Here is a 55,493-nt window from a genome sequence, read left to right on the forward strand (position 1 = left end):
CGCGGTGTCGGAGATCTGGCCCAGCAGCGAGAGGTTCAGCAGGTGGTCCTCGCCCAGCCGTGCGCCCCAGTCCGGGAACGCGGCGCGGACCTCGTCGCGCACCCGCGTGCGGCAGTCCAGCTCGATGCGGTGCCGCTGGCCGTAGTCGAAGCCCAGCGTCTCGACCTGGCTGTAGCGCTCCAGCGCCCAGGCCAGGCAGGCGGTCGAGTCCTGCCCGCCGGAGAACAGCACCAGCGCCTTGCGCGGATCCATCGCCACGCGCCTCAGCCGCGGATCTCGCCCTGGCCCAGGACGACCCACTTCAGCGAGGTCAGCCCTTCCAGGCCCACGGGGCCGCGCGCATGGAACTTGTCGGTGCTGATGCCGATTTCCGCGCCCAGCCCGTACTCGAAGCCGTCGGCGAAGCGGGTGCTGGCGTTGACCATCACGCTCGACGAGTCCACCTCGCGCAGGAAGCGCATGGCGTTGGGGTGGTTCGTGGTCAGGATGGCGTCGGTGTGGTGCGAGCCGTAGCGGTTGACGTGCGCGATGGCCTCGTCCAGCGTTTCAACGACCTTCACGCTGATCACGGGCGCCAGGTACTCGGTGGACCAGTCCTCCTCGGTGGCGTCCACGACCTGCGCGCCGGGCACGTCGGAGAGGATGGCCTTCGACACCGGGCAGCAGCGCATCTCCACGCCCTTGGCGGCGAAGACGGCGCCGATGCGCGGCAGGAAGGCCTGCGCCTGCGCCGCGTGGACCAGCAGCGACTCGGTGGCGTTGCAGGGGCTGTACTTCTGGGTCTTGGCGTTGTCGGTGACCACCAGCGCCTGCTCGATGTCCACCTGCGCGTCGACGTAGGTGTGACAGTTGCCGTCCAGGTGCTTGATGACGGGCACGCGCGCCTCGCTGGCGATGCGCTCGATCAGCCCCTTGCCGCCGCGCGGAATGATCACGTCCACGTACTCGGGCATCGCGATCAGCTTGCCGACGGCGGCGCGGTCGGTGGTCTCGACCAGCTGCACGGCCTCGGCGGGCAGGCCGGCCTCGGTGAGCGCCTTCTGTACCAGCTTCCACAGCGCGATGTTGGAGTGGATGGCCTCGGAGCCGCCGCGCAGGATGCAGGCGTTGCCGCTCTTGATCGCCAGCGACGCGGCCTCGATGGTCACGTTGGGGCGGCTCTCGTAGATCATCCCGAACACGCCCAGAGGCACGCGCATGCGGCCCACGCTGATGCCGGTCGGGCGGCGCTTCACGTCCGTGATTTCGCCGATGGGGTCGGGCATGGCGGCGATCTGCTCGCAGCCTTCGGCGACCGTCTCCAGCACCTTGGGCGTGAGGCGCAAGCGGTCCACCATCGGTGCCGCCAGCCCGGCGGCCTGGGCCGCCTCGATGTCCTTGGCGTTGTCCACCTGCAGCGGCTCGATCTGCTCGCGCAGCAGCGCGGCCAGCAGGCGCAGCGCGCGGTCCTTGGCGGCCGTCGGCGCGGCGGCCATCGCGGTGGCGGCAGCGCGCGCGGCGCGGCCGAGGCGGGTCATCGTGACGTCAAGATCGGTGGGCGCAGTCATGCGCGGGATTGTCGCGCAAGGGTTCACTGGTTCTGTAGCACTGGGGATTGGTAGGCGGCTCCTGCCTCAGAGCCGCGCCATCGCCATCGCCCACAGCGGCGCCGTGAGCGCGAAGGCCAGGGTGCACAGCAGCGTGGCGGCAGCGGTTTCGGTTTCCAGGGTGCGGTAGCGCTGGGCGAAGATCAGCGCGTTGCTGCCCGGCGGCAGCGCGGCGGCCATCACCACCACCGCCAGCGGCAGCGGCTCCAGCCGGAACACGAAGTGGCCCGTGAGCCACACCAGCACCGGCAGCACGAAGAGCTTCAGCACCGCGATGGAGAACACGCCGCGCAGCGTGCCGTGCAGGCTCTGGCGCCCCAGGGAGAGCCCGATCAGCAGCAGGCACAGCGGCGCCACGGCGCTGCCCAGGAGCTGCAGCCACTCGTCCAGCGGCGTGGGCAGCGGCAGGCGCAGGAGGTTCCACGCCAGGCCGGCCAGCACCGGCAGCACCACAGGGTGAATGAGCGTGGCGCGCAGCGTCGCGCGCACAGTGGCGCCCAGCGCGCCGTGGCCGCCGCCGGCGCGGCGCAGCCGGGCGCGCGCCAAGTCGGCCTCGGCCAGCACGGTGCACAGCGTCAGCAGCGTGAGCGCGTGCAGGCTGACGATGGCCACGTGGATCGCCAGCCCCGCGTCGCCGTAGAGCGCCGCGATCAGCGGCACGCCCACCTGCACCGAGTTGCCGAAGCCGGCCGTGACGGCGCGCGTGGCCGGTACCACCGCCGTGGCGCTGGACACCGCCATGCCTCCGCCGCCCTGCAGCCGCCAGCGCTTGAAGCCGTAGACCACCAGCACCATCACCAGCAGCGGGCCGTAGAAGGCGGCGAGCGTGCGCCAGGGCATGTGGCTGAAATCCAGCCGCGCCATGGCGCGGAACAGCAGCGCCGGGATGAACAGGTATTGCGCCGCCGCGGACAGCACGCGGGCCGGGTCGGCCGCCGCACCGGCACCGGCGCTGCCACGCGCGCCGCCGCGCGCACCGTCCGTGAGCCAGCCCCATCGCGCCGCGGCCCAGCCGAGCAGGACGGTGGCGAAGAGCGCGGGCAGCTTGTCGAGGACGGTGTCGGGCATGGGGGCGGGAGTATGGCCGGCTGGTATTTACCCTTGTCCGGGTGGGCTGTGCGGGCCGTGCCCGGCACGGGAGGCCCCCCAAGCTGAAGCAGACTCGTGCTTCCCCTGATTTCACTTTCTTTGGAGTCGTCCCGCATGAGCATGAATCCCACGCAGTCCCTGGAAGCCTTGTCGTCCGCCGACCTGGACGCCATCGCCCGGCTCACGCGCGAGGCTGGCGCACTGATCATGGAGGTCTACGCCACCGACTTCGCCGTGCGCGGCAAGGACGACGCCTCGCCCGTGACCGAAGCCGACGAGAAGGCCGAGGCGCTGCTGCTCAAGGGACTGGCGGCGCTGTACCCGGACATCCCGGTGGTGGCGGAAGAGGCGGTGGCCGCCGGCGGCGTGCCGGAGTCGGTGGGCGATCAGTTCTGGCTGGTCGATCCGCTGGACGGCACCAAGGAGTTCATCAGCCGCAACGGCGAGTTCACGGTCAACGTGGCGCTGGTACGCGATGGGCAGCCGGTGCTGGGCGTGGTGTACACGCCGGCGCTGGACCGGCTCTTCGCCGGCGCGCAGGGCCTGGGCGCCTACGTCGAGCAGGACGGCGAGCGCCGGGCGATCCAGGTGCGCGCGGTGCCCGAGGCGGGGCTGACGGTGGTGGGCAGCCGCTCGCATGGCGACGCGCAGGCGATGGAGGCCTTCCTCAATGGGCGCAAGGTGGCGGAGTTCCGCAGCGCGGGGTCGTCGCTGAAGCTGTGCCTGGTGGCCGCGGGCGAGGCGGACCTCTACCCGCGCCTGGGCCGCACCATGGAATGGGACATCGCCGCCGGCCACGCCGTGCTGGCCGCCGCCGGCGGCACGGTGCGCCGCGTGGACAACGGCGCCCCGCTCACCTACGGCAAGCCGGGCTTCGACAACCCTCATTTCGTGGCGGCAGGCAAGCAGTAAGGCCGACGGGGCCCGCTGGCCCCAGGCAAAAAAGTGGCCGGCGGGCTTCACACCCGCCGGCCACCGTGTTTTCAGCCGCGCCGCCGACTCAACCGGCTGCCACCTTCTTCGCCGCCGTCTTCTTCGCCGCCGGCGTCTTGGCCGCGCGGGGCTCGAACTCGAAGCCGACCTTGCCTTCCTTCTTGTCGTAGGTCAGGAAGGCCTTGAACTTGCGCCGCGTCTTGTTGGAGACGAAGCCGTCCAGCAAGTCGGTCTTGCCCGTGGCCAGCAGTTTGCTCAGCTGCTCGCGCACGACAGGCTGCTGCAGGATCACCTTGCCGGTCTTGAAGTCGCAGGTCACGTGGGCGCCCACGGCGTGCTCGCACACGTAGTTGGTGCCGTGCTCGTACACGTGGCCCTTGCACTTGGGACAGCTGCCCAGGCTCTCCTGGTCGCTGAAATCCACCTCCTCGCCGCCCTCGGCTTCCTTCTTCGCGTCCTCGCCGAAGTCGAACTCCATCTTCCAGTTGTGCTGCTCCTCGTCGCGCACCAGCCGCAGCTCCGCCGTGAAAGGCCAGCCGGCCTTGGAGCGGAAGCCCTCCAGCGGCCCGATGCGGTGATCGCGCAACAGCTGCTCCACCTCGTTGAGCTCGAAGCTGCGCCCCGCCGGGATCTTGGTGATGCTGAAGCCGCAGCCTGCGCCCTCGCCGCCGGCATTGCCGCCCTGCGCGCCGCCGTTGCGGCCCACGCAGGTGAAGCGGCGGTAGTTCTCCTTGATCACGCCGCCGCAGTTCGGGCAGGGCACGGAGAGCGTCACGTAGTCGCCGGGGATGGTGTCGCGGTCGTACGCCTTGGCCTTGTGCACGATGCGCTCGGCCATGGCGGCGATGGCGGCCATGAACTCCTCGCGCTTGAGACGCCCGTGCTCCATCTGCGAGAGCTGGTACTCCCAGTTGCCGGTGAGCTCGGGCTTGGTGAGGTCTTCCACGGCCAGGCCGCGCAGCAGCGTCATGAGCTGGAAGGCCTTGGCGGTGGCGATGAGCTCGCGGCCCTCGCGCAGCAGGTACTTCTCGGTGATGAGGCCTTCGATGATGGCCGCGCGCGTGGCCGGCGTGCCCAGGCCCTTCTCGGCCATGGCCGAGCGCAGCTCGTCGTCGTCCACCAGCTTACCCGCGCCTTCCATGGCCGACAGCAGCGTGGCTTCGGTGTAGCGCGCCGGCGGCTTGGTCTTGAGCGAGAGCACGTCCACGGCCTCGGTGCGCACCAGCTCGCCCTTGTCCACCGGCACCAGCGAGGCGTCGCTCTGCTGCTCTTCGCGCCCGTACACCGCCAGCCAGCCCGGCTTGACCAGCACCTTGCCGTTGGTCTGGAACTGGTGCTCCCGGTCCTCGGCCTTCACGGTGCTGATGCGCGTCGTGACCATGAACTCGGCCGCCGGGTAGAACACGGCGATGAAGCGCTTGACCACCAGGTCGTACAGCTTCGCCTCGATCTCGGTCAGGCTCTTGGGCGCCTGCATCGTCGGGATGATGGCGAAGTGGTCGGACACTTTCGCGTTGTCGAACACGCGCTTGGTCGGCTTCACGTAGCCCTCGGCCAGGCCCTTGCGCGCATGCTGCGAGAGCTCGCGCAGCGGGCCGGGCAGGTCCTCGTTGGCGATCATCTCGAAGGTGTCGCGCGTGACGCTGACGTAGTCCTCGGGCAGGAAGCGCGAGTCCGTCCGGGGGTAGGTCAGCACCTTGTGCTTCTCGTACAGCGCCTGCGCGATCGAGAGCGTGGTCTTGGCCGAGAAGCCGAAGCGCGAGTTGGCCTCGCGCTGCAGCGTGGTGAGGTCGTACAGGCCCGGGCTGCTCTGCGAGCTGGGCTTGGCCTCCTCGGTGACGCTGGCCGGTTGACCGCGCACCGCCTCGGCGATGGCCCGGGCCGTGGCCTCGTCCCACAGCCGGTCGGCGCGGGCCTCGGCGTCGCTGGGGTCCTTCTTCCACTTCGGGTCGAACCACTTGCCCTCGTACTGCCCGGCCTGGGCATCGAAGGTGGCCTTCACTTCCCAATAGGGACGCGCGACGTGCTTGCGGATCTTCTCCTCGCGCTCGACCACGATCGAGAGCGTGGGCGTCTGCACGCGGCCCACGGTGGTGAGGAAGAAGCCGCCGTCGCGCGAGTTGAAGGCCGTCATGGCGCGCGTGCCGTTGATGCCCACCAGCCAGTCGGCCTCGCTGCGGCTGCGCGCGGCGTCCGAGAGGCCGCGCATCTGCTCGTCGCTGCGCAGCTTGTCGAAGCCGTCGCGGATGGCTTGCGGCGTCATGCTCTGCAGCCACAGCCGCTGCACCGGCTTGTCGATGGGCTTCTTGTCGCCCGCGGCGTACTGGACGATGAGGCGGAAGATCAGCTCGCCCTCGCGCCCGGCGTCGCAGGCGTTGATGAGCTCGGTGACGTCCTTGCGCTTGACGAGCTTCACCACCGCGTTGAGCCGGCTCTTGGCCTTGTCGATGGGGGCCAGCTCGAAGTGCGGCGGGATCACGGGCAGGTGGTTGAAGCTCCACTTGCCGCGCTTGACCTCGTAGGCCTCGGGGGCCTTGATCTCCACCAGGTGGCCGACTGCCGAGGTGACGACGTAGCGGTCGTTTTCGAAGTGATCGGCGTGTTTCTCGAACTTGCCGACCACAGGGGTGAGCGCGCGCACGATGTCCTGCGCGACGCTCGGCTTCTCCGCAATGATCAGGGACTTGCTCATGGTGCCTCTTGAAAAAGCCGCAGGCCGCCCAGGCGGCCTGCGTGCCTACAATCCGTGCTCTCTCGCGCGCGCATGTGCATGCGTGCGCCCATGAAATCAATGTACCGAATGAAGCCCACCGTGCAAGCCGAGTCCCAACCCGCCCGCGGCCGCCGCATCCAGGTGCGCCGCTCCGGTGTGCACGGCAAGGGCGTGTTCGCGCTGCAGTCCATTGCCGAGGGCGAGACAATCCTCGAATACAAGGGCGAGCTCATCACGTGGGAGGAGGCGCTGCGCCGCCACCCGCATGACCCGAGCAATCCGGACCACACCTTCTATTTCCACATCGATGACGAGCGCGTCATCGACGGTGGGCACGGCGGCAACGCCTCGCGCTGGATCAACCATGCCTGCGTGCCCAATTGCGAGGCAGAAGAAGACGACGGACGGGTGTTCATCAAGGCGCTGCGCGCCCTGGAGCCCGGCGAGGAGCTGTTCTTCGACTACGGCCTGATCATCGACGAGCGCTACACCAGCGCGCTCAAGAAGCGCTTCGCCTGCCACTGCGGGCACCGCGCGTGCCGCGGCACCATGCTGGCCCCCAAAAAGAAGCGCTGAGCCAGCGCCCCGTGCACGCCACGGCACCGCCATGCGTTAACCAGTCATGAACGAAACCCGCCTGCACTGGCAAGCCGAGGCCCTGTGGCGACAGCTGCAGCCGCTCCTGCCGGGGCTCTCGATCGAAGTGGTGGCGCATGCCGACTCCACCAACACCCGGCTGCTCGAACGCGCGCGGCTGTCCGGCGGCCGCGCCGGGCGCGCCTACCCGCACACGCCCGAGGCGACGCCCGCGCCCAACGAGCCGCCCACCCCGCTGGGCCGGCGCGCCGATGACACCCAGCCCTGCCTGCTGGTGGCCGAGCACCAGACCCGCGGCCGCGGGCGGCTGGGCCGCAACTGGCAGGCCACGCCCGGCGCCTCGCTGACCTTCTCGCTGTCGCTGCCCTTCGACCCGGTGGACTGGTCCGGCCTGTCGCTGAGCGTGGGCGTGGCGCTGGCCGACGCGCTGGACCCGCTGCAGCCGGGGCAGGCCCCGCGCATCGCGCTGAAGTGGCCCAACGACCTGTGGCTCGTCGACCCGGCCGTGGTCGGCCGCAAGCTCGGTGGCGTGCTCATCGAGACCGTGGCCGTGGGCCGGCACCGCATGGCTGTGATCGGCGTGGGCCTGAACCTGCATCCGCAGCCCGTGCGCGACCTCGCCACCGGCTTCGCCAGCCTCGACGAGCTCGAACCTGACATCACCCCGCCGGCCGTGCTGCACCGCGTGGCGCTGTCGCTGGCCGAGGTGCTGCGCCAGCACGAGCGCGAGGGCTTCAAGCCCTTCGCCGAGCGCTACGCGCGGCGTGACCTGCTGCTGAACCGTCCGGTGAGCACCACCGCCCCGGTGTTCGAAGGCGTGGCCCGCGGCGTGGCCGAGGACGGCGCGCTGCTGGTGGAGACGGCGCAAGGGCTGCAGCGGCTGTCCAGCGGCGAGGTGAGCGTGCGGCTGTCCGGCACGCCCGTCGCGGACGGCGAGTCCTGATGCGCCGCCTGGTCGCGGCGCTGCTGCTGCTCAACCTGGCGCTGCTGAGCTGGCTGCTGCTGGGCGGCAGCAGTGACCAGAAGGAGCGCGAGCCCACCCGCGTGCAGCAGCAGCTCAATCCCGAGCGCGTGCGCGTGCTGCCTCCGGAGGGCACGGCCGCCGGCGGCACCCCGTTGCGCGTCGCCCAGGCGCTGCAGGACGGCGCCTCGCCCGACGCCGAGGACGCTCCCCTGGCGCCGGCCCCGGCTTCCGCGGTGGCGGCGGGCGTGGGCGCCTCCACCGCCGCCGGCGGGCTGGGACCGGTGACGGGCGCGGTGACGGCGCTCAACGCGGTATGCCTGGAAGCCGGCCCCTTCGATGCGCAGAGCCTGCCCGCGGCCGAGGCGGCGCTGGCCGCCCTGCCCCGCGGCAGCTGGCAGCGCCAGACGCTGGAGCCGGCACCGGCCTACCTGGTGTACATGGGCCGCTTCTCCGATCAGAAGACGGCGCAGCGCCGGCTGCAGGACCTGCGCCAGCGCGGCGTGGAGGCGGAGCTGGCGCATGACCTGCCGGCGCTGGAGCCGGGACTGGTGTTCAGCCGCCACACGCAGGAGGCGCAGGCCGAGGCCGCGCTGGCGGCACTGCAGTCCTCGCGCGGCCCGCGGCAGGCGCGCGTGGTGCCCACCAGCGAGGCCGCGGCCGTGCTGCTGCGCGTGGAGCACCCTACCGACGAGGTGCGCTCCCAGATCGCCGGCATGGAGCCCACGCCGGCGCTGCGCGGCGGCTTCAGGGGCTGCCGCAAGACCAAGAGCTGATCGCGGCGCAGCGGCAGCGGGCAGCAGGCCCGCTCCGTGCGCCCGCTGGGTTCAGCCCCTCCGCTGCGCCTTCTTCGCGGCCCGCCGGCCGCCCCACAGCAGCGCGCCCGATGCGGCCAGCAGGCCCAGCAGCCACGCCGGCTGCGTGGCGCCGCCGCAGATGCCGTCGCGGCCGCAGGGCCCCGCGGGGGTGGTGGGGGTCGTGACGGGAGTATTGGCGTCGAGATCCTGTGGGTTGGCGGCGTGTGCGCTGGTCAGCTCCGCGCTGTCGATGTTGGCTGCCGCCACCGCCGTGACCGAAGACGGCGAGACGGCGTAGGCCAGGGCCCGCTGGATGTCCAGGATGCCCTTGCCGCAGGTGGTTTCCGTGCAGATGCAGCGCCCGGGGTTGGCATCGGAGCAGTTGGCCATCACCGTGGAGGTCACGTGCGGCCGTGCGCTGGCTTGCAGGCCCGCCACGATCTGGTCGGCCGTCAGCGAGGAGTTGCGGGCGAGCATCAGGCTGACGGCCGCGGACACCAGCGGCGCGGAGAAGCTGGTGCCGTAGGCCGATGCGTAGCTCTCGGTGCCCGGCGTGGTGGTGCCGCCGTTGCTGGTGGTCAGCAGCCCGCTGTCGCCCAGGGCACTGCCCCAGCGGCCTATGTCGGGGCTGTCGCCGCCCACCGTGGAGATCACCAGCGACGCGCCGAAGTTGGAGTACGAGGCCTTGAAGCCATCCCGGTTGAGCGCCCCCACGCCGATGACGTTGCTGCAGTTGGCCGGGCGCGTCGGCGCGGTGTGCTCGTTGCCGGCGGCGGCCACCACCACCGCGCCGACGCCGCGTGCGTCATTGATGGCCTGCTGGTAGAGCCGACCCTCGCTGGTGCTGGTGCAGTCGGCGGAGCCACCGAAGCTGATGTTGATGACGCGTGCAGCCCGGGCGTTGGCCGGCACGTTGGTGACGGAGAGTCCCGCGGCCCAGCGGATGCCGTCGGCAATGTCCGCCACCTCCGCGCCGCACTTGCCCGCCACACGCACGGGCAGCACCAGGGCGTTCCAGTTGGCACCGGCCACGCCGGCGTTGTTGCCGGTCACGGCCGCAATCAGCCCGGCGATCTTGGTGCCGTGCCAACTGCTGGTGGCAGAACAGTCGGAGCCGAAGAGGCCGGGATTGGCCGTGCGGTCGGCGTCGCTGACGAAGTCGCCCGGGTCGCTCGGGTCGGCGTCGCGGCCGTTGCCGTCACCCGCGTAGGCCAAGGTGCTGACGAAGTCGTAGCCGGTGCCCAGGTGAGCAGTGAGATCAGCGTGGGGCGTGATGCCGGTGTCCAGCACCGCCACCGGCACCGCCGCCGCGGTGGAGCCATTGAAGGTGGCCCAGGCGCTCTGGAAGCCCGGCACGCCGCGGCGGCGGTCGGCCAGCACGTTGCCGCTGGCACCCCCTACCGGGAACAGCCACCACTGGCCTTCCTGGTTGAAGGGGTTGGAGGCGCTGGCCGCGAAGTAGGGATCGCTGGGCGTGCTGCTCTGCAGCGGTCGCTCCAGCGTGTTGGGCTCGGCCCAGAGCACGTCGCCGCGGGCCGCCAGGCGCCGTGCCAGGCGCCGTGCCTGCTCCAGGGTCATCACACGCTCGAAGCGCAACACCTGCGAGGCGCTGCCCGTGGCCGCGATGCGCGGCGCCGAAGGCACGTCGATGGCCGCACGGTCCAGCGCGGCTTCGCGCAGGACGCGCTGCAGCCGCTCGCGGTGCGCCTCGCCGCGCGCGCTGCGCCTGTCGGCGGACTGCGCCTGCTCGCGCGCCACCTGGACGTGCGTGGGCGCGTCGCGCAGCTGCACGATCAGTCCGTTGGCCATCTGAGGCCCCAACACCTGTGCCAGGGGCGATGACAGCTCTGCCCAGGCCGTCCCGGAAACACCAGCACCCAGCAGCGCCGCAGCAGCGGCGCCTTTCGCCCACCACATCGAGTTCTTCATTCGCAATCGCCTGAGCGTGAGGAGGCGGCCAATATAAAGGCCTGTTCAAAGCCGCCACGTTGCCGCGGCTGGCACGTTCCCGCGCATGGCAGCGAGCGGCACGCCGGTGCCGCGCCCATGAAAAAGCCGCCCGAAGGCGGCTTTCCGTTGAAGCAGGGTACGAAACCGCGCGGCCGGTCAGGCGGCGATGACGCGCACCATGTCCAGCACCTTGTTGGAGTAGCCCCACTCGTTGTCGTACCAGGCCACGACCTTGACGAAGGTCTTGTCCAGGGCGATGCCGGCGTCGGCGTCGAAGACCGAGGTGCAGGACTCGCCGCGGAAGTCCGTGGCCACGACCTTGTCCTCGGTGTAGCCCAGCACGCCTTGCAGCGCGCCCTGGCTCTGGGCCTTCATCTCGGCGCAGATCTCGGCGTAGGAGGCCTCGGCGTTGAGCTCGACCGTCAGGTCCACCACCGACACGTCGGAGGTGGGCACGCGGAAGGACATGCCGGTGAGCTTCTTGTTCAGCTCGGGGATGACCACGCCCACGGCCTTCGCGGCGCCGGTGGAGGACGGGATGATGTTTTCCAGGATGCCGCGGCCACCGCGCCAGTCCTTGTTGGACGGGCCGTCCACGGTCTTCTGCGTGGCGGTGGCAGCGTGCACGGTGGTCATCAGGCCGCGCTTGATGCCCCACTTGTCGTTGAGCACCTTGGCCACGGGCGCCAGGCAGTTGGTGGTGCACGAGGCGTTGGAGATGATGGCCTGGCCGGCGTAGGTCTTGTCGTTGACGCCGAAGACGAACATCGGGGTGTCGTCCTTGGACGGCGCGGACATGATCACCTTCTTGGCGCCAGCCTTCAGGTGCTTCTCGGCGGTTTCCTTGGTCAGGAACAGGCCGGTGGACTCGACGACGATGTCGGCGCCGATCTCGCCCCAGTTCAGCTCTTCGGGGTTCTTCACCGCGGTCAGGCGGATCTTCTTGCCGTTGACGATCAGGTTGTTGCCCTCGACCGCCACGTCGCCCTTGAAGCGGCCGTGCACGCTGTCGTACTTGAGCATGTAGGCCAGGTAGTCCGGCTCAAGCAGGTCGTTGATGCCGACCACCTCGATGTCGTTGAAGTTCTGCACCGCAGCGCGGAACACCATGCGGCCGATGCGCCCGAAGCCGTTGATACCGATCTTGATGGTCATGTCGTCACTCTCCTGCAAAGAAAAACCGTCATCGCCCGCCGCCGCCCGCGGGCGGCGCAGGCACTACCGAATCAATTACTTGCCCAGCACGGCACGCACGGTGGCGACCACGTTCTCGGCCGTGAAGCCGAAGTGCTTGAACAGCACGCCCGCCGGGGCGCTCTCGCCGTAGGTGTCGATGCCCACCACGGCGGCACAGCCGTACTTCCACCAGAAGTCGGTCACGCCCGCCTCCACGGCGATGCGCGGCAGCCCCTCGGGCAGCACCGAGACCTTGTAGTCGCGGCTCTGGCGGTCGAACACGGTGGTGCTGGGCACCGAGACCACGCGCACGGCGATGCCGGCCACGGCCAGCTGCTGCTGCGCGTGCAGCGCCAGCTGCACCTCGGAGCCGGTGGCCACGATCACGGCCTGCGCCTTCTTCTTCAGGCCCACCTCGCTGGGCTCGGCCAGCACGTAGGCGCCCTTGGCGATCTCGTCCAGGCCGGACTTGGGCAGGTAGGCCAGGTTCTGGCGGCTGAGCAGCAGCGCCGACGGGCGCGCCTTGTTCAGCAGCGCGGTGCTCCAGGCCACGGCCGTCTCGGCGGTGTCGGCGGGGCGCCAGACGTCGAGGTTCGGGATCAGGCGCAGCGCCGCGGCGTGCTCCACGCTCTGGTGCGTGGGGCCGTCCTCGCCCAGGCCGATGGAGTCGTGCGTGAAGACGTGGATCACGCGCGCCTTCATCAGCGCGGCCATGCGGATGGCGTTGCGGCTGTAGTCGCTGAAGGTCAGGAAGGTGCCGCCGTAGGGGATGTAGCCGCCGTGCAGCGCCACGCCGTTCATGATCGCGGCCATGCCGAACTCGCGCACGCCGTAGTTGATGTGGCGTCCGCCGTTGGGCTTGCCCTCGGCGTCGAAGCGCAGCGCGGCCGTGCTGCTGGTGTTCGTGAGGTTGGAGCCCGTCAGGTCGGCCGAGCCGCCCAGCAGCTCGGGCAGCGACTTGGTGAAGAACTCCAGCGCGATCTGGCTGGCCTTGCGGGAGGCGACCGTCTCGGCCTTCTCGTGCGCGGCGATGGCGGCGTCCACGGCCACCTGCGCGAAGTTGGCGGGCAGCTCGCCGGCCATGCGGCGCTGGAACTCGGCGGCCAGCTCGGGGAAGGCGGCGGCGTAGGCGTCGAAGCGCTGCTGCCACTCGGCCTGCGCCGCGGCGCCGCGCTCCTTGGCGTCCCAGGCCTGGTAGGCCTGCTCGGGGATCACGAAGGGCTCGTGGCTCCAGCCCAGCTTGGCGCGGGTGAGCGCGATTTCCTCGTGGCCCAGCGCCTCGCCGTGCGCCTTGGCGGTGCCGGCGCGGTTGGGCGAGCCGTGGCCGATGTTGGTCTTGCAGATCACCAGCGTGGGCTGGCCGGTGACGGTCTTGGCCGCGTCCAGCGCCGCGTCCACGGCTTCCACGTCGTGGCCGTCGATGGGGCCGATGACGTTCCAGCCGTAGGCCTCGAAGCGCTTGCGCGCGTCGTCCACGTACCAGGGCGTGACTTGGCCGTCGATGCTGATGCCGTTGTCGTCGTACAGGGCGGTGAGCTTGTCGAGCTTCCAGGCACCGGCCAGGGCGCAGGCCTCGTGGCTAATGCCTTCCATCAGGCAGCCGTCACCCAGGAAGACGTAGGTGCGGTGGTCGACGACGGTGTGGCCTTCGCGGTTGAACTCCGCGGCCAGCAGCTTCTCCGCCAGCGCCATGCCCACCGCGTTGGTGATGCCCTGGCCCAGCGGGCCGGTGGTGGTTTCCACGCCGGGGGTGATGCCGACCTCGGGGTGGCCCGGGGTCTTGCTGTGCATCTGGCGGAAGTTGCGCAGCTCCTCGATGGGCAGCGCGTAGCCCGTGAGGTGCAGCAGCGCGTAGATCAGCATCGAGCCGTGCCCGTTGGAGAGCACGAAGCGGTCGCGGTCGGCCCAGTGCGGGTCTTGCGGGTTGTGGCGCAGGTGGCGGTCCCAGAGCGCGACCGCCATGTCCGCCATGCCCATGGGCGCGCCGGGATGGCCGGAGTTGGCCTGCTGCACGGCATCCATGGCCAGCGCACGGATGGCATTGGCCATCAGGGTGCTGGGATCCTGGGCGGCTTCTTGAGGGAGATCGGCGACGAGGTCCATGCGGTTTCGAGCTCGTGGGCAGCAAAAACGCGGATTTTATGCCGCCCCCCAAACGGTCCCTGACTCCGGGGCTGCGACGCGCCTCATGCGCGTGCGCATTCGGCACCGGAAAGCCTTGACCGGCATCAATGCGCGCCGGCCCGGTGCTGCCACGCTGCAAGGGCACAAGGAGGACCCCATGCGCCACGCTTCGCTGACGATCATCAACGACGAGCACCAGGCCCTGGCCGCCATGCTGCGCTCGCTGTCCATGCTGCTGGCCCAGTCGAGGCGCGAGCAGAAGCTGCCCAGCTTCGAGCTGCTGCGGGCGATGCTGTTCTACATCGACGAGTTTCCCGAGCGGCTGCACCACACCAAGGAGACGCAGCTGCTGTTCCCGCGCCTGCGCGAGCGCTGCCCGGACTTGGTCCCGGTGCTGGACGCGCTGGACGCCGACCACGCCCAGGGCGAGCGCGCCATCCGCGAGCTGGAGCACGCGCTGCTGGCCTTCGAGATGATGGGCGAGACCCGCCGCGAGGCCTTCGAGGCCGCGGCCGAGCGCTACGTCAACTTCTACCTGGCGCACATGGGCACCGAGGAGAACCTGGTGTTGCCCGCGGCCGAGAAGCACCTGCTGGCCGAGGACTGGGCCGAGCTCGACGCCGAGTTCGCAGCCAACCGCGACCCCCTCACCGGCCACGAGCCCGACCAGGCGTACCGGCCGCTGTTCACGCGCATCCTCAACATGGCGCCGGCGCCGATCGGGCTGGGAAGCTGAAGCCGCCCGCACGCGCTTTCTCTCCCTGACCAAGGACGCCGGCTTCGTGCCGGCGTTTTTGCTTTTCGGTGCGAAGCCTCCCCTCAGCAGCGCCGTGATGTCCCCTTCCGGCATCCCTCTGTGCACAAGCCTGCTCTAGCCCACAGCTTGTTCAAAGCCTTGTCAGCAATGAACTTTTTCCGGTTCGACGCTGCGTGAAAAGCCGTGTGGACAAGCCTTCAGGCGCTCACAGCTTCTCCACCGTTTTGCCCTGAAACGCGGCTTTTGAACCTTTCCGGATTCGTTCGCTTGTCCTGGTTCGCCGGTTTTTCTTCTCCAAGGATGTTCATTTTTAAGAGTGGTCGTCGTGGTAGAGGCCGCCCGGGCCTGTGGATAACCGGCGTTTGTTCTTGCGCGGCTTGAACTTGGCCGCGGCCGAAGGCTGGGGACCGCACCGCTGTTTGTTCCGGTGCGAACAGAGAACAAACATCGCCGACCGGCCCCGGGCTGTGGACAAGCCCGAGTTGTTGTGCGCGCTGACCACAGCCTTGTGCACAGGCGCGTCAAAGGGAGGTGGAAAGGCCGGTCCTACACTGCCGCGCATGACTGTTTCAGCCTTGATCCTGGCCGCCGGCCGCGGCGAGCGCATGCGGCCGCTGAGCGACCGGACCCCCAAACCGTTGCTGTCCGTGCAGGGGCGGCGCCTCATCGAATGGCACCTGCTCGCGCTGGCGCGCGCGGGCGTGCGCCGGGTGGTGGTCAACACCGCTTGGCTGGAAGAGCAGTTCGAGCCCGCACTGGGCGACGGGGCGCGCTACGGGCTGGAAATCCTGTATTCCCATGAAGGCCGCGACCATGGCGGCGCGCTGGAAACCGCCGGCGGAATGAAGAAGGCGCTGCCGCTGCTGGGCGACAGCTTCTGGGTGGTGTCGGGCGACGTGTTCGTGCCCACCTTCTCCTTCGACGCCGAGGCCGTGCGCCGCTTCGAAGCCAGCGGCCAACTGGCCAGGCTGTGGCTGACTGACAACCCGCCGCACCACCCGGGCGGCGACTTCGGCATCCGCGACGGCCTGGCCGTGCGCGATGCGCAAACCCGATTCACTTGGACCAGCCTGGGCCTGTTCCGCCGCGCCTTCGTGGAGGAGCTGATGGCCGATCTGCCTCCGGGCACCAAGGCGCCGCTGCGCCCGTACCTGGACGCCGCGATCGAGCGCCGCGTCCTGGGCGCCGAGCGCTGGCTGGAGGCCTGGACCGACGTGGGCACGCCCGAGCGGCTGGCGGCCCTGGACGCACAAGGCGAACACACCGCATGAGCACCATTTCTTCCTCGTCCAACGCTTCCACCATGGCCGCCGTGCCGGCGGCCTCGCGCATCGCCGTGGTGGGCGCCGGCCCGGTGGGCCTGGCGCTGGGACTGATGGCGGCGCGGCAGCTGCCGCAGGCGCAAATTTCCCTCTTCGACAGCCGCAGCGCCGACAAGGACGTCTCCGGCGACCCGCGCGTGCTGGCGCTGTCGCTGGGCAGCGTGCAGCTGCTGCAGCAGCTGAAAGCCTGGAATGCCGCGAGCGCGCAGCCGATCCAGGACGTGCTCGTCTCGCAGCAGCCGCCGGGCACCTTGCCGCTGGGCGGCGAGCCGCAGGTGCGCATCAGCGCCGTGGAAGAGGCAGTGCCGATGCTGGGCGCGGTGCAGTCCTACGGCGCGGTGGTGGCGCCGCTGCAGCGCGCGTGGCTGGAGCAGGCCGCGGCCGAGCCGCAGCGGCTGTTCACCCGCTTTGGCACGCCGGTGGCGTCGATCAAGCCGCTGCCGCAGGGCGTGGAGGTGGATGCCGGCATCGCCGAGAGTTTTGATCTGGCCGTGGTGGCCGAGGGCGGCGTGTTCGCCGAGCAGGCGCGCAGGTCCATCGCGCGCGACTACGGGCAGACGGCGTGGATCGGCACCGTGACGCTGGAGGGCGGCCGTCCGGGCCTGGCCATCGAGCGTTTCACGCGCCAGGGCCCGGCCGCCCTGCTGCCGCTGCCGCCGGGGCCGGACGGCCTGCATCGCGCCGCGCTGGTGTGGTGCGTGGACAGCCGCGACGACCCCGTGAAGGATTTGACCGACACGCAGCGGCTGCTGGTGCTGTCGAACGTCTTCCCGGCCGAGGCGGGCCGGCTGGTGGCGGTGACGCCGATGAAGGCTTTCGCGCTGGGGCTGAATGCCGAGCGCACGCTGGCGCGGGACCGCACCGTGCGCATCGGCAACGCGGCGCAGACGCTGCACCCGGTGGCCGGCCAGGGCTTGAACCTGGGTTTGCGCGACGCCTATGCGCTGGTGCACGCGCTCAAGCGCAGCGGCTCGGTGGAAGCCGCGCTGCGCCGCGTGGAATTCCAGCGTGCCCCCGACCGCTGGAGCGTGATCGCGGCCACCGATTTCCTGGCGCGCAGCTTCACCTGGCAATTGCCGGGACTGCCGACGGCGCGGGCGCTGGGGCTGGCGCTATTGCAGGCGGTGCCGCCGCTGAAATCGGCGCTGGCGCGGCAGATGATGTTTGGGAGGCGGTGAAAGGCGCGCTCCCTGCGCCGCTCACAACCTCCGATGCCCCAGCGCCGGCAGCTGCACCCGCACCTGCCCCATCCGGGCCGCATCGAAGGGCGCGATCGCAATGCCTTCCCCTTCCTCGACCACTGAGAGCACTTCCCCCCACGGGTCGATCACCATGCTGTGCCCCCAGGTGCGGCGGCCGTTCTCGTGCTTGCCGCCTTGCGCAGCGGCCACCACGTAGCACTGGTTCTCCACCGCGCGCGTGCGCAGCAGCAGCTCCCAGTGCGAGCGGCCCGTGGTGTAGGTGAAGGCGGCCGGGACGCTGATCACGTCGCAGGGCGACCGCCCTTCCCCAAAGCTCATCGCCCGGTACAGCTCCGGAAATCGCAGGTCGTAGCAGACCGACAAGCCCACCCGCAGCGCCCCCGCCTGCACCGCCACCGGCGCGTCGCCTGGCTCCAGCGCCACGGCCTCGTCGTAGTGCTCGCGGCCGTTGTCGAAGGCAAAGAGGTGCAGCTTGTCGTAGCGCGCGGCGCGCACGCCGTCGGGCCCGTACACGCAGCAGGCGTTGCGCACGCGCTGCCCGTCGGCGGCGCGGATGGGCAGCGTGCCGCCGATCAGCCACAGGCCGTGGCGCTTGGCCTCGCCGGAGAGGAAGTCCTGGATCGGCCCGGCGCCGTCCGCCTCGGCAATGCGCAGCTTGTCGCGGTCGTCCTGCCCCATGAGGCAGAAGTACTCGGGCAGCGACGCCAGCGTGGCGCCCTGCGTCGCGGCCTCGGCGATCAGCCGCGCGGCGGCTTCCAGGTTCCGGCCCACGTCGGGCGTGGACACCATCTGCAGGGCGGCAAGTTTCATGAGGTGCTTCTCTCGCAAGGGTTGAGGTTCAGGTTTCAGTTCTGCACCCGCGGGCTCGACGCCGCGGCCGCCGCGGCTGGCGGCGGCGAGGGTGACGGGTCCAGGTTGGGCAGCGGCTTGCCCAGCGCGCGCTCCACGCGTTCCACCTGCGGATCGCTCCACGAGCCGCTGACCTGGAACTCGCGCGTGCCGGCCTGCATCAGCGGCCGGCGCAGGAACAGCTGCGCCAGGAAGGTGCCCAGCCCCACGGCCGGGTTGATGGCCGCATAGGCCAGCGAGGCGGTGCCGGCGTTGATCTCGGGCACCACCACCACGTGCAGGTCCTGCGTCTCGCGCGGGATGTCGGCGCGGCCCTCCATCAGCACCGCGGCCTGCAGCCCGCGCATGAGCAGGTTGTTGGTCTCGGCCACGCCGTCGTCCATGTGCACGTCGCCGGCGAGGCTGTCGAAGGCGAAGCCCTGCAGGAACACGTCGCGGAAGTCCAGCGTCAGCCGCCGCGGGATCGACTGCAGGCTCAGCACCGACAGCAGCCGCCCCGCGCCCGCGCCGGCCTTGAGGAAGCGGCCCTGCTGGATGTCCACGCGCAGCTGCCCGTCCATCCGCGAGGGGTCCGGCGCCAGCGGCGAGCCCGGCCACGACACCTCGCCCTGCAGCCGGCCCTTGCCGCCTTCCAGCACGCCGCCCAGGCCCAGGCGCTGCAGCAGCGCGCCGCCGTTGGCGAGTTCCAGCCGGAAGTCCATCACCATGCGCCGGCGCCCGTCCGTACCCGGCACCCACTTCCCCAGCGCCTTGAGCTCGGCCTCGTCCGTGGTGAGCTGCAGCTTGTCGAGCTGCCACTCGGCCGGGCGCGGGCCGTTGCGGCGGTTGACGGCCTGGATCTCCACGCGCCCCAGGTCGCGCCCGCCCAGCTCGAAGGCCTCCACCACGATGTCCAGCGCCGGCACGCTCGCCGGGGCCTGCGCCAGCAGCGACTCCACACCCTGCGCCGCGCTGGGCGGCAGCGCCAGCCGCGCCAACCGCGCGCGCACGAGCCCGGGCTGCGCAGCGTCGCCAGAGCGGAACTCGACGTGGCCGTCGAGCTGGTCGGCATGCAGGTTGGCGCGCCAGGTGTCACTGCCACCGGCGTGCGTGACGCCGGCCACCACGTGGTCCAGCCGCCGCCCGCTCACCATCAGCTGCTGCACCTGCAGCGCCACGCTCATCGGCGGCATGGCCGCCGCGCCGCCCGCGTTGCCCGTGCCACTGGCGGCGCCCGTACCCTGCCCGCTGCCGGCGGGGCTGCGCGAGAGGCGCTCCCAGGTCTGCTGCCAGGCGTCGAGGTCCAGCGCCGGCAGCGCCACGGCGATGCCGAAGCCGTGCGAAGGCTGCGGCGCGGGCTGGCGCACGCCCAGGCCACCGCGCAGCAGCACGGCGTCGCCGTCGGCGTCCTGGTGCTGCAGGTCGCGCACGAGCTGGCCCTGCAGCAAGCCTTCGACGTCCACCTGCCAGTGCTCGTGCAGCGTCGCGCCGTCGCCCACCACGCGGGTGCTCACCTGCAACGGCAGCGCGGCCTCGGGGGCCTTGCGCAGCGGCTCGGGCAGCTCGGCGCCCATGCCCATCAGGTTGCTTTGCACCACGAACTCCGGGTGTCCCTGCCGCACCGCGAGCTGCAGCCGGTACGGCGCCTGGCCGCTGAAGGCGCCGGCCAGGCGCGAGATGACGCCCAGCTCCGGCGCGCGTCGCAGCCCGTCGGCGCTGGCGATGCCGTTGCCGCTGAAGCGCAGCGTGCCGTCGGGCTGCGTGCCGCCCTCGAACACTGCGTCGCCGCCGAGCACGCGCGCCCCGCCGGTGATGCCCATGCGCTGGCGCGTGAACTCGACCTTCGCCCGCGTGGCGGCCAGCAGCGGCACGTTGGGCCCCAGGCGCACGTCGTTGCCCGACAGCAGCACGCTGCCCTGGACCGCGCTCTGGTCCAGGTGCTGCAGCGGCAGCTGCAGCGCCAGGCGCAGCTCGGCGTTGCCGGTGGCGTCGGCGTCCTTGAGCCCACCGTCGATCCACCCGCCCACGGGCGAGCTGTTCACGAACCGCAGCATGTCGTGCGCCGACCCGCGCCCGGTGCCTTCGATGCGCAGCTGTGCCTGCTCCAGGTCGGCGAAGCCGCCGTTGACGCCGGCCAGCTCCACCCCGAGTCCCGCCACGCGCGCCCGCACGTTGCGCAGCGCCATCGAGACGCGGTCGAACACCAGCTCGCCGGCCACCTGCGTGAACGCGGGCCAGGACGGGTCGTCGGGCACGTAGGCCAGCGTCGTGTCCTCCACCTGGCCGGCGATGCGGAACTCGCCGTTGCCGCGGCGGAAGGGGAAGTCGCGCAGGTCGCCGCGCACGCGGAAAGAGGCCTGCGGGATGCGCCCGGCCTGCACCGCCTGCGCCACCCAGTGGCGCGTGTCGGCGGGGAGGGTCAGCGGCAGGTAGCGCGCCACGGCCTGGGCGCGGCCCTGGAGCAGCCGCCCGTCAAGCTCCAGCGTGCCTGGCAGCCGGCCCTGGGCGTCGGTGCGCCAGGTGGCGTTGAACTCGGCCTGCGCGTCGGCCGTGGCCAGCTTCACGTCGCGCAGGTGGAACTCCAGCTTCGGCGCGCTCGGCGCCGCCGCCGTCTGCAGCCGCCAGGCCAGCACGCTGCTGAAGCGCTCGACGCCGATGCGCGGCTGCTCGAACAGCCCCGGGAATTCCATGGCGCCGCGCGCGATCTGCAGCCGCGCGCTGCCGCCGGCCTCGCTGGCGTCGAACTCGGCGCTCAGGCCGCGCACCCCGGGCTGGCCGATGTGGCCCTCCACCGGCACGCCCTCCAGCGCCAGGTCCGCGACGCGGCCCTTGACGCGGTAGCGCCCGGGCTGCTCCGGCGGCCCGTCCCAGCGGGCTTCCAGCGCGGTGACGACGCCTTCGGGCGCCAGCGAGCGCAGCCGCGCCTCCACGCCTTCGGGCAGCGGCACGCGGGTGGCCAGCCGCGCCAGCAGGGCCAGGTCCAGCCGCTCGGCGTCAAGCTCGCCGCCGGGCTGGGCGCCCCGGCGCAGGTGCAGCCGCGTGTTGCCGGCGGGCCACTTCAGCCCGTCGTCGGTGGTGAAGCCCAGCTGCTGGGCACGCAGCGTCAGGTCCTTGCCGTCGCGCTGTGCCGTCAGCCGTCCCTCCAGCTGCGCCAGCGCCAGCGGCTCGTGGTCGGGCAGGCGCAGGCTCAGATCGCGCAGCGCCAGGTCCAGCGTGGCTTCGCGCGCGTCGCCGCGGTCGATTTCCAGCCAAGCGCGCAGCGCACCCTGCCCACCGCGTATCTCTGCCGGCAGCGTGGCGAGCTGCTGCAGCGGCACGAAGTCGATGGCAGGCAGGTCGACGTGCAGCGTGCCGCGCCAGCGCTTGAAGTCCGAGGCGCGCGCCAGCAGCGGCTGCTTGAAGCGGCCCTGGACCGACCAGCGCTGGCCCCAGGCGGGCGGGGGCGTGAAGTCCAGCCGCAGCTCGTGGCGGCGCAGCCCGTTGCGCAGCAGCAGCAGCACGTCGCTCACTTCCACGGGCGCAGCGCCGCGCAGCTCGTCGGTCCAGCGCACGCGCGCGTTGCGCACCAGGAATTCGGGCTGGGCGAAGAACCAGTCGGCCAGCGCGGTGTCGTTCCTGCCGCTGGCGGTGTCATTGGTGAGCGGCAGGCCGGCCACGTGGAGGCGGCCCTGCGCGTCGCGGCGCAGCTCCAGCTGCGCGTCCTCGATCACCAGCTGCTCCAGGCGCAGCCGCAGCGTCAGCAGCGAGCGCGCGGACACGGCGGCCGACACGCGCGGCAGCCGCAGCGCCTCGCGCTGCTGCGCGTCCAGCAGCACCACGTCGTGCAATTCCAGCGCCGGCACCCAGCCGCCGCCGCGGGTCTGGATGTCGCCGATGCGCAGCGGTACACCGAGCGAGCGGCTGGCGTAGGACTCGATGCGCGGCAGCCATTCGCTGGCGTGGGGCAATATGACCCAGTGCAGGACTGCCACGGCGAGCAGCAGTAGGCTCCACGCCGCGATCAAGAGACCCGCTGCCAGCCGCAAGCCCCAAGGCCAACGCGAGCGGCTGCGGGCGACGGGATCGGGGGGGATTGGAGGCATGTCGGAATGCCCGCCGGGTGTTCGGCGCGACAGGTACAACAGGTGATCGGGAACCGGACGCCAGCGCGGTCGGTTCTCCGGGGCCGCTCCAAGACCCGATCAATCTAGCACACGGGGTTTTGCCGGCACGATGGCTTCCGTTTCTCCAAGTTCGACCGTTGAACCGCCTTTGGCGGAACACAGCCGTTTCGTGCAGCGCGTGCGTCGCCGCCATGCCGACCTGCTTCCTTTGCTGGCACAAGGCGTGCCCGATGGCGCCAGCATCCAGGCCCTGATCGAAGCCCTTGCCGCCACCGGCCGCCCACTGGCCTCGGCCCTGCGCATCGCGCGCCAGCTGGTGCTGGAGCGGCTGGCGGTGCTGGATGTGGAGCAGCGCGCGCCGCTGGAAGACATCACCAGCGCCATGACGGCGCTGGCCGAGACCACGCTGGAGGCGGCGCTCGCGGAGGCGCGCGCGCAGGAGTCCGAGCGCCACGGCCAGCCGCGCACCGCCGCCGGCGAGCCGATCGAGTTCTGGATCGTGGGCATGGGCAAGCTCGGCGGACGCGAGCTCAACGTCTCCTCCGACATCGACCTGATCTACGTGTACGAGGAGGACGGCGAGACCGACGGCGCGGTGCCCATCTCCGCGCACGAGTACTTCGCCAAGGTGGCCAAGCGGCTGTACGCGCTCATCGGCGACACCACCGACGACGGCTTCGTCTTCCGCGTGGACCTGGCGCTGCGGCCCAACGGCAACTCCGGCCCGCCGGTGGTGAGCCTGGCGATGCTGGAGACCTATTTCTATGCGCAGGGCCGCGAGTGGGAGCGCTTCGCCTGGCTCAAGAGCCGCGTGGTGGCGCCGCGTGCGGCCGTCACCAGCGGGCGCGCGCTGCAGCTGCGCGACCTGGTGACGCCCTTCGTGTACCGGCGCTACCTGGACTACGGCGTCTTCGAGGGCCTGCGCCAGCTGCACCTGCGCATCCGCGAGGAAGCCCAGCGCCGCGCCGCGGGCCGGCCCGAGCGCGCCAACGACGTGAAGCTCTCGCGCGGGGGCATCCGCGAGATCGAGTTCATCGTGCAGCTGCTGCAGGTGGTGCGCGGCGGGCAGTTCCCGGAGATCCGCACCCGCTCCACGCTGCGCGCGCTGCAGAAGCTCACCGTGCACGGACTGATGGCCCCGGCCACCGCCGAGCGGCTGGCGCAGTCCTACACCTTCCTGCGCCGCGTCGAGCACCGCATCCAGTTCCTGGACGACCAGCAGACGCACCTGCTGCCCACCGCCGACGGCGACCTGGGCTGGATCGCGCGCAGCATGGAGCTCACCTGCAGCGCCGACGCCTGCGAGCTGCTGGACCGCCTGGGCGAGACGCGCGAGTTCGTGGCGCTGGAGTTCGATGCCCTGCTGCACGACGGCCGCAGCCCGCCCACCCGCGGCAACGGTTGCCGCAGCTGCGGCGGCACCCCGCTGCCGGTGGACGACGAGACCTTCCTGGCCAAGCTGCCGGGCGAGCTGGGCCAGCGCGTGCGCCAGTGGGTGCAGCAGCCCAAGGTGCAGGCGCTGCGCGAGGACAGCAAGCTGCGACTGGCACGGCTGGTGCAGCGCGCGGCCCAGGCCATGGAGCAACAGAGCTGCACGCCGGAGGCGGCGCTGCGCTTCATCGACTGGCTGGAACCGCTGATGCGGCGCGAGAGCTACTTCGCGCTGCTGGTGGAGCGTCCCGAGGTGCAGGCGCGGCTGCTGCGGCTGCTGGGCCTGGCGCGCTGGCCGATGCGCTACCTGATGCGCCATCCGGGCGTGATCGACGAGCTGGCGGACCGCCGCATCATCGACCAGCGCTTCGATCCCACGGCCTTTGCGCGTGAGCTCGACGACCGCCACGCCGCCTGGGAGCGCTCGGGCCAGGCTGACGAGGAGTCGCTGCTCGACACCCTGCGCCGCGCCCACCATGCCGAGGTGTTCCGCACCCTGGTGCGCGACGTGGAAGGCCACATCACCGTGGAGCAGGTGGCTGACGACCTCTCGGCGCTGGCCGACGCGGTGCTGGAGCGCACGCTGCACTGGGGCTGGCGTCACCTGCGCAAGAAGCATTGCGAGGTGCCGCGCTTTGCCGTCATCGCCTACGGCAAGCTCGGCGGCAAGGAGCTGGGCTACGGCAGCGACCTGGACGTGGTCTTCCTCTTCGACGACGAGGACGAGAGCGCCGCGGAAACCTATGCCGGCTTCGTGCGCAAGCTCATCACCTGGCTGACGCTGCGCACCTCGGCCGGCGAGCTGTTCGACATCGACACCGCGCTGCGGCCCAACGGCAATTCCGGGCTGCTGGTGACCTCGCTGCAGGCTTTCGAGCGCTACCAGCTCGGCCGCGGCAGCAACACGGCCTGGACCTGGGAGCACCAGGCGCTCACGCGCGCGCGCTTCTCGGCCGGCGACCCGTCCATCGGCGTGCGCTTCGAGGAGATCCGCCGCGCCGTGCTCAGCGCACCGCGCGACGCCGTGGCGCTGCGCCAGGAGGTGCACGCCATGCGCGACAAGATGCGCGCCGCACGCCCGGTGAAGGACGGGCTCTTCGACGTCAAGCACAGCCCCGGCGCCATGGTGGACGCAGAGTTCGCGGTGCAGTTCCTGGTGCTGGCCCATGGCGAACGCCATCCGGAGCTGCTGGACAACGTGGGCAACATCGCGCTGATGTTGCGTGCGGAGAATGCGGGGCTGCTGCCCGCGGGCGTGGGCAGCGCCGCGGCCGCCGCCTACCGCGAGCTGCGCCGCGCGCAGCACCGCGCGCGGCTGGACGAGCAGCCCACGCAGTTCCCGCCCGAGCAGTTCAAGGAGCCGCGCGAGGCGGTGCTGGCGCTGTGGCACGCGGTTTTTGATTGAAGCGGCACGACCCGTTGCGCGTGTCCTCCGAGGCCTCCCGTTCGCGGGAGGCCTCGGCGTCTTTGGGCGCCGCTTTCGTTGGTTCCGGACGGCCGGAGGGCGCCGCGGAGCGCCAGCCCGGCCATGCCTGGTTCGCGCTGTGCGCGCTGCTGGCCCTCGGCGCCTGTGCCGCCTACTTCTTCCTGCCGCCCGCGGCGCTAGACCTCCAGCCCGACCGCTGGCTGCGCGAGCCCTGGCGGCTGTGGACGGCGGCCTGGGTGCACTGGACGCCGCTGCACCTGGCGGGCAACGCCGCCGGCGCAGCAGTGCTGGCGCTCTATGGCCGGGCCGCGGGCCTGGGCCGCGGCCACGCGCTGGGCGGCTTCATCGCCTGGCCGCTGACGCACCTCCTGCTGGCGCTGTGGGGCACGCCCAGGCTGCTGCACTACGGCGGGCTGTCAGGCGTGCTGCACGCTGGCGTGGCGTTGGCCAGCACGGCGCTGCTGGCGCGGCACGGGCTGCAGCGCGCGGTGGGCGCGGCGGTGTGGGCGGGATTGCTGCTGAAGCTGGCGTGGGAGTCGCCCTGGGGACCGCGGCTGGCGGCGCCAGGGGCGGTGGGATGGGATTTCGCCGTCGCGACGCGTGCGCATGCGGCGGGCGTGTTGGCCGGGCTGCTGTGCGCCCTGGCCGTGGAATGGCATGAGCGACAGAAAAACAGACCTTGATGCCCGGGCCGTGGCCGGCATCGTCCTGTGCTGCGGGCTGTGGGGCCTGAACCAGGTGGCAGCCAAGGTGGCGCTGGCGGAAATCGCGCCCCTGCTGCAGGCGGGGCTGCGTTCGCTGGGCGCGGCGCTGCTGGTGGCGCTGTGGTCGCGGGCGCGGGGCCAGGCGCTGCGGGGCAGTGCGCCGGCAGGTGCCTGGCGCGGCGGGCTGCTGGCCGGGGCGCTGTTCGCGGCGGAGTTCAGCTGCCTTTTCATCGGGCTGCAGTACACCAGCGCCTCGCGCATGGTGGTGTTCGTGTACCTCGCGCCCTTCGTGGTGGCGCTGGGCATGCCGCTGATCGCGCGCGCCGAGCGGCTGTCGCCGTTGCAGGCGTCGGGGCTGCTGGTGGCTTTCGCGGGCGTGGCCTGGGCCTTCGGCGAGAGCTTCAACGGTCCGGCGACGGCCGGCTCGCGCCAGTGGCTGGGCGACGCGCTGGGGGTGCTGGCGGCGCTGCTGTGGGGCTGCACCACGCTGTCCATCCGCGCCACGCGGCTCTCGGCCGCCCCGGCGGAGGTGACGCTGCTCTACCAGCTCGGTGTCTCGGGCGTGCTGCTGCTGGCGGCTTCGGCGCTGGCCGGCGAGCCCTGGCCGGTGCGCGTGGGCGCGCTGTCGCTGGCGATGATGGGCTTCCAGACCGTGGTGGTCAGCTTCGCCAGCTATTTGTTGTGGTTCGAGCTGCTGCGCCACTACCCGGCAACCAAGCTCTCCGCCTTCACGCTGCTCACGCCGCTGGCGGGCCTGCTGGCCGGCGTGGCGCTGCTGGACGAGCCGCTCACTGCGCGGCTGGTGGTGGCGACGGCGGCGGTGTGCGTGGGCATCGCCGCCGTGAACCGGCGGCCGCGCTGAAAAAACAAAGGCGCCCCCACGGGGGCGCCTTGCTCAGGCCCGGTCGATGTCCGGGCTCAGGCTTCGGCGGATGCCGCGTCAGCCGGCGCCGCCAGCTTCTGCGCCATCTCCTTGCGGAAGCGGTTGAGCGTCTGGACGTTCGGGAACTCGCGGCCCATGAGCAGGCTCATGTTGTGCAGGATGCGCTCCACGACCTTGCCTTCCCAGGCGGCGTCGAACTGGATCTGCTTGTCCAGCCACTGCTCCAGCCAGTCGGGGTCGGGCAGCCGGCTCTGCACCGTGTCGCGCGGGAACAGCTTCTCGTTGACGTGCAGGTTCGTCGGGTGCAGCGGCTGCGAGGTGCGGCGGGCGCTGGCCATGAGCACGCCCACCTTGGCGAAGGCCAGGCGCGCCGCGTCGCCGTGCTGCACCAGCGCGCGCTTCATGTAGCGCAGGTAGGCGCCGCCGTGGCGCGCCTCGTCGCGGGCCAGCGTCTCGTAGATCGCCTTGATCACCGGCTCGGTGTGCCACTCGGCCGCGCGGCGGTACCAGTGGTTCAGGCGGATCTCGCCGCAGAAGTGGAGCATCAGCGTCTCCAGCGGCGGCGCCGGGTCGAACTCGAAGCGCACCTCGTGCAGCTCGGCCTCGGTGGGCACCAGGTCGGGGCGGAAGCGACGCAGGTACTCCATCATCACCAGGGAGTGCTTCTGCTCCTCGAAGAACCACACGCTCATGAAGCCGCAGAAGTCGCTGTCGCCGCGGTTGTCGCGCAGGAACATCTCGGTGGCCGGCAGCGCCGCCCACTCCGTGATGGCGTTCATCTTGATCGTGCGCGCCTGCTCCTCGCTCAGCTGAGCAGCATCGAAGCGGTCCCACGGAATGTCCGTGTCCATGTTCCAACGGACGGCTTCGAGTTGCTTGAAGAGTTCGGGATAGAGCATGGCGGACGACATTTTTTGAAGTGGGCGGTTCTTGGGCAGAACTGCGAATTCTAGAGGGGCTACCTGATAACCCTATGACAACGCCTACACCGGCAGCACAGTTTCGCGTCTGATGCCAATCAACTCCCTACCTTGCCAAATTCTCGTTGCAGCGGGAATGCAAAGGTAACGGTGCATCACAGTGGTGGAACCCGACATGTGGTGTGTTGTCTCATGTCCGTGCCGATGCTGTTGAAGGCGCTCAGCTCGGTACCTGGTTTTTCTGCCCTGCCGCCCGCCGGCACCGCCGGCTGTAATCCCGTAAGCGCTTCTCCTCCTCCCTCCCTCCCTCGTTCGCTACGGGGCGCGGCACGGCAGTCTTTATGAGCCACGGGGCACCGTTCGAGACGGTGTCCCGTTTTTCTTTGCAGCGAGGAGAAAGGTGGGCGTGCCGACGGTTTAGAGCCAGCCCTTGCGCTTGAAATACCAGAACGGCGTGATGACGCTGAAAAGCATCAGCGCCAGCGCGAAGGGGTATCCCATTTCCCACTCCAGCTCGGGCATGAACTTGAAGTTCATGCCGTAAAGGCTTGCGATGAGCGTGGGCGGCAGCAGCGCCACCGAGGCCACCGAGAAGATCTTGATGATCTTGTTCTGGTTGATGTTGATGAATCCGACGGTGGCGTCCATCAAGAAGTTGATCTTGTCGAACAGGAACGCCGTGTGGCTGTCCAGCGAGTCGATGTCGCGCAGGATCTGGCGCGCCTCCTCGAACTGCTCGGCATTGAGCATGCGGCTGCGCATGAGGAAGCTCAGCGCGCGGCGCGTGTCCATGACGTTGCGGCGGATGCGGCCGTTGAGGTCCTCCTCGCGCGCGATGGCCGTGAGCGCCTCGCCGGCGGCGACGTCGTTGACCTCCTGCCGCAGCACGCGCTGGCTGACCTTTTCCAGGTTGTCGTAGATGCTCTCCAGCGCATCGGCGCTGTACTCGGCGTCGGCGTCGTAGAGCTTGAGCAGCACGTCCTTGGCGTCCTCGATCAGGGCCGGGATGCGCCGTGCGCGCAGGCGCAGCAGCCGGAACACCGGCAGGTCCTCATCGTGGACCGAGAACAGCACGTTCTCGCGCAGGATGAAGGCCACGCGCACGCTGCGCGAGCCCTGCTCGTCATGGCCTCTGTCGGCGTCGATGAGGAAGTCCGAGCGCATGTGCAGCTCGCCGTTGTCCTCCTCATAGAAGCGCGCCGATTCCTCCAGGTCCTCGTCCACGATGTCGGCGGGGAGCACCAGGCCGAAGCGGGCGTGGATCCAGGCTTTTTCCTCTTCCGTGGGGTCTTCCAGATCGACCCACACCGGCTTGAGGCCGTTCAGCGGTGCGGGGTCGTGCAGCTCTTCCTGCAGCAGCCGGCCCTTGAGCTTGCCGGCCTCCAGCGTGAACACATTGAGCATCTGCCCATCTCCAACGACGCATGTGTTGCGGGGCGCCGCGCGCGCCAGAAGGCGGTGCGCCGGGCCCGTCGAGGTTGTGAAAACCGCCTCACCCCTCGTGGGTCCGCCAGGCGGTCACGCGTCGGAGTGGACGGTCACCGAGGGTGACTTCGGTCCAATGTCGTCTCCGTGAAAGGGACCCGCGAATTATCTCACCGGCCCCAGGGGCCCTCCGCCCCAGGCCGCATGCGCGATCGCACGCAATTCACGCGCAAGCACCAGGCCGTCGCCCTCGCGCACGCCGGGCGAGCGCGACAGGGCCCGCGCCAGCAAGGCGGACAGCGCTTCCGGCAGCTCGGGGCGCAGCGCGTGCAACGGTTGTGGCTCCTCGCGCGCGATGGACTGCAGCAACTGGCCCAGCGACTCGCCCTCGTGTGGCAGCCGTCCGGTCAGCAGCTGGAACACCATTGCCGCCAGCGCGTAGAGATCGCTGCGCGCATCGGCGCTGGCGCCGGCCAGCAGTTCCGGCGCCATGTACGCCGGCGTGCCCAGCAGCAGCCCGCTGCGCGTGCGCGCGGCATCATGCAGCCGAGCCAGGCCGAAATCGGTGAGCTTGAGCTGGTCCGAGGGCAGGTCCAGCATGACGTTGGCGGGCTTGACGTCGCGATGCAGCACGCCCTGGCGATGCGCATGGGCCAGGGCCTCGGCCACGCGCGCCCCGATCTCCAGCACCAGCGGCTCGGGCAGCAGCCGGGCCGGCTGCGTGTAGCGCGTGAGGTCGCAGCCGGGCACCAGCTCCATCACCAGATAGCCCAGGCCGCCGATCCGGCCAGCATCGAACACCTGCACGATGTCCGAATGGTGCAGCCGCCGTGCCGCCTCGGCTTCTGCCATGAAAGCCTGCTGCAGGGCCTGCGCCGAGGCGGCGTCGCTTTCCTGGAGAACCAGCGTCTTCAGCGCGCGCGCGGCGCCGCTGGCGGGGTCGTGGGCCAGGTACACGGCACCCAGGGCGCCGCGGCCGATGAGGCGCTCGATGCGCAGCCCTGCGAACAGCAGGCCCGGCATCAGGCCTTCGGTCGGCGCCAGCGCCGGGGCGGCGGGCTGTTCGCGCCGCCGCCGCCACCATGCCGTCAGCTCCCATGCCATGTGCCGCCCGTCCCTGTCGCTCAGGTCTCTGGGCCACCTTAGCACGCACCGGGGTGCCGCCAAGGGTGCAAGGCGGTGCTCCCCGGCGGGCTTTCAGTCGCTGAGCGTGAGCACCAGGCTCAGGCCTGAGGTCACCGCGATGGGCACCGTCCAGCGGTCCTGCGTCGTGGGAGTTTCGACCAGCTCCGTCGGCAGCGCCTCGTGGACATGGCCCACGCGGGGTCGGCGGGCGTCGATCATGCGCAGGCTGCGTCCATGGCGCAGTTGCAGCTGCTGCGCCACTTCCGGCAGCGGCCGCCGCGCCACGAGCGTGTCGATGCGCGCGCCCACGAGCTGCGGACGCAATTCGTCGAACAGCTGTGCCGCCCAGCGCGCGCGCCACTGCTCGCGGCTGCTGTGCGCCACCCACTTGCTGACACGGTGCGTGAGCTTGGGCGCGCAGCCCACCAGCACCCAGTGCGTGCCGGGTTGGGCCAGCGGCTGCAGCACGCGCAGCGCATGTGCGGCGTCATCGACGAAAACAGCGATCTTCTCCATGTGACGCCTCCTGCGATGGCAGCCTCAGGCTGCCGGGGATTGCGAATGCAGCGATTCCGAAGCGCGGCGTGCCGTCCACCAGCCCGCGCCCAGCACACCCACCACCAGCACCACGTAGGCGGCGATGCGCGCAGCCAGGTACGGGTCGAACACGGCGTCGAGCAGCGGCTCGCCCACGATCATCTTGGCTGCCGTGAATGCCAGCACGCCCGCGCCGATGTAGGTGATGGCGGGGAAGCGCTCGACCAGCTTGAGCACCACCGAGCTGCCCCAGACCACGATGGGCACGCTGATGAGCAGGCCGATCACGACCAGATCGAAGGCGCCGTGCGCGGCACCGGCCACGCCCAGCACGTTGTCCACGCCCATGAGCGCGTCGGCGATGACGATGGTGCGCATCGCGCCCCAGAAGGTGTTGGCCTGCGGGCCGCCGTGGCCGTCCTCCCCGTGCTGCGGCGCCAGCAGCTTGTAGGCGATCCACACCAGGCCCAGGCCGCCCACGAGCATCAGGCCCGGAATCTTGAGCAGCCACACCACGCCCACCGTCATGAGCGAGCGCATGACGATGGCACCGACGGTGCCCCAGAGGATGGCTTTCTTCTGCAGGTGCGTAGGCAGGCTGCGGGCGGCCAGCGCGATGACGATGGCGTTGTCGCCGGCCAGCACGAGGTCGATAAGAACGATGGCGGCCAGGGCTGAAAACCAGGCGGGGGACAGAAACTCCATGGGCTCTCCGAAAGGGACGGTTGCAACAAGACCTGTGCAGACCGTGCGACGGATGAACGCGCGTCGACGCCGATGGAGGAAAAGGCGCCTTCGAGCATCCCGCCACGGGCGGTCTGCGTCGAAGGTCTTGCTCGGCTGGAGTTTTGGTTATGGCCCGGCAGGCCGGAAGCCGATGGCTTCGTATTGACGACCTGCCGATCCGGCGCGCCGCTTCACGAGCCGGCCGCGCTGGAGAGCTACTCCCCTTCGGGAAGCCTGGATTTCATCAGATGCAAGCGACGGCATCAAGCTTTTATCGCTGCAGCCTTCGGCTTTCAGGGCCCATTGCTTGGGATCAAGGCGTGTGAAACCGCTTTCTGGAAGGCAAAACGCCCGATGCGCATCAGCGCGTCGGGCGTTGGAAGCGGCGGGCAGGGGCCGCCGGCAGATCGGTGGACCGCGACGCGCCTGGCGCGCCACGGCGGCGTGGGCTCAGATCCGCTGAGCGGAGGCTTCCTCTTGCGCCTTGGCGGCGCGCGAGCGGCGCTGCAGCGCCAGACCGATGCCCACCACCGCCAGCGCGCCAATGGCACCGGCCACGTTGACCGTGCTGTGCGGCAGCTCGCCGCCCACCCAGCCCGTGACGGCCGGATCGGTCAGCAGCATCTCGCCGGCCAGGAAGCCCAGCAGGGCCGCGCCCAGCGTGATGATGATCGGGAAGCGTTCCATGACCTTCAGCAGCATGGTGCTGCCGAAGATGATCAGCGGGATGCTGACGGCCAGGCCCACCACCAGCAGCACCGTGTCGCCCTTGGCGGCGGCGGCCACCGCCAGCACGTTGTCCAGGCTCATCACCAGGTCGGCCACCAGGATGGTGCGGATCGCTGCAGCCATGCCGCTGCTGGCGTGCTTGTTTTCCCCGCCCTCTTCGTCCTCATCGAGCATCAGCGTCACGCCGATGTAGACCAGCAGCAGCCCGCCGACGATCTTGAGGTAGGGCAGCGTGAGCATCTTGACCGCGATGAGCGTCAGCACGATCCGCATCACGATGGCGGCGGCACTGCCCCAGAAGATGGCCTTCTTCTGCTGGTGCGGCGGCAGCGAGCGCGCAGCCAGGGCGATCACGACGGCGTTGTCGCCCGACAGCAGGATGTTGGCGACGATGATCGATCCGAGGGCTGCCCAAAAGGCGGCAGACATGATTTCCATGGGGCGACGGCGGAGGTGAGGGGGAAAAAGGAAAGAGGGCCGAAGCCCTCCCGAGCGCTGCCGGAGTGTAGGCAGCGGATCCGCCCTCAGCGTTCGTAATATTACGAACGGGCGCTGCGCGGCCGCCCGCGGCGGCCGCAGTGCACGCAAGCGCTGCTTACAGCAGGGCCTTGAGCAGCTTGCCCATCTCCGACGGGTTGCGCGTGACCTTGAAGCCGCACTCTTCCATGATGGCGAGCTTGGCGTCAGCGGTGTCGGCGCCGCCGGAGATCAGCGCACCGGCGTGGCCCATGCGCTTGCCCGCAGGGGCGGTGACGCCGGCGATGAAGCCGACGATGGGCTTCTTCATGTTGGCCTTGCACCATTGGGCGGCTTCGGCCTCGTCCGGACCGCCGATCTCGCCGATCATGATCACGGCGTCCGTGTCCGGATCGTCGTTGAAGGCGCGCATCACGTCGATGTGCTTCAGGCCGTTGATCGGGTCGCCACCGATGCCCACGGCCGAGCTCTGGCCCAGGCCGATCTCGGTCAGCTGCGCCACGGCTTCATAGGTCAGCGTGCCCGAGCGGGACACGACGCCGATGCGGCCCTTGCGGTGGATGTGGCCGGGCATGATGCCGATCTTGATCTCTTCGGGCGTGATCAGGCCGGGGCAGTTGGGGCCCAGCAGCAGCGTTTCCTTGCCGCCGGCAGCGACCTTGGCCTTCATCTTGTTGCGCACTTCCAGCATGTCCCGCACCGGGATGCCTTCGGTGATGCAGATGGCCAGGTCCAGGTCGGCCTCGACGGCTTCCCAGATGGCGGCGGCGGCGCCCGCGGGCGGCACGTAGATCACGCTGACGGTGGCGCCCGTCTCGGCCTTGGCTTCCTTGACGCTGGCGTAGATGGGAATGTCAGCGAACTTCTCGCCGGCCTTCTTGGGGTTCACGCCGGCAACGAAGCACTCCTTGCCGTTGGCGTAGGCCTGGCAGCCCAGGGTGTGGAACTGACCGGTCTTGCCCGTGATGCCTTGGGTGATGACGCGGGTGTCCTTGTTGATGAGGATGCTCATGGGGTGTTCTTCCGAGATTCAGTGCAGGACAGAGCGGATCACTTCACCGCGGCCACGATCTTGGTGGCCGCCTCGGCCATCGTGTCGGCGGAGATGATGGGCAGGCCGGAGTCGGCCAGCATCTTCTTGCCCAGGTCCTCGTTGGTGCCCTTCATGCGCACCACCAGCGGCACCGACAGGTTCACCGCCTTGCACGCGGCGATCACGCCTTCGGCGATGGTGTCGCAGCGCATGATCCCGCCGAAGATGTTGACCAGGATGCCCTTGACCTCCGGGTTCTTCAGCATGATCTTGAAGGCTTCGGTGACCTTCTCGGCCGTGGCGCCGCCGCCGACGTCCAGGAAGTTCGCCGGCTCGCCGCCGAAGAGCTTGATGGTGTCCATGGTGGCCATGGCCAGGCCGGCGCCGTTGACCAGGCAGCCGATGTTGCCGTCCAGGCTGATGTAGGCCAGGTCGAACTTGGAGGCCTCGACTTCAGCCGGATCCTCTTCGTCCAGGTCGCGGTAGGCCACGATCTCCGGATGGCGGAACAGGGCGTTGGAGTCGAAGTTGAACTTCGCGTCCAGGGCCTTGATGTTGCCGTTGCCTTCCAGGATCAGCGGGTTGATCTCGGCCAGGCTGGCGTCGGTGTCCATGTAGCACTGGTACAGGCCCTTGAGCACCTGGACCGCCTGGGCCTGGCTGCCTTCGGGAACGCCGATGCCCTGCGCCAGGAACAGCGCCTGCTCGTCGGTCAGGCCGACGGCGGGCTCGACGAAGACCTTCAGGATCTTCTCGGGCGTGGCGTGGGCCACTTCCTCGATGTCCATGCCGCCTTCGGAGCTGGCCATCATGGCGACCTTCTGCGTGGCGCGGTCGGTCAGCGCGGCGACGTAGTACTCCTTCTTGATGTCGGCGCCTTCTTCGATCAGCAGGCGGCGCACCTTCTGGCCCTCGGGACCGGTCTGGTGGGTCTTGAGCTGCATGCCCAGGATCTCACCGGCCAGCGCCTTGACCTCGTCGTTGGAGCGCGCGAGCTTGACGCCGCCGCCCTTGCCGCGACCGCCGGCGTGGATCTGCGCCTTCACCACCCAGACATTGCCGCCGAGCTTCTGGGCGGCTTCCACCGCCTCCTGGACGGTGAAGGCCGGGTAGCCGCGCGGCACCGGCACGCCGAACTGGCGCAGCAATTCCTTGCCTTGATATTCGTGGATCTTCATGGGGTGTGACTCTGGGGTGGATGTGTCGGCTCAGACTGTGGTCGCCGGCCGGCCGGGATTGTCGGCACCGTGGGTGCCTGTCCCGCGTGGAGAACACGTAGCGAACGCCTGCCGCGCCAGGTTGCGCCCCCGGGCCGTCACACCGCCGCCATGGAGCACGGCCACACTGCCGCAGCGGGGGCGGCAGGCGGGCTCGTTTCGCAGGAAAGCGGCAGGCATTGGGGCCATGGGACTGCGGCGCTGAAACCCACAACTGCGGGATTCCTGGGGCCTGGGGCGTGGCAAACGGCGCGCAATGTAGCACGCGCTTCCTGCGGCCAAACTTACGCGGGGGGTGTGCCCGCTTGTGGTGTCAATCCGTAGCCCTCCTGATCTGGATCAATCGTCGCTGGCCTGCAGCACGCGGCGGATCACGTCGGCACTGAAGCCGCGCGCGGCCAGGAAACGCATCTGCTTCGCGCGCGCGGCGGCGTCGGCCGGGCGCTCGCCGCCAAACTTGCGCGCCCACACCTCGCGGCAGCGTTCCTGCTCGGTGTCGCGCAGCCGCTGCGCGGCCTCGGCGTCCAGCGCCACCCCGTGCTGTGCCAGCTCCTGGCGGATGCGCAGGTTGCCGAAGCGCCCCGCGCGCGCATGCACGCGCGACTCGACGAAGCGCTGCTCCGACAGGTAGTGCTGCGCCTGCAGCCAGTCCAGCAGTGCCTCGACGGCGCTCTCGGCCTCGGCCCGGGCCGCGCCGGTGTCCGGGACCCCCTCCGGCGCATCGGAAGAAAAAACACCCGGCCGGGCGGACGCCAGGCCGGGTGAGCGGTGCAACTCGGATGCAGATGCGGTGGCCGTGGCCGTCGCGGCTTCGAGCGCCGCGGCGCGCGCGTGCGGCAGCAGCTTGCGCCGCAGCTCGGCGCGGCTGTGCTCGCGCCGCGCCAGCATCGCCAGCGCGCGCGCCTTGAGCGACAGCGCCGGCTTCACGCCAGCGCTCCGCGGCCCGCCATGCAGGCCTTACTCGGCGTCGGCCGCCGGCGGCGCGGCGCCATCACCGGCGAGCGCGGGCAGCGCCCGGATGCCCATGGCCTCGCGCACCTTGTTCTCGATCTCATGCGCCACGTCGCGGTTCTCGCGCAGGAACTCGCGTGCGTTGTCCTTGCCCTGGCCGATCTTCTCGCCCTGGTAGGCGTACCAGGCGCCGGACTTGTCCACGATCTTGGCCGCCACGCCCATGTCGATGATCTCGCCCTCGCGGCTGATGCCCTCGCCGTAGAGGATGTCGAACTCGGCCGTCTTGAACGGGGGGCTGACCTTGTTCTTGACCACCTTGACCTTGGTCTCGTTGCCGATGACCTCCTCGCCCTTCTTGATGCTGCCGGTGCGGCGGATGTCCAGGCGCACCGAGGCGTAGAACTTGAGCGCGTTGCCGCCGGTCGTGGTCTCGGGGTTGCCGAACATCACGCCGATCTTCATGCGGATCTGGTTGATGAAGATGACCATGCAGTTGGTCTTCTTGATCGTGGCGGTGAGCTTGCGCAGCGCCTGGCTCATCAGGCGCGCCTGCAGGCCCGGCAGCGAGTCGCCCATCTCGCCCTCGATTTCCGCCTTGGGCGTGAGCGCGGCCACCGAGTCGATGACGATCAGGTCCACAGAACCCGAGCGCACCAGCGCGTCGGTGATCTCCAGTGCCTGCTCGCCGGTGTCGGGCTGGCTGATGAGCAGCTCCTGCAGGTTCACGCCCAGCTTCTGCGCGTACTGCACGTCCAGCGCGTGCTCGGCGTCGATGAAGGCGCACACGCCGGCCTGCTTCTGCATCTCGGCGATGACCTGCAGCGTCAGCGTCGTCTTGCCTGAGGACTCGGGGCCGTAGATCTCGATCACGCGCCCGCGCGGCAGACCGCCCACACCCAGCGCGACGTCCAGGCCCAGCGAGCCGGTGGAGACGACCTGGATGTCTTCGATGGCCTCGCCCTCGCCCAGCCGCATGATCGAGCCCTTGCCGAACTGCTTCTCGATCTGGGCCAGCGCCGCCTGCAGGGCCTTGGCTTTTTCAGTGTTGAGTGCCTTCACAGGTGCGTCCATTGCTTTCTCCGGTTTCGTGGCCATGATTTTATCGCGGAACTGTATGTTTATACAGGGGTGGAGGGACTTTGCGGGATCGGCCCCCTGGCCGACTCCCTAAAATGAAGACAGTGCCGGCCAGCACAAGGCCGGAGAAGCTGTCAACGAGGAGATAGGGCATGCGCATCCTGATTGCCGAAGACGACCAGGTGCTGGCCGACGGGCTGTTGCGCTCATTGCGCAACAGCGGCTACGCGGTGGATCAGGTCAGCAGCGGCACCGAAGCCGATGCCGCGCTGTCCTCCCACGAGTTCGACCTGCTCATCCTGGACCTGGGCCTGCCCAAGCTCCACGGTTTCGAGGTGTTGCGCAAGCTGCGCGCGCGAGGCAGCGCGGTGCCGGTGCTCATTCTGACCGCGGCCGACGGCATCGAACAGCGGGTCAAGGGCTTGGACCTGGGCGCGGACGACTACATGGCCAAGCCCTTCGCGCTGGCCGAGCTGGAGGCGCGGGTGCGCGCCCTCACCCGCCGCGGCCTGGGCACGGCCTCCAACGTCATCAAGCACGGGCCGCTGTCCTTCGACGCCACCGGGCGCGTGGCCTACATCAACGACCAGATGATCGACCTCTCCGCGCGCGAGCTCTCGCTGCTGGAGGTGCTGCTGCAGCGCGCCGGGCGCCTGGTGAGCAAGGACCAGCTCGTGGAGCGGCTGTGCGAGTGGGGCGAGGAGGTCTCGAACAACGCCATCGAGGTCTACATCCACCGCCTGCGCAAGAAGATCGAGCAGGGGCCGATCCGCATCGCCACCGTGCGCGGCCTGGGCTACTGCCTGGAGAAGATCCCCGGCTGATCCGCCGGCGCGCCGCAGGCCGCGGCGCCCGGCCGCCGTGGCGCCCACCATGTTTGCCTCCTCCCGCGAGCAACGCTCCCTCTTCGGCGAGATCCTGGACTGGATGCTCGCGCCGCTGCTGCTGCTGTGGCCGATGAGCGTGAGCATCACCTACCTGGTGGCGCAGGGCATCGCGCACCGCCCCTACGACCGTGACCTGGGCGAGATGGCGCGCACGCTGGCGCGCCGCGTGGTGGTGGAGAGCGAGGCCGGGCGCGCGGTGCTGGCGCCCGAGCGCATCGCCGAGACCCTGGGCGACACGCTGCGCGCCGACGACACGGGGCAGTTCTATTTCCAGGTGCTGGGCACGCACGGCGAGCTGGTGGCCGGCGACCGCGAGCTGCCCCCGCCCACCGGCGAGCTCGCGCCCGCGGGCGAGCTGCGCTTTCGCGACGACCAGCTGCTCGACGAGCCCGTGCGCGTGGCTTCGGTGCGCCTGGCGCTGCCGGTGGCGCCGGACGAGGAGCCGCCGCTGGTGCAGGTGGCCGAGACGCTGGACCGCCGCTCGCGCCTGGCCACCGAGATCATCAAGGGCGTGATCCTGCCGCAGTTCGTGATCCTGCCCGTGGCGGTGCTGCTGGTGTGGCTGGCGCTGGCGCGCGGCCTGGCGCCGCTCAACGACCTGCAGCGCCGCATCCGCCAGCGCGAGAGCCAGGACCTGAGCCCCATCGACGAGCGCGACGCGCCCGAGGAGGTCACGCCGCTGGTGCGCGCCATCAACGACCTGCTGGAGCGCCTGGACACCTCGATGAAGGCGCAGAAGCACTTCCTGGCCGACGCGGCGCACCAGCTCAAGACGCCGCTGGCGGGGCTGCGCATGCAGGCCGAGCTGGCGCAGCGCGAGATCGACGCCGGCAGCGACACGCAGGCCATCAAGCGCTCGCTGCAGCAGATCGCCCTGTCCAGCCAGCGCGCGGCGCACATGGTCAACCAGCTGCTGTCCATGGCCCGCGCCGAGGACGAGGAGCAGGGCCGGCGCGTGCAGTCCTTCGACTTGGCGCGGCTGGCCACCGAGGCCGTGCACGACCTCGTGCCCAAGGCCATGGACAAGCGCATCGACCTGGGCTACGAGGGCCCCGAGGACGGCCAGGCGCTGCCGCCGCTGTCCGGCCAGCCGGTGCTGGTGGGCGAGCTGGTGCGCAACCTGGTGGACAACGCGCTGCAGTACACCCCGGCCGGCGGCACCGTGACGGTGCGGGTGCAGATGGACCCCGCCGGCGCCGAGGACCCCGCGCAGCCGGTGCTGCTGCTGCAGGTGGAGGACTCGGGCCCCGGCATCGCGCCGGCCGAGCGCGAGCTGGTGTTCCAGCCCTTCTACCGCGCGCTGGGCACCAACGTGGACGGCAGCGGCCTGGGGCTGGCGATCGTGCGCGAGATCGCGCAGCGCCACAACGCCGACATCACGCTGGAAGACACCTACGACCGCGCCACCCACGCCATGCCCGGCACGCGCGTGAGCGTGAGGTTCAGGCTGCCGCCGCAGGAGCCGGCGGACGCGGTGGCGGATGAGGCCGCGCCGCAGGGTGGCGAGCCCCGCGCGGACACGGGCCTGGCGGGCTGATTCAGGACTGCATCAGCCGCCGGCTGCGCGCAATTGACATCAGCATCCCCAGGCTCAGCCCCAGGGTGACCATGGCGGTGCCGCCGTAGCTGATGAAGGGCAGCGGCACGCCCACCACGGGCAGGATGCCGCTGACCATGCCCATGTTGACGAAGGCGTAGGTGAAGAAGCTCATCGAGATCGCGCCGGCCAGCAGCCGCGCGAAGGTGGTGGGCCCCTCCGCGGCGATCATCAGGCTGCGCACGATCAGGAAGACGAAGCCCAGCAGCAGGCTCAGCGTGCCCGCCAGCCCGAACTCCTCGGAGAAGGCGGCGAAGATGAAGTCGGTGGTGCGCTCGGGAATGAACTCCAGGTGCGTCTGCGTGCCCTTCATGAAGCCCTTGCCCGTGGTGCCGCCGGAGCCGATGGCGATCATGCCCTGGATGGTGTGGAAGCCCTTGCCCAGCGGGTCCTTGCTCGGGTCCAGCAGCGTGCACACGCGGTGCTTCTGGTAGTCGCGCAGCACCACCCAGTCCGTCTCGGGCTGGCAGAGCTGGTCCTCGGTGGCGATGACCGCGCCGATGCCCAGCGCGCCGGCGATGAGCACCGGCAGGATCAGCCGCCAGCTCAGGCCCGCGAAGAAGATCACGTACAGCCCTGCCGAGAAGATCAGCAGCGAGGTGCCCAGGTCGGGCTGCTTGGCCACCAGCAGGAAGGGCAGCAGCAGCAGGCCCCAGGCGACGGCGAAGTCGCTGCGCCGCGCCTGGCCCTCGCGGCGGTGGAACCACCACGCCAGCATCAGCGGCGTGGCGATCTTCAGGATCTCGCTGGGCTGGATCACCACGCCCACGTTGAGCCAGCGCGTGGCGCCCTTCTTGGTGATGCCGAACAGCAGCGTGGCCACCAGCAGCGCCACGCCCAGGCTGTACAGCGGCACGGCCAGCTGCATCAGCCGCTGCGGCGGCACCTGCGCCACCACGAACATGATCCCGGCGGCCAGGATCATGTTGCGGCCGTGGTCCACGAAGCGCGTGCCGTGGTCGTAGCCGACGGAGTACATCGTCACCAGCCCGCCCGCGGCCAGCAGCAGCACGCCCAGGATCAGCAGGAAGTCGAAGCCCGAGAACACCGGGCGCAGCCGCTGCCACAGCGTGGGGCGCACCAGCACCGCGCTCATTGGGTCCCCCTCGCGCTGCGCGCGGTCCCCCCGCGGGGGACGGAGCGCCTCCTTCGGAACGGCCGTGCGGAGGCGCTCATCGTTTCACGTCCTCGTTGGCCGCCGCCGCGGCGCCCTGCGCCATGCGCTGCGGCGGCGTGCCGAAGCCCGCCACCACCTCCACGTTGCCCGGCAGCGGGACGTCCTCGGCGCGGCGCGGCGTGCCCGTGGGCGCCACGCTCTGGCCGCGGCGCGTGGCGGCGACGTCGTCCTCGCTGGGGTAGTTGCCCAGCAGCCAGTAGTCGAAGACCCGGCGCGCGATGGGCGCGGCCGCGGCGGCGCCGAAGCCCGCGTTCTCCACGATCACCGCCAGCGCGATGGTGGGCGCCTCCAGCGGCGCGAAGGCCAGGTACAGCGAGTGGTCGCGCTGGTGCTCGGCCAGCCGCGCGGCGTTGTAGCGCTCGTTCTGGCGCACCGTCACCGCCTGCGCCGTGCCGGTCTTGCCGCCGCTGCGGTAGGGCGCGCCGGCGAAGACCTTGGTGGAGGTGCCCTCCTGCGTCACGCCGTACATCGCGCGCTTGATGACCTCCACGTGCTCGGGCTTGAGCGCCAGCGGCGGCAGCGCCTCGCGCTCCACCGTGCGCTTCTGGTGCGTGACCACGTCCTGCACCTCGCGCACCAGGTGCGGCGGCGGGCGCTGCCCGCCGGAGAGCAGCGTGGACATGGCGTTGGCGATCTGCAGCATCGTGAAGTTGTTGTAGCCCTGGCCGATGCCCAGCGAGATGGTCTCGCCGGCGTACCACTTCTGCTGCTCGGGCCGCTTGTAGGCGCGGCGCTTCCACTCGGTGCTGGGCAGGATGCCGGTGGCCTCGCCTTGGATGTCGATGCCCGTGCGCCGACCGAAGCCGAAGGGTTCGAGCTGGTCGTGCATCAGGTCCACGCCCATCTCGTTGGCCAGCGAGTAGTAGTAGACGTTGCTGGACATGACGATGGAGCGGTGCATGTCCACCGGCCCCAGCCCGTGGTCGCCGTGGCTGCGGAAGGTGTGGTTGCCGAACTGGAAGCTGCCGTTGTCGTAGACGATCTGGCCGGCGTTGCGCTTGCCGGTGCTCAGCGCCGCGATGGCCATGAAGGGCTTGAAGGTGGAGCCCGGCGGGTAGGTGCCGCGCAGCGCGCGGTTGAGCAGCGGCTTGTCGATGGACTCGTTGAGTTCGCGCCAGTTGTCGACGTCGATGCCGTCCACGAACAGGTTGGGGTCGAAGGTGGGCTTGCTCACGAAGGCCAGCACCTCGCCCGAGCGCGGGTCCATCGCCACCAGCGCGCCGCGGCGGTCGCCGAAAAGCTCCTCCACCAGCGCCTGCAGCTTGATGTCCACCGACAGCACCACCGTGTTGCCCGGCGTGGGCGGGTGGGTGCGCAGCCGCCGCACGGCGCGCCCGCCGGCGCTGGTCTCGACTTCCTCGAAGCCGGTGGTGCCGTGCAGCATCGTCTCGTAGCTCTGCTCCACGCCGAGCTTGCCGATGTAGTCGGTGCCGCGGTAGTTGGCCTGCAGGTCCTCGTCCCAGTCCTCCATGGCCTTCTTCTCGGCCTGGTTGATGCGGCCCATGTAGCCGATGAGGTGGCTGCCGGTCTCGCCCAGCGGGTACTGGCGGAACAGCCGCGCCTTGACCTCCACGCCGGGGAATCGGAAGCGCTGCGCCGTGAAGCGCGCCACCTCCTCGTCGCTGAGGCGGTTGCGCAGCGGCACCGAGTCGAAGCTCTTGCTCTCCTCCAGCAGCCGCTTGAAGCGGCGGCGGTCGCGCTGCGTGACCTCCACCATCTGCGCCAGCTGCTCGATCACGCGCTCCATCGGCTGCTCCAGCTTGGAGGGCGTGATCTCCAGCGTGTAGGCCGAGTAGTTGGTGGCCAGCACGATGCCGTTGCGGTCCACGATCAGCCCGCGGTTGGGCACCGAGGGCAGCACGGCGATGCGGTTGGCCTCGGCGCGCGCGGACAGGGCGTCGTGCTGCAGCACCTGCAGGTGGAACAGCCGCGCCCCGATCAGGCCGAAGCCGAGCAGCACGAAAGCCACCGCCGCCAGCACCCGGCTGCGGAAGCGATGCAGTTCGCGCTCGACGTTGCGGAGTTCGGTCACGCTGTGATCGGGGGTTGCCAGGGGTGGAGGGGGCGCACTGTGCGGGAGGCGCCGGGTTTGTGCAGCTGCGGGGGCATTGGCGGACAGCGACGCGGCAGGTGCGGCGGCGGGCGGCTCAGAGCGGGCGGTTCTCGTCCGGATCGGGCGCGCGGCGCTGCGGCGCCAGCAGCAGCCAGGCCGCCGGCGGCCACAGCAGCGTCTCGAACAGCGGCGCCAGGAACAGGCTCCAGCCCGGGAACATGTCGCCGGCCAGCAGCCGCACCACCAGCGACACCACGTGCGCGCCCAGGAACAGCGGCGCGATCTGCAGCGCCTGCTCCAGCACGCTGAACCAGCGCAGCCGCCGGTGCACGGTGATGGCGAAGTACGACAGCAGCGAGTAGGCCAGCGCGTGCTGGCCCAGCAGCGCGCCGTGGTTGACGTCCATCAGCAGCCCGGCCACGAAGGCCACGCCCACGCCGATGCGCCGGGGCTGGTGCACGTTCCAGAACACCAGCACCAGCGCCAGCAGGTCGGGCATGGCGGGCACGCGACCCAGCGGCAGCAGGTTGATGGCCAGCGCCACCAGCAGCGCGCACCAGACGAACAGCGGGTTGGCCGGCAGCAGCAGCTGGTCCGAGCCGCGCGGCATGATCATCGCGGGCCTCCGCTGGCGGCCAGCGCGTCCTTCGGATCAGGGCGCGGGGGCAGTTGCCGGCTCATGGGCTCCAGCACCAGCACGTGGTGCACGTTGTCCATGGTGGCCGAGGTCTTGAGGCTCACGCGCGCGAAGCCGCCTTCGGCGCGGCGGTCGATGTGCTGCACGGTGGCCACGGCCAGGCCCGGCGGGTACACGCCGTCCAGGCCCGAGGTGAGGATGGGGTCGCCCGGCTGCACGTCGGCGTTGGCGGCGATGAAGCGCAGCTCTAGCGCGTCGTTGACGCCGCCGAAGGCCGCGGCGCGCTGCTGCGTGCGGCCGTTGAGCACGGGGATGGCGGCGTCCTTGTCGGACAGCAGCGTGACCTCGGCCGACAGCGGGAACAGCCGCGTCACCTGCCCCAGCACGCCCTGCTCGTTGACCACCGGCGCGCCCAGCGCCACGCCCTGCTTGGCGCCGCGGTCGATGACGAGCTTGCGCGTGTAGGGGTCGGCCGCCTGCCACAGCACCTGCGCCGCCTGCGTGCGCACGGTGAAGCTCGGGCGCAGCTCCAGCAGCTCGCGCAGCTTGATGTTCTCGGCCTCCAGCTCGCGCATGCGCGCGGCCTGCACCGAGTGCTGCGTCAGGCGCGCCAGCGCCTCCTGCTCGGCCGTGCGCGCGGCCTTGAGGCCCTGCAGGTACTCGGCGCCGCCCTCGACGATCTCCACCGGCACCAGCAGCGTGCGCTGCACCGGCAGCAGCACCGTGGCAAGCGCGGCGCGCAGCTGCTGCACCAGCGCGAAGCGGGCGTCGGCCACCATCAGGAACAGCGCCAGCGCCGCGAACAGGATCAGCTTCGTGCGCGCCGACGTGCCCTGCCGGAAGAACGGCGGGGGCGTTCGGTCGAGGGTGCCCAGGGCCATGACGCGGGGCTGTGAGGAATGCGTCGGGCGCGGCTACGCCAGGCTTGGCTTACTCGGAGGTGAAGATGCTGCCCAGGCGCTCCATGCGCTCCAGCGCCATGCCGCAGCCGCGCACCACGCAGGTCAGCGGATCCTCGGCCACCAGCACGGGCAGGCCGGTCTCCTCGGCCAGCAGCCGGTCCAGGTCGCGCAGCAGCGCGCCGCCGCCGGTGAGCATCATGCCGCGCTCGGCGATGTCGGCGCCCAGCTCCGGCGGGGTCTGCTCCAGCGCGTTCTTGACGCTGGAGACGATGTTGTTGAGCGGGTCGGTGAGCGCTTCCAGGATCTCGTTGGAGCTGATCGTGAAGCTGCGCGGCACGCCCTCGCTGAGGTTGCGGCCCTTGACCTCGATCTCCTTGACTTCGGAGCCGGGGAAGGCGCTGCCGATGTTCTTCTTGATCATCTCGGCGGTGGGCTCGCCGATGAGCATGCCGTAGTTGCGGCGGATGTAGTTGATGATCGCCTCATCGAACTTGTCGCCGCCCACGCGCACGCTGCCCTTGTAGACCATGCCGCCCAGCGAGATGACGCCGACCTCGGTCGTGCCGCCGCCGATGTCCACCACCATCGAGCCCGAGGCTTCCGACACCGGCAGCCCGGCGCCGATGGCCGCGGCCATGGGCTCCTCGATCAGGTAGACCTCGGAAGCCCCCGCGCCCAGAGCGGACTCGCGGATGGCGCGGCGCTCGACCTGGGTGGAGCCGCAGGGCACGCAGATGATGATGCGCGGGCTGGGCTTGAGCACCGAGCGCGGATGCACCATCTTGATGAACTGCTTGAGCATCTGCTCGGTGACGGTGAAGTCGGCGATCACGCCGTCCTTCATCGGGCGGATGGCGTCGATGTTGCCCGGCACCTTGCCCAGCATCGCCTTGGCTTCGGCGCCCACGGCCTGGATGGTTTTCTTGCCGTTGGGACCACCCTCGTGGCGGATGGCGACCACGGAGGGCTCGTCCAGCACGATGCCCTTGTCGCGTACGTAGATCAGGGTGTTCGCGGTGCCGAGGTCGATGGCCAGGTCGGTCGAGAAGTAGCGCCGGAAGGTTTCAAACATGGTGGGTCAGCGATCTGCTGGGTTCGGTCGCGCGGGCGGGCGTCAGCGGAGGTGGAAAGCGCCGGGCCGCGGCAGTCGAACGCCGGAATTCGTCACATCAAGGCAGCGGGGTTGTGCGGCTCGCGGCTGCGGCGCAGGCGGGCTCCATGGCCGGGGTGCCTGCGCTACCTGAAAAAAGGTCCTGCACAAAAAACCCGCCGGCGCTGCCGGCGCTTGCAAACACCTGTCTGCGCGTCGCAACTGCAGCGATCGCGCCGGGTTTTTGCTCTTGCGCCGGCCGCCCCGGTGGGCTCTGGGTAACGGGCGATAATACCCGATCCCCCCGGGTCGCCGCGCCGCGGCGGACCTGCAAAAGCCCGAACCCCGAGCACTATTGCCATGGCCCTCAGCCCCACGGACGTGAGCCGCATCGCCCACCTTGCCCGCCTCGAATTGCAGCCCGAGGAACAGGCCGCGATGCTCCAGCAGCTCAATGGTTTCTTCTCCATCGTCGAGCAGATGCGCGCGGTGGACACCAGCGGCGTGGAGCCGCTGTACACGCCGCTCTCGGCCCTGTCGGAGGTGCAGCTGCGACTGCGCGAGGACGCCGTGAGCGAACAGGATCAGCGCGCACTCAACCAGCGCAGCGCCCCTGCCGTCGAGGACGGCCTTTTCCTCGTGCCCCAGGTGATCGAATGAGCTCTCAATTGCACGGGCTGGGCGTGGCCGCGCTGTCGCGCGCCCTGGCTGCCAAGGACTTTTCCAGCGTCGAACTCACGCAACACCTTCTTGCACGGGTTGCGGACCACCAACAGCTCGGCGCCTTCGTGCACGTGGACGCCGAAGGCGCCCTGGCCGCCGCGCAGGCCGCCGACGCGCGCCGCGCCGCCGGCGACGCCACCGCGCTGACCGGCGTGCCCATCGCGCACAAGGACATCTTCGTCACCGCCGGGGCGCCCACCACCGCGGGCTCGAAGATGCTCCAGGGCTACCAGAGCCCCTTCGACGCGACGGTCGTGGCCCGGCTCGCGGCGGCCGGCGTGGTCAGCCTGGGCAAGCTCAACTGCGACGAGTTCGCCATGGGCTCGGCCAACGAGAACTCGGCCTGGGGCCCTGCGCTCAACCCCTGGGACCGCACGCGCGTGCCCGGCGGCAGCTCCGGCGGCTCGGCGGCCGCCGTGGCGGCGCGGCTGCTGCCTGCGGCCACCGGCACCGACACCGGCGGCTCGATCCGCCAGCCCGCGAGCTTCAGCGGCATCACCGGCATCAAGCCCACCTACGGGCGCTGCTCGCGCTACGGGATGATCGCCTTCGCCTCCAGCCTGGACCAGGCCGGCCCGATGGCCCGCTCGGCCGAGGACTGCGCGCTGCTGCTCTCCGCCATGAGCGGCTTCGACGAGCGCGACGCCACCAGCGCCGAGCGTCCGGCGGAAGACTTCCACGCCCAGATGCTGCAGGCCCGCGAGGGCGCGAGCGCCGACAAGCCGCTGCAGGGCCTGCGCGTGGGCCTGCCCCGCGAGTTCTTCCCCGAGGCCCTGGCGGCCGACGTCAACGGCGCCGTGCGCAATGCCCTGGCCGAGCTGGAGAAGCTGGGCGCGACGCTGGTGGAGGTGAGCCTGCCGCGCACGGAGCTGTCCATCCCCGTGTACTACATCATCGCCCCGGCCGAGGCGAGCTCGAACCTGCAGCGCTACGACGGTGTGCGCTACGGCCGCCGCGCCGAGAAGTACGGCGACCTGGTCGACATGTACAAGAAGACGCGTGCCCAGGGCTTCGGCGCCGAGGTGAAGCGCCGGATCATGATCGGCACCTACGTGCTCTCGCACGGCTACTACGACGCCTACTACCTGCAGGCGCAGAAGCTGCGCCGCATGATCGCCGACGACTTCCAGCAGTGCTTCCAGCACTGCGACGTGATCGCCGGCCCGGTGGCGCCCAGCGTGGCGTGGCAGCTCGGTGCCAAGAGCGACGACCCGGTGGCGGCGTACCTGGCCGACATCTTCACCCTGCCCGCCAGCCTGGCCGGTCTGCCCGGCATGAGCGTGCCGGCCGGCTTCGGCGAGGGCGGCATGCCCGTGGGCCTGCAGCTCATCGGCAACTACTTCGCCGAAGGCCAGCTGCTGCACACCGCCCACGCCTTCCAGCAGGCCACCGACCACCACCTGCGCGCGCCCGCCGGCTTCTGAAGACATCCATGAGCACGCCCCAACTCATCCGCGGCTACGAGGTCGTCATCGGCCTGGAGACGCACGCCCAGCTCTCGACCGCCAGCAAGATCTTCAGCGGCGCCTCCACCGCCTTCGGCGCCGCGCCCAACACGCAGGCCAGCGCCGTGGACCTGGCGCTGCCCGGCACGCTGCCGGTGCCCAACCGCGGCGCGGTCGAGCGCGCCATCCGCTTCGGCCTGGCCGTGGGCGCGAAGGTCGCGCGCCAGTCGATCTTCGCGCGCAAGAACTACTTCTATCCGGACCTGCCCAAGGGCTACCAGATCAGCCAGTACGAGATCCCCGTCGTGCAGGGCGGCGTGATCGAGTTCCTGGTGGGCGAGCAGAAGAAACGCGTGAACCTCACGCGCGCGCACCTGGAAGAGGACGCGGGCAAGAGCCTGCACGAGGACTACCACGGCCTCACCGGCATCGACCTCAACCGCGCCGGCACGCCGCTGCTGGAGATCGTCTCCGAGCCCGAGATGCGCTCCAGCCTGGAGGCCGTGGGCTACGCCCGCTCGCTGCACGCGCTGGTGGTGTGGCTGGGCATCTGCGACGGCAACATGCAGGAAGGCTCCTTCCGCTGCGACGCCAACGTCTCGGTGCGCAAGCCCGGCGAGCCCTTCGGCACGCGGCGCGAGATCAAGAACCTCAACAGCTTCCGCTTCCTGCAGCAGGCGATCGACTACGAGGTGCAGTGGCAGATCGACCAGATCGAGGACGGCCTGTCCATCGAGCAGGCCACGGTGCTGTTCGACCCGGACAGCGGCGAGACGCGCGCCATGCGCAGCAAGGAAGACGCGCACGACTACCGCTACTTCCCCGACCCCGACCTGCCGCCGCTGGTGATCGAGCCGGCCTGGGTGGAACGCGTGAAGGCCGGGATGCCCGAGCTGCCGCAGGCCATGGCGGACCGCTTCCAGCAGCAGGACGGCCTGCCTGCCTATGACGCCGGCATGGTCACGCAGAGCCTGGCCTTCGCCCGCTACTACGAGGCGGCGCGGGATGCCTGCAAGCAGCCCAAGCTGGTCGCCAACTGGCTGATGGGCGAGTACGCCAAGCGGCTGAACGCCGAAGGCCGCGGCATCGAGGAGGCCCCGGTGGCGCCCGCGACGCTGGGCGCGCTGATCGCGCGCATCGCCGACGGCACCATCTCCAACAACGGCGGCCGCCAGGTCTTCGACGCGCTGTGGTCCGGCGAGGGCAGCGACGTCGACGCGCTGATCGAGGCCAAGGGCCTGAAGCAGATGAGCGACACCGGCGCGCTGGAGGCCATCGTCGAGCAGGTGCTGGCCGCCAACGAGAAGTCGGTGGCCGAGTTCCGCGCCGGCAAGGACAAGGCGTTCAACGCCCTGGTCGGCCAGGTGATGAAGGCCAGCAAGGGCAAGGCGAACCCGGCGCTGGCGGGCGAGCTGCTGAAGAAGAAGCTGCAGGGCTGAGCTGCCACCAGCGTCCGTGCCTGCGCACGGACGCGCGGGCGGCGAAGGGCCCCTCGCTCTGCGAGGGCGCGGCCAGCAGGGCTGAGTCGCCCTTCCCTGCAATGAAAACGGCCCGCTGGTCGCGGGCCGTTTCTCATTCCGGGCGCCGGAGGCTCAAACCCCGTACCGCTCCCGGTACGCCGCCACCGGGGCCTTGAACTGCGCCAGGGCCGGATCGGCGGCGTGGTCCAGGAAGGCCATCAGGTCGGCCAGCGAGGCGATGTTGATGACCGCCAGGCCCAGCTTGTCGCGCACGTACTGCACGGCGGACCAGTCCACGTCGGCACCGTTCTCGGTGGCCTTCTCCTGGCGGTCCAGCGCGATGGCCACGCCGCAGGGCTCGGCGCCGGCGGCGCGGATCATGGCGATCGACTCGCGCACCGAGGTGCCGGCGGAGATCACGTCGTCGATGATCAGCACGCGCCCGCGCACCGGCGCGCCCACCAGGGTGCCGCCCTCGCCGTGGTCCTTGGCTTCCTTGCGGTTGTAGGCGTAGGGCTTGTTGTGGCCCAGGCGCGCCAGCTCCATCGACACGGCCGCGGCCAGCGTGATGCCCTTGTAGGCCGGGCCGAAGAGCATGTCGAACTGCAGCCCGGAGTCCACCAGGCGGCGTGCATAGAATTCCGCCAGGCGGCCCAGCTTGGCGCCGTCATCAAACAGGCCGGCGTTGAAGAAGTAGGGCGACAGCCGCCCGGCCTTGGTCTTGAACTCCCCGAAGCGCAGCACGCCGACCTCGACCGAGAACTTCACGAAGTCCTCGGCCAGCGAGGGTTGGGGGGAGGTGTTCGTGCTCATAGGAATGGGTTGGTACTGCGATGGGTTTGAGGGTGGTGACGCTCAACCTCAATGGGATCCGCTCCGCGGCGACCAAGGGGTTTGAAGCATGGGCCGAAGCGGCCGGCGCGGATTTTATGGGGGTGCAGGAAGTGCGCGCCCAGGAGGCCGACGTGGCGGAGCGCTTCAAGCGCGTCGCCGGCCTCGACGGCCACTTCCACTACGCGGTGAAGAAGGGCTACTCGGGCGTCGGGCTCTACACGAAGCGCGATCCGTCGGCCGTGATCACCGGCTTCGGCTGCGACGAGTTCGACCCGGAAGGGCGCTACGTCGAGCTGCGCTTCGACACCAGCGCGCGCCAGTTCAGCGTGATCAGCGCCTACTTCCCCAGCGGCTCCAGCGGCGAGGAGCGCCAGGCGGCCAAGTTCCGCTTCCTGGAGCGCTTCTGGCGCCACCTGGCCGCGCTGCGCGCCGCAGGGCGCGAGTTCATCCTGATGGGCGACTTCAACATCGCGCACCAGGCCATCGACCTCAAGAACTGGCGCGGCAACCAGAAGAACAGCGGCTTCCTGCCCGAGGAGCGGGCGTGGTTCTCGCGCATGGTGAGCGAGGAGCTGGGACTGGTGGACGTCTACCGCCGCCTGCACCCCGAGGCCACCGAGGACTGCTACACGTGGTGGAGCAACCGCGGCCAGGCCTGGGCCAAGAACGTGGGCTGGCGGCTGGACTACCAGGTGGCGACGCCGGAGATCGCGCACAGCGCGCACGCGGCTTCCATCCACAAGACCTCGCGCTTCTCGGACCACGCGCCGCTGACGATCGACTACGCGACGTCGCTGTGACGCCGGGCGGGAATGCCTGCGCAGGCATTCCCCGGACATGTCACGCCGGCCCGGCGCCGCGCTTCAGGCCAGCACCTTCAGCATCCACTGCCGCAAGGTCTCCAGCTCCTCCGCGCTCACCGTGTGGTCGATCGGGTACTCGTGCCACTCCACCTCGTGCCCCAGCGCCTGGAGCAGGTCGCGCGAGGCGGTGCCGGATGCCATGGGCACCACCGGGTCCATCCGGCCGTGGGCCAGGAACACCGGCAGGTCGGCGTTGGCGCCGTGGCGCTCGGCGGCCGTGAGGCTGGCCAGCGGCAGGTAGCCCGAGAGGCCGGCCACGCCGGCCAGCCGCTCCCCGCAGCGCAGGGCCGACAGCAGCGCCATCGCGCAGCCCTGCGAGAAGCCCGCCAGCACGATGCGCCGCGCCGGCACGCCCCGCGTGCGCTCGCGCGCCACCAGCGCCAGCACCTGCGCCAGCGAGGCGCGCAGCCCGGGTTCGTCCTCGCGGCGCATCATTTCCGTGCCCAGCAGGTCGTACCAGGCGCGCATGCGGTAGCCGCCGTTGATCGTCACCGGCCGCACCGGCGCGTGCGGAAAGATCCAGCGCACGGCGCCCAGCGCCGACAGGTCCATCTGCTGCGCCAGCGGCTCGAAGTCGTGGCCGTCGGCGCCCAGGCCGTGCAACACGATCAGGCTGGCGCCGGGCTGGTCGCCGGTTTCCACTTCGAGGGTCTGCAGGGTCGGCTCGGTCATCACGGCTCCGGGGATGGGGTTCGGGAAGCGGCAGCGCCCGCCGGCGCGCGCGCCATGCAGCGCTGCCAGCGCTGCTGCACGCGCTCGGCGAACCACTTGGTGCTCAGCGGGCGGCTGATCTTGGGGCCGGCCAGCGCGATGTCCGGCAGCACGGCGCGCGGCAGCGCGCGGCCCTCGTTGCGCTCGGCCCGCTCAAACACCTTCTGGTACAGCGCGCTGCGCTCGAAGCCGGGCTCGCCGCCCTGCTCCAGCGCGCGGTGCGCCTCGGATTCCGACAGGCCCAGCCGCGGCGCCAGCGACAGCGCGGCGGCCTCGGTGGCGCCGCGCTGGCCGTCGCCGCGCAGCAGGTCGCCGTCGGTGTCGAGCGGGATGCCCGAGGCCTTGCTCAGCGCCTGCTGGAACGCGGCGTTGCGGCTGGCCCAGCGCCCGGCGTTGAAGTCGGCGAAGCGGTAGATCGGCCGGTCGTAGGGCGCGGCGTAGTCCAGCAGGTGCGCGATGCCGAAGAACAGCCCGCCGCGGCGGCTGAACACCGCCTGGCGCACGCCGCCGTCCAGCGGGTACGGGTAGCGCTGCGTGTTGGCCTCGGCCCAGGCCACGCTCACCTGCATCGGCCCGCCGGTGCGCACCGGGTTGAGCTTGCCGAACAGGCGCTGGCCCAGCGGCACGCGCTCGATCAGGTCCTCGAAGGTCTCGCTGAGCTGGCGCTCGGTGCGCGCCTTGTCGATGCGCTCGGCGTAGCTGCGCCCGTCCGAGGACGGGATCTGCAGCGCTGCCGACACCAGCAGCGAGGGCACCCCCACGCGCCCGGCCCGCTCGTCGATCTCCTTGCGCGCGATCGCGCCCAGGTTGGGCACGGCCGGGTCGGCCTGGAAGCTCGACTCCTGCTCGATCACGCCCAGCGCGGCGCAGAAATTGGCGGGCGTGGGCGGGATCTGCAGCGCCGAGAAGGCGGCGTAGATGTCGGTGGCCCAGCCGGTGCGGTCGGCAAGGTTGGCGGGCAGCAGTTGCTGCAGCAGCGCGCGGCTGTCCTGCGGGCGCGGCCACGCGTCGCGCTGGGACTCGTCGGCGGCGCAGCCGGCCAGCAGCAGCGCCAGGCCCAGCATCCGCAGCCGCGCGCCCGGGCGGCGCGGGGCCGGCCGCTCAGGGCAGATGGCAGGGATTTGTGCTGCGCTGTGCTCCATCGCTCCTCCTTGCGGCACGCGCGATGCCCGCGCCGCGCCCGCCACAATGGCGGCCATGCTTCGTTACCAAACCATCCCCGTCACCCCGTTCCAGCAGAACTGCTCGCTGCTGTGGTGCGACCAGACCCAGGAAGCCGTGCTCATCGACGCCGGCGGCGAGCTGGGCGTGCTGCGCGCCGCGGTGCAGGAGCGCGGATTGAAGCTCGTGGCCCTGTGGGTCACGCATGCGCACATCGATCATGCCGGCGGCGTCGGGCAGCTCGCGCGCGAGGAGCAGCTGCCCATCGTCGGCCCGCAGCGCGCCGACCAGTTCTGGATCGACGGCCTGGCGCAGCAGAGCCGCATGTTCGGCTTCCCGCCGGCCGAGCCCTTCGCGCCCACGCGCTGGCTGGAAGACGGCGAGACGGTGCAGCTCGGCCACAGCGAGGTTCACGTGCGCCACTGCCCTGGCCACACGCCCGGCCACGTCGTGTTCCATGCGCCGGAGATCAAGCGCTGCTTCGTGGGCGACGTGCTGTTCGCCGGCAGCATCGGCCGCACCGACTTCCCGCAGGGCAACCATGACCAGCTGATCGCCAGCATCACCCAGCGCCTGTGGCCCATGGGCAACGACACGGTGTTCATCCCCGGCCACGGGCCGGAGAGCAGCTTCGGCGAGGAGCGCAAGTTCAATCCGTACGTGCGGGGGACCTGAGCCCCCCGCGGTCGCCCGGCGCGCTCACTTCCCCGCGCTGCGCGCCGGCGGCCCGAACTGCTGGGTGGGCTTCGGCGCCTGCGCGTACAGCGGCTGCACCCGCGGCAGCCGGGCCTGGATGTCGCGGATGCGCGTCGCGCCGGTGGGGTGCGTGGACATGAAGGCCAGCGGCTCGCCCTGGCTGGCGGCCATCATCTTCTGCCACAGGCTCACGCCGGCGGCCGGGTCGTAGCCCGCGCGCGCCGCCAGCTCCATGCCCACGATGTCGGCTTCGGACTCGTCCTCGCGGCTGAACTTGAGCGTCAGCAGCTGGCCGCCCATGCCCAGCACCTGGTTGCCCAGGTTGCCCAGCCCCAGCAGCGCCGACAGCGCCCCGGCGCCCAGCTGCGTCGCGGCCGACTTGCCCATGCGCTCGCGCGCGTGCTCGCGCAGCGCGTGCGCCACCTCGTGGCCCATGATCGTCGCCACCTCGGCGTCGCTGAGCTGCAGCTGCTGCAGGATCCCGTAGAAGAACGCGATCTTCCCGCCCGGCATGCAGAAGGCGTTGAGCTCCTTGCTGCCGATCAGGTTCACCTCCCACTTCCACTGCCGCGCGCGCTGGTTCCAGTCGTCGGCGAAGGGAATGATGCGCTGCGCGATGTAGCGCAGCCGCTGCAGCTGCTGGTTCGACTCCGGCGCCAGCGCCCGCTGCTGCGAGGCCTCGGACAGCATCTTGCGGTACTGCTGCGCCGCCGCGGCCTCCACCTCCTCGGCCGGCACGAGCTTGGAGAAGGTGGACTCCGAGCCCACCTCCTCGCGCACGCCCTGCGCCATGGCCGGCAGCAGCGCCCCGCTCAGCAGCGCCCCGGTGAACAGCCGCCGCGACGGGCTGACGAGGCAACCCGCGCAGCGGCAGCCGGCGTGCGCCAGCGGCGCGGAGGAGATGTCTGCATCGGTGCGGAAGGCGTCGGTGCTCATGGCGTGCGGTTGCCGGACAAGGCGGCGTGTTGATCGTTGGAATGGCTCAGAACGGGCACGGTGCATGCCCGGCTGACGCGAGTTGGGGATTTCATGGAGGCCCTGCAAGGGCCGGGCAGCGCGCGGCCCATCGAATCAGTCGTCGGCCGCCGCGGGCGCGTCGGGGTCCACCTCCAGCGCGCGCACGCTGGCGCGCAGCGCCCACAGCATCGCCAGCGCCGGCAGCGCCGCCAGCGTGGAGACGATGAAGAAGTCAGGCCAGCCGATGGACTCGGCCAGCACCCCCGCCAGCGGCCCCACCCACACGCGCCCCACCGCCGCGAAGGCGCTCAGCAGCGCGTACTGCGTGGCCGTGAAGCGCTGGTTGCACAGGCTCATCAGGAAGGCGACGAAGGCCGCGGTGCCCATGCCGCCGGAGAGGTTCTCCAGCGCCACCACCAGCAGCAGCCCGCCGTCCACCGGCGTGGGCTGCGCCAGGTGCAGGAAGCCCCAGTCGAAGGCCGGCACCACCAGGCCCGGGATCACGCCCTTGCCCGACACCGCCAGCCACCAGAAGCCCAGGTTGCTCGCCATCTGCAGCAGCCCGAACACCAGCAGCGAGCGCCACAGGCCGAGTTTCAACATCAGCGCCCCGCCCACCAGCGCGCCCAGGATGGTCAGCCACAGCCCGATGAGCTTGTTGACCACGCCCACCTCGGCCGGGCTGAAGGCCATGGCCTTGAGCAGGAAGGGCGTCAGCAGCGAGCCGGCGAAGGCGTCGCCCAGCTTGTAGAGCACGATGAAGGCCAGGAACGCGCCCGCGCCGGGCTGGCTGAAGTAGCTGCGCAGGCCCTGCAGCAGCGTCTCGAACTGCGCCTTGCGCGCGGCCCAGGCCGCCAGCGGCAGCGTGAAGCCGATGCCCAGCATCAGCGCCAGCAGCTCGGTCCACTTGGTCTGCAGCGCAGGCGCCAGGGCGCTGCCGCTCCACAGCGGCGCCAGCAGCAGTTGCGCCAGCGGCAGGGCAAAGCGGTCGCTGAGCAGGTAGCCCGCGGCCACGGCGGCCATGACCGCCAGGAAGCCGGTGACGTCGTGGCGCGCGAGCGTGCGCGGCGCGGTGGCGCGCGGCAGCCGCGGCAGCAGCACGGCGGAGACGACGGCGGCGCCGATCATCAGCATCGCCATCAAGCGGTACACGGCCGGCCATGTAAAACCGCCGCCCTGGGCCGGGTCGGTCCAGATCAGCGCCACGCCGCCGGAGAGGATCATCGCCAGCCGGTAGCCCATGACGTTGAGCGAGGAGCCCAGGCCGCGCTCGCGCGCGGGCAGCAGGTCCGTGCGGTAGGCGTCGATCACCACGTCCTGCGAAGCGGAGAGGAAGGCCACCGCCACCGCCAGCAGCGCGAAGACGCGCGTGGCGCCCGCCGGCGGCGTGGAGGCCATGAGCAGCAGCGCGCCGGCCAGCAGCAGCTGCGTGAGCACCAGCCAGCCGCGGCGCCGGCCCAGCCCGGGCGGCTCGAAGCGGTCCATCAGCGGCGCCCAC

General features: G+C 70.6%; 46 protein-coding genes (2 of these 46 cut by a window edge). 17 read left to right on the forward strand and 29 right to left on the reverse strand.

Annotated elements, in window-relative coordinates:
- The 3 genes from queC to H537_RS0104215 form a co-directional block, all read right to left on the reverse strand.
- Positions 1-252 carry the beginning of a 7-cyano-7-deazaguanine synthase QueC gene (gene queC, locus H537_RS0104205; RefSeq protein ID WP_043458182.1) on the reverse strand. 468 nt of this gene lie to the left of the window's left edge, so 252 of the gene's 720 nt are visible here — the first part of the coding sequence; it begins with the start codon at positions 250-252; its stop codon lies beyond the left edge, outside the window.
- Between the two features lie 11 nt (positions 253-263).
- Complete coding sequence (locus H537_RS0104210; RefSeq protein ID WP_028996893.1) at positions 264-1,547, reverse strand: glutamate-5-semialdehyde dehydrogenase; 1,284 nt, start codon at positions 1,545-1,547, stop codon at positions 264-266.
- A gap of 66 nt (positions 1,548-1,613) precedes the next feature.
- Complete coding sequence (locus tag H537_RS0104215; protein ID WP_028996894.1) at positions 1,614-2,654, reverse strand: AEC family transporter; 1,041 nt, start codon at positions 2,652-2,654, stop codon at positions 1,614-1,616.
- 141 nt (positions 2,655-2,795) lie between these two features.
- On the opposite strand from H537_RS0104215, the gene cysQ reads away from it, so the two are divergent.
- Positions 2,796-3,587, forward strand: a complete 792-nt coding sequence (gene cysQ, locus H537_RS0104220) for a 3'(2'),5'-bisphosphate nucleotidase CysQ (protein WP_156901399.1) — start codon at positions 2,796-2,798, stop codon at positions 3,585-3,587.
- Between the two features lie 88 nt (positions 3,588-3,675).
- Here the strand turns inward: cysQ and H537_RS0104225 are convergent, their stop codons facing one another.
- A complete protein-coding gene (locus tag H537_RS0104225) occupies positions 3,676-6,300 on the reverse strand; it encodes a DNA topoisomerase III (RefSeq protein WP_028996896.1) in 2,625 nt (874 codons plus the stop codon).
- A 108-nt stretch (positions 6,301-6,408) separates the two neighbouring features.
- Here H537_RS0104225 and H537_RS0104230 point away from each other — a divergent pair, with 108 nt between their 5' ends.
- From H537_RS0104230 to H537_RS48860, 3 genes are read left to right on the forward strand one after another with little or no spacing between them, the layout of a single operon-like run.
- Positions 6,409-6,897, forward strand: coding sequence for an SET domain-containing protein (locus H537_RS0104230; protein ID WP_028996897.1), 489 nt, complete (start codon positions 6,409-6,411; stop codon positions 6,895-6,897).
- A gap of 46 nt (positions 6,898-6,943) precedes the next feature.
- Positions 6,944-7,861, forward strand: coding sequence for a biotin--[acetyl-CoA-carboxylase] ligase (locus H537_RS0104235; protein ID WP_028996898.1), 918 nt, complete (start codon positions 6,944-6,946; stop codon positions 7,859-7,861).
- Entirely contained in the window at positions 7,861-8,655 is a 795-nt protein-coding gene (locus tag H537_RS48860) for a hypothetical protein (protein WP_051241801.1), read from the forward strand. Before H537_RS0104235 ends, H537_RS48860 begins: the two co-directional genes overlap by 1 nt.
- Positions 8,656-8,706: 51 nt before the next feature.
- Here the strand turns inward: H537_RS48860 and H537_RS41105 are convergent, their stop codons facing one another.
- From H537_RS41105 to tkt, 3 genes are all read right to left on the reverse strand, one after another.
- Positions 8,707-10,605, reverse strand: coding sequence for a S8 family peptidase (locus H537_RS41105; protein ID WP_084150421.1), 1,899 nt, complete (start codon positions 10,603-10,605; stop codon positions 8,707-8,709).
- A gap of 177 nt (positions 10,606-10,782) precedes the next feature.
- Positions 10,783-11,781: a type I glyceraldehyde-3-phosphate dehydrogenase gene (gene gap, locus H537_RS0104250; protein WP_028996899.1), complete on the reverse strand. Its 999-nt coding sequence runs from the start codon at positions 11,779-11,781 to the stop codon at positions 10,783-10,785.
- Between the two features lie 75 nt (positions 11,782-11,856).
- Positions 11,857-13,905 carry a transketolase gene (tkt, locus tag H537_RS0104255; protein WP_169516946.1) on the reverse strand — a complete coding sequence of 683 codons (2,049 nt, stop codon included), beginning with the start codon at positions 13,903-13,905 and terminating at the stop codon, positions 11,857-11,859.
- Positions 13,906-14,083: 178 nt separating this feature from the next.
- Here tkt and H537_RS0104260 point away from each other — a divergent pair, with 178 nt between their 5' ends.
- The 3 genes from H537_RS0104260 (at position 14,084) to H537_RS0104270 (ending at position 17,183) form a co-directional block, all read left to right on the forward strand.
- Positions 14,084-14,662: a hemerythrin domain-containing protein gene (locus H537_RS0104260; RefSeq protein ID WP_028996901.1), complete on the forward strand. Its 579-nt coding sequence runs from the start codon at positions 14,084-14,086 to the stop codon at positions 14,660-14,662.
- Positions 14,663-15,243: 581 nt separating this feature from the next.
- Complete coding sequence (locus H537_RS0104265; protein ID WP_028996902.1) at positions 15,244-15,954, forward strand: nucleotidyltransferase family protein; 711 nt, start codon at positions 15,244-15,246, stop codon at positions 15,952-15,954.
- Positions 15,951-17,183, forward strand: a complete 1,233-nt coding sequence (locus H537_RS0104270; protein ID WP_028996903.1) for an FAD-dependent monooxygenase — start codon at positions 15,951-15,953, stop codon at positions 17,181-17,183. Before H537_RS0104265 ends, H537_RS0104270 begins: the two co-directional genes overlap by 4 nt.
- 21 nt (positions 17,184-17,204) lie before the next feature.
- Here H537_RS0104270 and H537_RS0104275 read toward each other — a convergent pair whose 3' ends face one another.
- Positions 17,205-18,017 carry a carbon-nitrogen hydrolase family protein gene (locus H537_RS0104275; RefSeq protein WP_028996904.1) on the reverse strand — a complete coding sequence of 271 codons (813 nt, stop codon included), beginning with the start codon at positions 18,015-18,017 and terminating at the stop codon, positions 17,205-17,207.
- A gap of 35 nt (positions 18,018-18,052) precedes the next feature.
- Positions 18,053-22,117 (reverse strand): YhdP family protein, encoded by a 4,065-nt coding sequence (locus H537_RS41110; RefSeq protein ID WP_064735910.1) that lies wholly within the window; start codon positions 22,115-22,117, stop codon positions 18,053-18,055.
- Between the two features lie 130 nt (positions 22,118-22,247).
- Here H537_RS41110 and glnE point away from each other — a divergent pair, with 130 nt between their 5' ends.
- The 3 genes from glnE to H537_RS0104295 are packed head-to-tail and all read left to right on the forward strand — an operon-like array spanning position 22,248 to position 26,561.
- Positions 22,248-24,974, forward strand: a complete 2,727-nt coding sequence (gene glnE / locus H537_RS0104285; RefSeq protein WP_028996905.1) for a bifunctional [glutamate--ammonia ligase]-adenylyl-L-tyrosine phosphorylase/[glutamate--ammonia-ligase] adenylyltransferase — start codon at positions 22,248-22,250, stop codon at positions 24,972-24,974.
- A 20-nt stretch (positions 24,975-24,994) separates the two neighbouring features.
- Positions 24,995-25,678: a rhomboid family protein gene (locus tag H537_RS0104290; RefSeq protein WP_156901389.1), complete on the forward strand. Its 684-nt coding sequence runs from the start codon at positions 24,995-24,997 to the stop codon at positions 25,676-25,678.
- The gene (locus H537_RS0104295) at positions 25,653-26,561 is read left to right on the forward strand and encodes a DMT family transporter (protein ID WP_028996907.1); all 909 of its coding nucleotides are present in this window, start codon (positions 25,653-25,655) and stop codon (positions 26,559-26,561) included. The genes H537_RS0104290 and H537_RS0104295 overlap by 26 nt, the downstream gene beginning before the upstream one ends.
- A 56-nt stretch (positions 26,562-26,617) precedes the next feature.
- On the opposite strand, the gene H537_RS0104300 is transcribed toward H537_RS0104295, so the two are convergent.
- The 10 genes from H537_RS0104300 to recA form a co-directional block, all read right to left on the reverse strand.
- Positions 26,618-27,481 (reverse strand): ferritin family protein, encoded by an 864-nt coding sequence (locus tag H537_RS0104300; protein WP_028996908.1) that lies wholly within the window; start codon positions 27,479-27,481, stop codon positions 26,618-26,620.
- A gap of 438 nt (positions 27,482-27,919) precedes the next feature.
- On the reverse strand, positions 27,920-28,906 hold the full coding sequence (gene corA / locus H537_RS0104305) for a magnesium/cobalt transporter CorA (protein ID WP_028996909.1): 987 nt from the start codon (positions 28,904-28,906) through the stop codon (positions 27,920-27,922).
- 186 nt (positions 28,907-29,092) lie between these two features.
- Positions 29,093-30,031, reverse strand: coding sequence for a serine/threonine-protein kinase (locus H537_RS41115; protein WP_051241811.1), 939 nt, complete (start codon positions 30,029-30,031; stop codon positions 29,093-29,095).
- 93 nt (positions 30,032-30,124) lie between these two features.
- Positions 30,125-30,568: a hypothetical protein gene (locus H537_RS0104315; RefSeq protein ID WP_028996910.1), complete on the reverse strand. Its 444-nt coding sequence runs from the start codon at positions 30,566-30,568 to the stop codon at positions 30,125-30,127.
- A 24-nt stretch (positions 30,569-30,592) separates the two neighbouring features.
- Positions 30,593-31,294, reverse strand: coding sequence for a TerC family protein (locus H537_RS0104320; protein ID WP_028996911.1), 702 nt, complete (start codon positions 31,292-31,294; stop codon positions 30,593-30,595).
- 471 nt (positions 31,295-31,765) lie between these two features.
- Positions 31,766-32,482: a TerC family protein gene (locus H537_RS0104325; RefSeq protein ID WP_028996912.1), complete on the reverse strand. Its 717-nt coding sequence runs from the start codon at positions 32,480-32,482 to the stop codon at positions 31,766-31,768.
- Between the two features lie 157 nt (positions 32,483-32,639).
- Positions 32,640-33,533, reverse strand: a complete 894-nt coding sequence (gene sucD, locus H537_RS0104330) for a succinate--CoA ligase subunit alpha (protein ID WP_028996913.1) — start codon at positions 33,531-33,533, stop codon at positions 32,640-32,642.
- Between the two features lie 38 nt (positions 33,534-33,571).
- Positions 33,572-34,732 (reverse strand): ADP-forming succinate--CoA ligase subunit beta, encoded by a 1,161-nt coding sequence (sucC, locus tag H537_RS0104335; protein ID WP_028996914.1) that lies wholly within the window; start codon positions 34,730-34,732, stop codon positions 33,572-33,574.
- A gap of 378 nt (positions 34,733-35,110) precedes the next feature.
- A complete protein-coding gene (locus tag H537_RS0104340; RefSeq protein WP_051241865.1) occupies positions 35,111-35,659 on the reverse strand; it encodes a regulatory protein RecX in 549 nt (182 codons plus the stop codon).
- A gap of 69 nt (positions 35,660-35,728) precedes the next feature.
- Complete coding sequence (recA, locus tag H537_RS0104345) at positions 35,729-36,796, reverse strand: recombinase RecA (RefSeq protein WP_028996916.1); 1,068 nt, start codon at positions 36,794-36,796, stop codon at positions 35,729-35,731.
- Positions 36,797-36,954: 158 nt separating this feature from the next.
- Here recA and H537_RS0104350 point away from each other — a divergent pair, with 158 nt between their 5' ends.
- Entirely contained in the window at positions 36,955-37,626 is a 672-nt protein-coding gene (locus H537_RS0104350; protein ID WP_028996917.1) for a response regulator, read from the forward strand.
- A 49-nt stretch (positions 37,627-37,675) separates the two neighbouring features.
- Positions 37,676-39,226, forward strand: a complete 1,551-nt coding sequence (locus tag H537_RS41120) for a sensor histidine kinase (protein WP_051241868.1) — start codon at positions 37,676-37,678, stop codon at positions 39,224-39,226.
- Position 39,227: 1 nt separating this feature from the next.
- Here H537_RS41120 and rodA read toward each other — a convergent pair whose 3' ends face one another.
- From rodA to H537_RS0104380, 5 genes are all read right to left on the reverse strand, one after another.
- Positions 39,228-40,382: a rod shape-determining protein RodA gene (gene rodA / locus H537_RS0104360; RefSeq protein ID WP_028996918.1), complete on the reverse strand. Its 1,155-nt coding sequence runs from the start codon at positions 40,380-40,382 to the stop codon at positions 39,228-39,230.
- A 76-nt stretch (positions 40,383-40,458) separates the two neighbouring features.
- Positions 40,459-42,495, reverse strand: a complete 2,037-nt coding sequence (gene mrdA, locus H537_RS41125; protein WP_051241815.1) for a penicillin-binding protein 2 — start codon at positions 42,493-42,495, stop codon at positions 40,459-40,461.
- A 115-nt stretch (positions 42,496-42,610) separates the two neighbouring features.
- Positions 42,611-43,132 (reverse strand): rod shape-determining protein MreD, encoded by a 522-nt coding sequence (gene mreD / locus H537_RS0104370; RefSeq protein WP_028996919.1) that lies wholly within the window; start codon positions 43,130-43,132, stop codon positions 42,611-42,613.
- Positions 43,129-44,034: a rod shape-determining protein MreC gene (gene mreC / locus H537_RS0104375; protein WP_028996920.1), complete on the reverse strand. Its 906-nt coding sequence runs from the start codon at positions 44,032-44,034 to the stop codon at positions 43,129-43,131. The genes mreD and mreC overlap by 4 nt, the downstream gene beginning before the upstream one ends.
- A gap of 49 nt (positions 44,035-44,083) precedes the next feature.
- Entirely contained in the window at positions 44,084-45,127 is a 1,044-nt protein-coding gene (locus tag H537_RS0104380) for a rod shape-determining protein (RefSeq protein WP_028996921.1), read from the reverse strand.
- Between the two features lie 378 nt (positions 45,128-45,505).
- On the opposite strand from H537_RS0104380, the gene gatC reads away from it, so the two are divergent.
- The 3 genes from gatC to gatB are packed head-to-tail and all read left to right on the forward strand — an operon-like array spanning position 45,506 to position 48,752.
- The gene (gatC, locus tag H537_RS0104385) at positions 45,506-45,805 is read left to right on the forward strand and encodes an Asp-tRNA(Asn)/Glu-tRNA(Gln) amidotransferase subunit GatC (protein ID WP_028996922.1); all 300 of its coding nucleotides are present in this window, start codon (positions 45,506-45,508) and stop codon (positions 45,803-45,805) included.
- Entirely contained in the window at positions 45,802-47,292 is a 1,491-nt protein-coding gene (gatA, locus tag H537_RS0104390) for an Asp-tRNA(Asn)/Glu-tRNA(Gln) amidotransferase subunit GatA (RefSeq protein ID WP_028996923.1), read from the forward strand. The genes gatC and gatA overlap by 4 nt, the downstream gene beginning before the upstream one ends.
- 8 nt (positions 47,293-47,300) lie before the next feature.
- On the forward strand, positions 47,301-48,752 hold the full coding sequence (gene gatB, locus H537_RS0104395) for an Asp-tRNA(Asn)/Glu-tRNA(Gln) amidotransferase subunit GatB (protein ID WP_028996924.1): 1,452 nt from the start codon (positions 47,301-47,303) through the stop codon (positions 48,750-48,752).
- A gap of 153 nt (positions 48,753-48,905) precedes the next feature.
- On the opposite strand, the gene pyrE is transcribed toward gatB, so the two are convergent.
- Complete coding sequence (pyrE, locus tag H537_RS0104400; RefSeq protein ID WP_028996925.1) at positions 48,906-49,586, reverse strand: orotate phosphoribosyltransferase; 681 nt, start codon at positions 49,584-49,586, stop codon at positions 48,906-48,908.
- A gap of 20 nt (positions 49,587-49,606) precedes the next feature.
- Between pyrE and H537_RS0104405 the strand changes: the two genes are divergently transcribed.
- On the forward strand, positions 49,607-50,407 hold the full coding sequence (locus H537_RS0104405) for an exodeoxyribonuclease III (protein ID WP_028996926.1): 801 nt from the start codon (positions 49,607-49,609) through the stop codon (positions 50,405-50,407).
- A 63-nt stretch (positions 50,408-50,470) separates the two neighbouring features.
- Here the strand turns inward: H537_RS0104405 and H537_RS0104410 are convergent, their stop codons facing one another.
- Complete coding sequence (locus H537_RS0104410; protein WP_028996927.1) at positions 50,471-51,142, reverse strand: alpha/beta hydrolase; 672 nt, start codon at positions 51,140-51,142, stop codon at positions 50,471-50,473.
- The gene (locus tag H537_RS41130; protein ID WP_238446601.1) at positions 51,142-52,380 is read right to left on the reverse strand and encodes a DUF1615 domain-containing protein; all 1,239 of its coding nucleotides are present in this window, start codon (positions 52,378-52,380) and stop codon (positions 51,142-51,144) included. The genes H537_RS0104410 and H537_RS41130 overlap by 1 nt, the downstream gene beginning before the upstream one ends.
- Between H537_RS41130 and H537_RS0104420 the strand changes: the two genes are divergently transcribed.
- Entirely contained in the window at positions 52,379-53,017 is a 639-nt protein-coding gene (locus tag H537_RS0104420; RefSeq protein ID WP_028996928.1) for an MBL fold metallo-hydrolase, read from the forward strand. The two genes, H537_RS41130 and H537_RS0104420, sit on opposite strands and share 2 nt — an antisense overlap.
- A 24-nt stretch (positions 53,018-53,041) precedes the next feature.
- Here H537_RS0104420 and H537_RS0104425 read toward each other — a convergent pair whose 3' ends face one another.
- Positions 53,042-53,974, reverse strand: a complete 933-nt coding sequence (locus H537_RS0104425) for a M48 family metallopeptidase (RefSeq protein ID WP_051241818.1) — start codon at positions 53,972-53,974, stop codon at positions 53,042-53,044.
- Positions 53,975-54,109: 135 nt separating this feature from the next.
- Positions 54,110-55,493, reverse strand: partial view of an AmpG family muropeptide MFS transporter gene (locus tag H537_RS0104430; RefSeq protein ID WP_084150422.1) — the 3' portion only. Its footprint extends 221 nt past the window's final position; 1,384 of the gene's 1,605 nt are visible here — the last part of the coding sequence; its start codon lies off the right edge, out of view — the gene reads right to left on this strand; the stop codon is at positions 54,110-54,112.

The organism is Azohydromonas australica DSM 1124, from assembly GCF_000430725.1.
Lineage (GTDB): Bacteria > Pseudomonadota > Gammaproteobacteria > Burkholderiales > Burkholderiaceae_C > Azohydromonas > Azohydromonas australica.

What these genes read in the sequence shown, in the direction of transcription:
- H537_RS0104210 (WP_028996893.1), bottom strand. Translation starts at nt 1,547, where the DNA reads ATGACTGCGCCCACCGATCTTGACGTCACGATGACCCGCCTCGGCCGC.
- H537_RS0104215 (WP_028996894.1), bottom strand. Translation starts at nt 2,654, where the DNA reads ATGCCCGACACCGTCCTCGACAAGCTGCCCGCGCTCTTCGCCACCGTC.
- cysQ (WP_156901399.1), top strand. Translation starts at nt 2,796, where the DNA reads ATGAATCCCACGCAGTCCCTGGAAGCCTTGTCGTCCGCCGACCTGGAC.
- H537_RS0104225 (WP_028996896.1), bottom strand. Translation starts at nt 6,300, where the DNA reads ATGAGCAAGTCCCTGATCATTGCGGAGAAGCCGAGCGTCGCGCAGGAC.
- H537_RS0104230 (WP_028996897.1), top strand. Translation starts at nt 6,409, where the DNA reads ATGAAGCCCACCGTGCAAGCCGAGTCCCAACCCGCCCGCGGCCGCCGC.
- H537_RS0104235 (WP_028996898.1), top strand. Translation starts at nt 6,944, where the DNA reads ATGAACGAAACCCGCCTGCACTGGCAAGCCGAGGCCCTGTGGCGACAG.
- H537_RS48860 (WP_051241801.1), top strand. Translation starts at nt 7,861, where the DNA reads ATGCGCCGCCTGGTCGCGGCGCTGCTGCTGCTCAACCTGGCGCTGCTG.
- H537_RS41105 (WP_084150421.1), bottom strand. Translation starts at nt 10,605, where the DNA reads ATGAAGAACTCGATGTGGTGGGCGAAAGGCGCCGCTGCTGCGGCGCTG.
- gap (WP_028996899.1), bottom strand. Translation starts at nt 11,781, where the DNA reads ATGACCATCAAGATCGGTATCAACGGCTTCGGGCGCATCGGCCGCATG.
- tkt (WP_169516946.1), bottom strand. Translation starts at nt 13,905, where the DNA reads ATGGACCTCGTCGCCGATCTCCCTCAAGAAGCCGCCCAGGATCCCAGC.
- H537_RS0104260 (WP_028996901.1), top strand. Translation starts at nt 14,084, where the DNA reads ATGCGCCACGCTTCGCTGACGATCATCAACGACGAGCACCAGGCCCTG.
- H537_RS0104265 (WP_028996902.1), top strand. Translation starts at nt 15,244, where the DNA reads ATGACTGTTTCAGCCTTGATCCTGGCCGCCGGCCGCGGCGAGCGCATG.
- H537_RS0104270 (WP_028996903.1), top strand. Translation starts at nt 15,951, where the DNA reads ATGAGCACCATTTCTTCCTCGTCCAACGCTTCCACCATGGCCGCCGTG.
- H537_RS0104275 (WP_028996904.1), bottom strand. Translation starts at nt 18,017, where the DNA reads ATGAAACTTGCCGCCCTGCAGATGGTGTCCACGCCCGACGTGGGCCGG.
- H537_RS41110 (WP_064735910.1), bottom strand. Translation starts at nt 22,117, where the DNA reads ATGCCTCCAATCCCCCCCGATCCCGTCGCCCGCAGCCGCTCGCGTTGG.
- glnE (WP_028996905.1), top strand. Translation starts at nt 22,248, where the DNA reads ATGGCTTCCGTTTCTCCAAGTTCGACCGTTGAACCGCCTTTGGCGGAA.
- H537_RS0104295 (WP_028996907.1), top strand. Translation starts at nt 25,653, where the DNA reads ATGAGCGACAGAAAAACAGACCTTGATGCCCGGGCCGTGGCCGGCATC.
- H537_RS0104300 (WP_028996908.1), bottom strand. Translation starts at nt 27,481, where the DNA reads ATGCTCTATCCCGAACTCTTCAAGCAACTCGAAGCCGTCCGTTGGAAC.
- corA (WP_028996909.1), bottom strand. Translation starts at nt 28,906, where the DNA reads ATGCTCAATGTGTTCACGCTGGAGGCCGGCAAGCTCAAGGGCCGGCTG.
- H537_RS41115 (WP_051241811.1), bottom strand. Translation starts at nt 30,031, where the DNA reads ATGGCATGGGAGCTGACGGCATGGTGGCGGCGGCGGCGCGAACAGCCC.
- H537_RS0104315 (WP_028996910.1), bottom strand. Translation starts at nt 30,568, where the DNA reads ATGGAGAAGATCGCTGTTTTCGTCGATGACGCCGCACATGCGCTGCGC.
- H537_RS0104320 (WP_028996911.1), bottom strand. Translation starts at nt 31,294, where the DNA reads ATGGAGTTTCTGTCCCCCGCCTGGTTTTCAGCCCTGGCCGCCATCGTT.
- H537_RS0104325 (WP_028996912.1), bottom strand. Translation starts at nt 32,482, where the DNA reads ATGGAAATCATGTCTGCCGCCTTTTGGGCAGCCCTCGGATCGATCATC.
- sucD (WP_028996913.1), bottom strand. Translation starts at nt 33,533, where the DNA reads ATGAGCATCCTCATCAACAAGGACACCCGCGTCATCACCCAAGGCATC.
- sucC (WP_028996914.1), bottom strand. Translation starts at nt 34,732, where the DNA reads ATGAAGATCCACGAATATCAAGGCAAGGAATTGCTGCGCCAGTTCGGC.
- H537_RS0104340 (WP_051241865.1), bottom strand. Translation starts at nt 35,659, where the DNA reads ATGCTGGCGCGGCGCGAGCACAGCCGCGCCGAGCTGCGGCGCAAGCTG.
- recA (WP_028996916.1), bottom strand. Translation starts at nt 36,796, where the DNA reads ATGGACGCACCTGTGAAGGCACTCAACACTGAAAAAGCCAAGGCCCTG.
- H537_RS0104350 (WP_028996917.1), top strand. Translation starts at nt 36,955, where the DNA reads ATGCGCATCCTGATTGCCGAAGACGACCAGGTGCTGGCCGACGGGCTG.
- H537_RS41120 (WP_051241868.1), top strand. Translation starts at nt 37,676, where the DNA reads ATGTTTGCCTCCTCCCGCGAGCAACGCTCCCTCTTCGGCGAGATCCTG.
- rodA (WP_028996918.1), bottom strand. Translation starts at nt 40,382, where the DNA reads ATGAGCGCGGTGCTGGTGCGCCCCACGCTGTGGCAGCGGCTGCGCCCG.
- mreD (WP_028996919.1), bottom strand. Translation starts at nt 43,132, where the DNA reads ATGATCATGCCGCGCGGCTCGGACCAGCTGCTGCTGCCGGCCAACCCG.
- mreC (WP_028996920.1), bottom strand. Translation starts at nt 44,034, where the DNA reads ATGGCCCTGGGCACCCTCGACCGAACGCCCCCGCCGTTCTTCCGGCAG.
- H537_RS0104380 (WP_028996921.1), bottom strand. Translation starts at nt 45,127, where the DNA reads ATGTTTGAAACCTTCCGGCGCTACTTCTCGACCGACCTGGCCATCGAC.
- gatC (WP_028996922.1), top strand. Translation starts at nt 45,506, where the DNA reads ATGGCCCTCAGCCCCACGGACGTGAGCCGCATCGCCCACCTTGCCCGC.
- gatA (WP_028996923.1), top strand. Translation starts at nt 45,802, where the DNA reads ATGAGCTCTCAATTGCACGGGCTGGGCGTGGCCGCGCTGTCGCGCGCC.
- gatB (WP_028996924.1), top strand. Translation starts at nt 47,301, where the DNA reads ATGAGCACGCCCCAACTCATCCGCGGCTACGAGGTCGTCATCGGCCTG.
- pyrE (WP_028996925.1), bottom strand. Translation starts at nt 49,586, where the DNA reads ATGAGCACGAACACCTCCCCCCAACCCTCGCTGGCCGAGGACTTCGTG.
- H537_RS0104405 (WP_028996926.1), top strand. Translation starts at nt 49,607, where the DNA reads ATGGGTTTGAGGGTGGTGACGCTCAACCTCAATGGGATCCGCTCCGCG.
- H537_RS0104410 (WP_028996927.1), bottom strand. Translation starts at nt 51,142, where the DNA reads ATGACCGAGCCGACCCTGCAGACCCTCGAAGTGGAAACCGGCGACCAG.
- H537_RS0104420 (WP_028996928.1), top strand. Translation starts at nt 52,379, where the DNA reads ATGCTTCGTTACCAAACCATCCCCGTCACCCCGTTCCAGCAGAACTGC.
- H537_RS41130 (WP_238446601.1), bottom strand. Translation starts at nt 52,380, where the DNA reads ATGGCCGCCATTGTGGCGGGCGCGGCGCGGGCATCGCGCGTGCCGCAA.
- H537_RS0104425 (WP_051241818.1), bottom strand. Translation starts at nt 53,974, where the DNA reads ATGAGCACCGACGCCTTCCGCACCGATGCAGACATCTCCTCCGCGCCG.